General features: G+C 63.4%; 63 protein-coding genes and 1 tRNA gene (2 of these 64 cut by a window edge). 22 read left to right on the forward strand and 42 right to left on the reverse strand.

Features of this window, described 5'->3' with window-relative positions:
* From rpsK to rpsL, 35 genes are all read right to left on the reverse strand, one after another.
* Positions 1-39, reverse strand: the 5' portion of a protein-coding gene (gene rpsK, locus AXE84_RS02015; RefSeq protein ID WP_003781888.1) for a 30S ribosomal protein S11. 363 nt of this gene lie to the left of the window's left edge; the window shows 39 of its 402 coding nt (coding positions 1-39); it begins with the start codon at positions 37-39; its stop codon lies beyond the left edge, outside the window.
* Between the two features lie 61 nt (positions 40-100).
* Positions 101-475, reverse strand: a complete 375-nt coding sequence (rpsM, locus tag AXE84_RS02020; protein WP_010614542.1) for a 30S ribosomal protein S13 — start codon at positions 473-475, stop codon at positions 101-103.
* 165 nt (positions 476-640) lie between these two features.
* Complete coding sequence (gene rpmJ, locus AXE84_RS02025) at positions 641-754, reverse strand: 50S ribosomal protein L36 (protein ID WP_003781903.1); 114 nt, start codon at positions 752-754, stop codon at positions 641-643.
* 33 nt (positions 755-787) lie between these two features.
* Complete coding sequence (infA, locus tag AXE84_RS02030) at positions 788-1009, reverse strand: translation initiation factor IF-1 (RefSeq protein WP_003781847.1); 222 nt, start codon at positions 1007-1009, stop codon at positions 788-790.
* A 287-nt stretch (positions 1010-1296) separates the two neighbouring features.
* Positions 1297-2178: a type I methionyl aminopeptidase gene (gene map, locus AXE84_RS02035; RefSeq protein ID WP_081093016.1), complete on the reverse strand. Its 882-nt coding sequence runs from the start codon at positions 2176-2178 to the stop codon at positions 1297-1299.
* A 141-nt stretch (positions 2179-2319) separates the two neighbouring features.
* A complete protein-coding gene (locus AXE84_RS02040) occupies positions 2320-2907 on the reverse strand; it encodes an adenylate kinase (protein ID WP_208854567.1) in 588 nt (195 codons plus the stop codon).
* Positions 2904-4205, reverse strand: coding sequence for a preprotein translocase subunit SecY (gene secY, locus AXE84_RS02045; protein ID WP_010614538.1), 1302 nt, complete (start codon positions 4203-4205; stop codon positions 2904-2906). The genes AXE84_RS02040 and secY overlap by 4 nt, the downstream gene beginning before the upstream one ends.
* Positions 4206-4551: 346 nt before the next feature.
* On the reverse strand, positions 4552-5028 hold the full coding sequence (gene rplO / locus AXE84_RS02050; RefSeq protein WP_010614537.1) for a 50S ribosomal protein L15: 477 nt from the start codon (positions 5026-5028) through the stop codon (positions 4552-4554).
* A gap of 1 nt (position 5029) precedes the next feature.
* Positions 5030-5236 (reverse strand): 50S ribosomal protein L30, encoded by a 207-nt coding sequence (gene rpmD, locus AXE84_RS02055; protein ID WP_009396392.1) that lies wholly within the window; start codon positions 5234-5236, stop codon positions 5030-5032.
* Positions 5236-5943 (reverse strand): 30S ribosomal protein S5, encoded by a 708-nt coding sequence (gene rpsE, locus AXE84_RS02060; protein WP_003781868.1) that lies wholly within the window; start codon positions 5941-5943, stop codon positions 5236-5238. Before rpsE ends, rpmD begins: the two co-directional genes overlap by 1 nt.
* 34 nt (positions 5944-5977) lie before the next feature.
* Entirely contained in the window at positions 5978-6358 is a 381-nt protein-coding gene (gene rplR, locus AXE84_RS02065) for a 50S ribosomal protein L18 (protein WP_003789309.1), read from the reverse strand.
* 2 nt (positions 6359-6360) lie between these two features.
* The gene (rplF, locus tag AXE84_RS02070; protein ID WP_060956659.1) at positions 6361-6900 is read right to left on the reverse strand and encodes a 50S ribosomal protein L6; all 540 of its coding nucleotides are present in this window, start codon (positions 6898-6900) and stop codon (positions 6361-6363) included.
* A gap of 21 nt (positions 6901-6921) precedes the next feature.
* On the reverse strand, positions 6922-7320 hold the full coding sequence (gene rpsH / locus AXE84_RS02075; RefSeq protein ID WP_003789305.1) for a 30S ribosomal protein S8: 399 nt from the start codon (positions 7318-7320) through the stop codon (positions 6922-6924).
* Between the two features lie 58 nt (positions 7321-7378).
* Complete coding sequence (locus AXE84_RS02080; RefSeq protein ID WP_003781856.1) at positions 7379-7564, reverse strand: type Z 30S ribosomal protein S14; 186 nt, start codon at positions 7562-7564, stop codon at positions 7379-7381.
* Between the two features lies 1 nt (position 7565).
* Positions 7566-8123, reverse strand: coding sequence for a 50S ribosomal protein L5 (gene rplE / locus AXE84_RS02085; RefSeq protein ID WP_009396382.1), 558 nt, complete (start codon positions 8121-8123; stop codon positions 7566-7568).
* A 2-nt stretch (positions 8124-8125) separates the two neighbouring features.
* Positions 8126-8470, reverse strand: a complete 345-nt coding sequence (rplX, locus tag AXE84_RS02090; protein WP_003781892.1) for a 50S ribosomal protein L24 — start codon at positions 8468-8470, stop codon at positions 8126-8128.
* A gap of 2 nt (positions 8471-8472) precedes the next feature.
* Positions 8473-8841, reverse strand: coding sequence for a 50S ribosomal protein L14 (gene rplN / locus AXE84_RS02095; protein WP_003781898.1), 369 nt, complete (start codon positions 8839-8841; stop codon positions 8473-8475).
* Positions 8842-9634: 793 nt separating this feature from the next.
* Positions 9635-9928 (reverse strand): 30S ribosomal protein S17, encoded by a 294-nt coding sequence (gene rpsQ / locus AXE84_RS02100; protein ID WP_003789301.1) that lies wholly within the window; start codon positions 9926-9928, stop codon positions 9635-9637.
* Positions 9925-10170, reverse strand: a complete 246-nt coding sequence (gene rpmC, locus AXE84_RS02105; protein WP_009403578.1) for a 50S ribosomal protein L29 — start codon at positions 10168-10170, stop codon at positions 9925-9927. The genes rpsQ and rpmC overlap by 4 nt, the downstream gene beginning before the upstream one ends.
* Positions 10170-10589: a 50S ribosomal protein L16 gene (gene rplP / locus AXE84_RS02110; protein ID WP_003781881.1), complete on the reverse strand. Its 420-nt coding sequence runs from the start codon at positions 10587-10589 to the stop codon at positions 10170-10172. The genes rpmC and rplP overlap by 1 nt, the downstream gene beginning before the upstream one ends.
* A gap of 3 nt (positions 10590-10592) precedes the next feature.
* Positions 10593-11414, reverse strand: a complete 822-nt coding sequence (gene rpsC, locus AXE84_RS02115) for a 30S ribosomal protein S3 (protein WP_003789299.1) — start codon at positions 11412-11414, stop codon at positions 10593-10595.
* Positions 11414-11791 carry a 50S ribosomal protein L22 gene (gene rplV, locus AXE84_RS02120; RefSeq protein ID WP_003789298.1) on the reverse strand — a complete coding sequence of 126 codons (378 nt, stop codon included), beginning with the start codon at positions 11789-11791 and terminating at the stop codon, positions 11414-11416. Before rplV ends, rpsC begins: the two co-directional genes overlap by 1 nt.
* Before the next feature lie 31 nt (positions 11792-11822).
* A complete protein-coding gene (rpsS, locus tag AXE84_RS02125; RefSeq protein ID WP_003786073.1) occupies positions 11823-12101 on the reverse strand; it encodes a 30S ribosomal protein S19 in 279 nt (92 codons plus the stop codon).
* Between the two features lie 14 nt (positions 12102-12115).
* Positions 12116-12952: a 50S ribosomal protein L2 gene (rplB, locus tag AXE84_RS02130; RefSeq protein WP_009747234.1), complete on the reverse strand. Its 837-nt coding sequence runs from the start codon at positions 12950-12952 to the stop codon at positions 12116-12118.
* 26 nt (positions 12953-12978) lie between these two features.
* Entirely contained in the window at positions 12979-13281 is a 303-nt protein-coding gene (rplW, locus tag AXE84_RS02135; RefSeq protein WP_003786064.1) for a 50S ribosomal protein L23, read from the reverse strand.
* Positions 13278-13922 carry a 50S ribosomal protein L4 gene (rplD, locus tag AXE84_RS02140; RefSeq protein ID WP_009403568.1) on the reverse strand — a complete coding sequence of 215 codons (645 nt, stop codon included), beginning with the start codon at positions 13920-13922 and terminating at the stop codon, positions 13278-13280. Before rplD ends, rplW begins: the two co-directional genes overlap by 4 nt.
* Positions 13923-13926: 4 nt before the next feature.
* Positions 13927-14595, reverse strand: coding sequence for a 50S ribosomal protein L3 (gene rplC / locus AXE84_RS02145; RefSeq protein ID WP_010614532.1), 669 nt, complete (start codon positions 14593-14595; stop codon positions 13927-13929).
* Positions 14596-14603: 8 nt separating this feature from the next.
* Positions 14604-14912 carry a 30S ribosomal protein S10 gene (gene rpsJ, locus AXE84_RS02150; protein WP_003786051.1) on the reverse strand — a complete coding sequence of 103 codons (309 nt, stop codon included), beginning with the start codon at positions 14910-14912 and terminating at the stop codon, positions 14604-14606.
* A gap of 258 nt (positions 14913-15170) precedes the next feature.
* Positions 15171-16409, reverse strand: coding sequence for a class C sortase (locus AXE84_RS02155; RefSeq protein ID WP_060958109.1), 1239 nt, complete (start codon positions 16407-16409; stop codon positions 15171-15173).
* A 237-nt stretch (positions 16410-16646) separates the two neighbouring features.
* Positions 16647-18254: a SpaH/EbpB family LPXTG-anchored major pilin gene (locus tag AXE84_RS02160; protein ID WP_060956660.1), complete on the reverse strand. Its 1608-nt coding sequence runs from the start codon at positions 18252-18254 to the stop codon at positions 16647-16649.
* Between the two features lie 150 nt (positions 18255-18404).
* Positions 18405-21287, reverse strand: a complete 2883-nt coding sequence (locus AXE84_RS02165) for a CshA/CshB family fibrillar adhesin-related protein (protein ID WP_060956661.1) — start codon at positions 21285-21287, stop codon at positions 18405-18407.
* Positions 21288-21603: 316 nt separating this feature from the next.
* On the reverse strand, positions 21604-22794 hold the full coding sequence (gene tuf, locus AXE84_RS02170; RefSeq protein WP_003789287.1) for an elongation factor Tu: 1191 nt from the start codon (positions 22792-22794) through the stop codon (positions 21604-21606).
* Positions 22795-22994: 200 nt separating this feature from the next.
* On the reverse strand, positions 22995-25136 hold the full coding sequence (gene fusA / locus AXE84_RS02175) for an elongation factor G (protein WP_060956662.1): 2142 nt from the start codon (positions 25134-25136) through the stop codon (positions 22995-22997).
* Positions 25137-25181: 45 nt separating this feature from the next.
* Positions 25182-25652 carry a 30S ribosomal protein S7 gene (gene rpsG, locus AXE84_RS02180; RefSeq protein ID WP_003786052.1) on the reverse strand — a complete coding sequence of 157 codons (471 nt, stop codon included), beginning with the start codon at positions 25650-25652 and terminating at the stop codon, positions 25182-25184.
* The gene (rpsL, locus tag AXE84_RS02185) at positions 25652-26026 is read right to left on the reverse strand and encodes a 30S ribosomal protein S12 (RefSeq protein ID WP_003786082.1); all 375 of its coding nucleotides are present in this window, start codon (positions 26024-26026) and stop codon (positions 25652-25654) included. Before rpsL ends, rpsG begins: the two co-directional genes overlap by 1 nt.
* A 454-nt stretch (positions 26027-26480) precedes the next feature.
* Here rpsL and AXE84_RS02190 point away from each other — a divergent pair, with 454 nt between their 5' ends.
* The 18 genes from AXE84_RS02190 to AXE84_RS02250 all read left to right on the forward strand — a co-directional run bounded on the left by AXE84_RS02190 (position 26481) and on the right by AXE84_RS02250 (position 45222).
* Positions 26481-26927: a DUF192 domain-containing protein gene (locus tag AXE84_RS02190; RefSeq protein ID WP_081093017.1), complete on the forward strand. Its 447-nt coding sequence runs from the start codon at positions 26481-26483 to the stop codon at positions 26925-26927.
* Between the two features lie 10 nt (positions 26928-26937).
* Positions 26938-27747: a prepilin peptidase gene (locus AXE84_RS02195; protein WP_060956663.1), complete on the forward strand. Its 810-nt coding sequence runs from the start codon at positions 26938-26940 to the stop codon at positions 27745-27747.
* 987 nt (positions 27748-28734) lie between these two features.
* Complete coding sequence (cpaB, locus tag AXE84_RS02205) at positions 28735-29454, forward strand: Flp pilus assembly protein CpaB (RefSeq protein WP_060956665.1); 720 nt, start codon at positions 28735-28737, stop codon at positions 29452-29454.
* Positions 29454-30983 carry an AAA family ATPase gene (locus tag AXE84_RS02210; protein WP_081093018.1) on the forward strand — a complete coding sequence of 510 codons (1530 nt, stop codon included), beginning with the start codon at positions 29454-29456 and terminating at the stop codon, positions 30981-30983. The genes cpaB and AXE84_RS02210 overlap by 1 nt, the downstream gene beginning before the upstream one ends.
* Positions 30984-31394: 411 nt before the next feature.
* Positions 31395-32684 (forward strand): CpaF family protein, encoded by a 1290-nt coding sequence (locus AXE84_RS12360; protein ID WP_081093020.1) that lies wholly within the window; start codon positions 31395-31397, stop codon positions 32682-32684.
* A gap of 338 nt (positions 32685-33022) precedes the next feature.
* Entirely contained in the window at positions 33023-33622 is a 600-nt protein-coding gene (locus AXE84_RS13130; protein WP_236750204.1) for a type II secretion system F family protein, read from the forward strand.
* A 2-nt stretch (positions 33623-33624) separates the two neighbouring features.
* Entirely contained in the window at positions 33625-34524 is a 900-nt protein-coding gene (locus AXE84_RS02220) for a type II secretion system F family protein (protein WP_060956668.1), read from the forward strand.
* 3 nt (positions 34525-34527) lie between these two features.
* Complete coding sequence (locus tag AXE84_RS12365) at positions 34528-35772, forward strand: sensor histidine kinase (RefSeq protein WP_167542035.1); 1245 nt, start codon at positions 34528-34530, stop codon at positions 35770-35772.
* Positions 35769-36437, forward strand: a complete 669-nt coding sequence (locus AXE84_RS12370; RefSeq protein ID WP_081093022.1) for a response regulator transcription factor — start codon at positions 35769-35771, stop codon at positions 36435-36437. Before AXE84_RS12365 ends, AXE84_RS12370 begins: the two co-directional genes overlap by 4 nt.
* A 97-nt stretch (positions 36438-36534) precedes the next feature.
* Positions 36535-36777: a hypothetical protein gene (locus tag AXE84_RS02225; RefSeq protein ID WP_236750099.1), complete on the forward strand. Its 243-nt coding sequence runs from the start codon at positions 36535-36537 to the stop codon at positions 36775-36777.
* A gap of 111 nt (positions 36778-36888) precedes the next feature.
* Positions 36889-38610, forward strand: a complete 1722-nt coding sequence (locus AXE84_RS02230) for an OmpA family protein (protein WP_060956670.1) — start codon at positions 36889-36891, stop codon at positions 38608-38610.
* A 23-nt stretch (positions 38611-38633) separates the two neighbouring features.
* Entirely contained in the window at positions 38634-39308 is a 675-nt protein-coding gene (locus tag AXE84_RS13485) for a pilus assembly protein TadG-related protein (RefSeq protein WP_420480489.1), read from the forward strand.
* A 729-nt stretch (positions 39309-40037) separates the two neighbouring features.
* Positions 40038-41414, forward strand: a complete 1377-nt coding sequence (locus tag AXE84_RS12760) for a hypothetical protein (protein WP_150116232.1) — start codon at positions 40038-40040, stop codon at positions 41412-41414.
* A gap of 23 nt (positions 41415-41437) precedes the next feature.
* Entirely contained in the window at positions 41438-42100 is a 663-nt protein-coding gene (locus tag AXE84_RS12765; RefSeq protein WP_150116233.1) for a hypothetical protein, read from the forward strand.
* 244 nt (positions 42101-42344) lie between these two features.
* The gene (locus AXE84_RS12770; protein WP_150116234.1) at positions 42345-43418 is read left to right on the forward strand and encodes a hypothetical protein; all 1074 of its coding nucleotides are present in this window, start codon (positions 42345-42347) and stop codon (positions 43416-43418) included.
* A gap of 45 nt (positions 43419-43463) precedes the next feature.
* Positions 43464-44102 carry a hypothetical protein gene (locus tag AXE84_RS02240; protein ID WP_236750100.1) on the forward strand — a complete coding sequence of 213 codons (639 nt, stop codon included), beginning with the start codon at positions 43464-43466 and terminating at the stop codon, positions 44100-44102.
* Between the two features lie 110 nt (positions 44103-44212).
* Positions 44213-44707, forward strand: a complete 495-nt coding sequence (locus tag AXE84_RS02245) for a hypothetical protein (RefSeq protein ID WP_236750101.1) — start codon at positions 44213-44215, stop codon at positions 44705-44707.
* A 161-nt stretch (positions 44708-44868) separates the two neighbouring features.
* On the forward strand, positions 44869-45222 hold the full coding sequence (locus tag AXE84_RS02250) for a hypothetical protein (RefSeq protein ID WP_236750102.1): 354 nt from the start codon (positions 44869-44871) through the stop codon (positions 45220-45222).
* Between the two features lie 17 nt (positions 45223-45239).
* Here AXE84_RS02250 and AXE84_RS13135 read toward each other — a convergent pair whose 3' ends face one another.
* Positions 45240-45590 (reverse strand): OmpA family protein, encoded by a 351-nt coding sequence (locus AXE84_RS13135; protein WP_236750205.1) that lies wholly within the window; start codon positions 45588-45590, stop codon positions 45240-45242.
* A gap of 329 nt (positions 45591-45919) precedes the next feature.
* A complete protein-coding gene (locus AXE84_RS13140; RefSeq protein ID WP_236750103.1) occupies positions 45920-46540 on the reverse strand; it encodes a hypothetical protein in 621 nt (206 codons plus the stop codon).
* 350 nt (positions 46541-46890) lie between these two features.
* On the opposite strand from AXE84_RS13140, the gene AXE84_RS02265 reads away from it, so the two are divergent.
* From AXE84_RS02265 to AXE84_RS02275, 3 genes are all read left to right on the forward strand, one after another.
* Positions 46891-48552: an OmpA family protein gene (locus tag AXE84_RS02265; RefSeq protein WP_060956674.1), complete on the forward strand. Its 1662-nt coding sequence runs from the start codon at positions 46891-46893 to the stop codon at positions 48550-48552.
* A gap of 14 nt (positions 48553-48566) precedes the next feature.
* Positions 48567-50273: an OmpA family protein gene (locus AXE84_RS02270; protein WP_060956675.1), complete on the forward strand. Its 1707-nt coding sequence runs from the start codon at positions 48567-48569 to the stop codon at positions 50271-50273.
* Between the two features lie 194 nt (positions 50274-50467).
* A complete protein-coding gene (locus tag AXE84_RS02275) occupies positions 50468-51967 on the forward strand; it encodes an OmpA family protein (protein WP_081093175.1) in 1500 nt (499 codons plus the stop codon).
* Positions 51968-52259: 292 nt separating this feature from the next.
* On the opposite strand, the gene rplA is transcribed toward AXE84_RS02275, so the two are convergent.
* From rplA to AXE84_RS02300, 5 genes are all read right to left on the reverse strand, one after another.
* A complete protein-coding gene (rplA, locus tag AXE84_RS02280; RefSeq protein WP_009405977.1) occupies positions 52260-52949 on the reverse strand; it encodes a 50S ribosomal protein L1 in 690 nt (229 codons plus the stop codon).
* A 98-nt stretch (positions 52950-53047) separates the two neighbouring features.
* On the reverse strand, positions 53048-53479 hold the full coding sequence (rplK, locus tag AXE84_RS02285; RefSeq protein WP_003789267.1) for a 50S ribosomal protein L11: 432 nt from the start codon (positions 53477-53479) through the stop codon (positions 53048-53050).
* Positions 53480-53737: 258 nt separating this feature from the next.
* The gene (nusG, locus tag AXE84_RS02290) at positions 53738-54574 is read right to left on the reverse strand and encodes a transcription termination/antitermination protein NusG (RefSeq protein WP_060956677.1); all 837 of its coding nucleotides are present in this window, start codon (positions 54572-54574) and stop codon (positions 53738-53740) included.
* A gap of 135 nt (positions 54575-54709) precedes the next feature.
* The gene (gene secE, locus AXE84_RS02295; protein ID WP_003789264.1) at positions 54710-54946 is read right to left on the reverse strand and encodes a preprotein translocase subunit SecE; all 237 of its coding nucleotides are present in this window, start codon (positions 54944-54946) and stop codon (positions 54710-54712) included.
* 96 nt (positions 54947-55042) lie between these two features.
* A tRNA-Trp gene (locus AXE84_RS02300) sits at positions 55043-55115 on the reverse strand.
* Between the two features lie 208 nt (positions 55116-55323).
* On the opposite strand from AXE84_RS02300, the gene AXE84_RS02305 reads away from it, so the two are divergent.
* On the forward strand, positions 55324-55615 hold the beginning of the coding sequence (locus tag AXE84_RS02305) for a pyridoxal phosphate-dependent aminotransferase (protein ID WP_010614513.1). It continues 923 nt past the right edge of the window; 292 of the gene's 1215 nt are visible here — the first part of the coding sequence; the start codon lies at positions 55324-55326; the stop codon falls past the right edge of the window.

The raw sequence follows: 55615 nt of genomic DNA on the forward strand, positions 1-55615 counted from the left end.
GCGCGTCTTGCGCGCGGCGGCGCGGGTCTTGGGAGGCATTCTTCCTTCTTCGTGATGAGGTCGTCACTGCGCCCTGCGCTGGGCGGGCGCGAGCTGCTGCTTACTTGGCCTTCTTCTTACCGGCCACGGTGCGCTTGGGGCCCTTGCGGGTACGCGCGTTGGTCTTGGTGCGCTGACCGTGCACCGGCAGGTGGCGGCGGTGGCGCAGGCCCTGGTAGCAGCCGATCTCGATCTTGCGGCGGATGTCCGCCTGAACCTCGCGACGCAGGTCACCCTCAACCTGGTAGTTGCCGTCGATGTGGGTGCGGAGCTTGACCAGCTCCTCCTCGGTGAGGTCCTTGACGCGGGTGTCGGGGTTGACGCCCGTCGCCTTCAGGGTCTCGTCCGCGCGGGTGCGTCCGATCCCGAAGATGTAGGTGAGTGCGATCTCGACTCGCTTCTCGCGAGGCAGGTCGACACCGGAAATGCGTGCCACGGTGTGGTTCTCCTGTGTGCTCCCGGAGGTCGTCACCCATCTCCCCCACCTCGCCTGGTGGCCCCGGCCTCCGAGAACCGGGGGTTGCGGACCCGCGGTGCGGGTGCGCTGGGATGGGTGCTGGAAAGGGCCGTCCAGCTTACTGGGCGGCCCGGCGCCGGGGACTCAGCCCTGACGCTGCTTGTGCCGCGGGTTCTCGCAGATGACCATGACGCGGCCGTGGCGACGAATCACCTTGCAGCTGTCACAGATCTTCTTGACGCTCGGCTTGACCTTCATGATGTTCCTCCGCCGGCTCTGAGAGCCGACATGTCACTTGTACCGGTAGACGATTCGGCCGCGGGACAGGTCGTAGGGGCTCAGCTCCACGACCACCCGGTCCTCGGGGAGGATGCGGATGTAGTGCTGCCGCATCTTTCCGGAGATGTGCGCGAGCACGACGTGCCCGTTGCTCAGCTCCACCCGGAACATCGCGTTCGGAAGGGCCTCGACGACCGATCCCTCGACCTCGATGACTCCGTCCTTCTTAGCCATGTTCCTCCATCGGTGCTTTCTCGCTCGAGTTCACCCCGACGACGTCGCCGCCGGGCAGCCGCGGTCGCCGTTGCGCAGGCCCACCGCGGGCGGATCCCCGTTGCCAGGGTCGTGAATGCGGTATGAGGGCATGCGTCATCGACGGACGCGCGTCCAGCGGATAACTTTACGGCAGACGGCCCGGGCTCCACCATGCCAGATGGCGCGATCACGCGGTGTTTCCTGACACACCGCAGGCGCGTGCGTCGTCGAGGACGCACCCCCGCAGCAGTTCCCGCATCAGCGACTCAGCCCAGCGCCTTGGGCTCGATGCCGTAGGGTGCCAGGCCCTCGGCTCCGCCGTCGGGCGCGGTGAGGACCCAGACGCCCCCGGGGACGATGGCCACGGTGTGCTCCCACTGGGCGGCGTGGGAGCCGTCCCGGGTGACGACGGTCCAGCCGTCGTCGAGTTCGCGGGTGGCCGGGCTGCCGGCGGTGAGCATGGGCTCGATGGCCAGCACCATGCCGGGGCGCAGTCGGGGGCCGCGCCGTTTGACGGAGTAGTTGAGGACGTCGGGGGCCATGTGCATGCTCGTGCCGATGCCATGGCCGACGTACTCCTGGAGGATCCCCAGCTCGTGGCCCTCCCGCTCGGCCACGTCCGCAACAACGGTCTCGACGGCGTCGCCGACCACATTGAGGCACAGCTGGCGTCCGCGCCCCTCCCCCGCTGCGGCACGGGCGACGGCGGCAATGGCCTCCCACAGGGCCTGTCGGGTGGTGGTGTCCACGAGCCGGTCGGTCTCGCTCAGGTAGTTACCGCCGACGACGGTGGTGAAGGCGGCGTCGCCGTGCCACTGAGTGCCGTCCTCGTCGACGATGTAGGCGCCGCAGTCGAAGGTGACCAGGTCGCCGTCGGCCAGGACCCGCTCACCGGGGATGCCGTGGACGACCTCGTCGTTGACGGAGATGCACACGGTGGCCGGGTAGTCGTAGTAGCCCAGGAAGTTGGAGTGAGCGCCGGCGGCCTTGATGACCCCGGCTGAGACGGCGTCGAGCTCGGCGGTGGTGATGCCGGCGCGCACCGCCTCGCGCAGGGCGGCGTGGATGTCGGCGACGACGAGCCCGGCCCGGCGCATGAGGCGAACCTGCCCGGGCGTCTTGATCTGGATCTGTTCGCGTGAGAGCACGGGTGCCTCCTGGGTCGTGTGGAGCGGGCTGGGCCTGGGGCCTGGGGCGGTTCCGACTCCCCCGTCAGGGACGGGGACGGGCCGGAGCATGCGCAGGCGGGTCGTCCGCTTAAGCAGACGACCCGCCGGTGAGCGTGGGCTTCAGGAGCCGGTGATGCCGCGGGAGGCGAGGGCCTCCATGATGCGGCCGGTGACGACATCGATCTCGCCCATGCCGTCGACCTGGACGAGCAGGTCGCGCTCGGCGTAGAGATCGGCCAGCGGCGCGGTGGACTCGGCGTAGACCTCGAGGCGGCGGCGGATGACGGGCTCGGTGTCGTCGGCCCGCCCCTGCTCGCCGGCCCGCTTGAGCAGGCGGGCGACGACGGCCTCAGCGTCGGCGGTAATCTCGACGACGACGTCGAGGGCCAGGCCCGAGGCCTTCAGCATGGAGTCGAGCTCGCCGACCTGCGCGGTGGTGCGCGGGTAGCCGTCCAGGAGGAATCCGTTCTCGCAGTCGGCCTGGGCGATGCGGTCAGCGACCATGGCGTTGGTGATGGAGTCGGGGACGTACTCGCCCTTGTCCATGTAGGCCTTGGCCTGGGTGCCGAGCTCGGTGGCGCCGGCGACGTTGGCGCGGAAGATGTCTCCGGTGGAGATGGCCGGGATGCCCAGGCGCTCGGCGATCCGGGCGGCCTGGGTGCCCTTACCCGCTCCGGGGGGACCGAGAAGAACCATGCGTGCGCTCATGACAAGAACCCTTCGTAGTGACGCTGCTGCAGCTGGGAGTTGACTTCCTTGACGGTCTGGAGGCCCACACCCACCATGATGAGGATAGTGGTTCCACCGAAGGGCAGGTGCTGAGCCAGGTCCAGCCAGATGACGGCGAGCGTCGGGATGAGGGCGAGGACCACCAGGTAGATGGAGCCCGCCGTCGTGATGCGGTTGATGACGTAGGACAGGTAGCGCACGGTGGGCTCGCCGGCGCGGATGCCGGGGATGAAGCCGCCGTAGCGCTTCATGTTGTCCGCGATCTCCTCGGCGTCGAAGGTGATGGCCGTGTAGAAGAAGGCGAAGAACAGGATGAGGACGCCGTAGGCAGTCAGGTAGATCGGGCTCGTCTGCTGCAGGTTCGTCAGGATCCACTGCACCCACTTGCTCGCCTGATTGCCGAAGCCGGCGATGAGCTGGGGCATGGCCAGGATCGAGGAGGCGAAGATGACGGGGATGACGCCGGCGGTGTTGATCTTGACCGGGATGTAGGTGGTCGATCCGCCGTACTGGCGCCGCCCAATCATCCGCTTGGCGTACTGCACGGGGATGCGCCGCTGGGCCTGCTCGATGTACACGACCGCGAGGGTGGCCAGGAGGACGACGGCCACGATGATGGCGAAGTTGGCCGCCCCGTTGTTGCCTCCGGCGATGGAGAACATGTTGGAGGGGAACTGGGCCACGATGGAGGTGAAGATGAGCAGTGACATGCCGTTACCGATGCCGCGCTCGGTGATGAGCTCACCCAGCCACATGATGAGGCCGGTGCCGGCGGTCATGGTGATGATGATGAGCAGCGGAGTGACGATCGAGTCGCCGGGGACAATGTCCTGGGCGCGAGCGCATCCCTGGAAGAGCTGGCCGCTCTTGGCCGTGGCCACGATGGTGCTGGACTGGAGCAGCCCCAGGCCGATGGTGAGGTAGCGGGTGTACTCGGTGAGCTTGGCGGTGCCCGCCTGTCCCTCCTTGTGGAGCTCCTCGAATCGGGGGATGACGACCCGCAGGAGCTGGATGATGATGGAGGCCGTGATGTAGGGCATGATGCCCAGCGCGAAGACGCTCAGCTGGAGCAGCGCACCACCGGAGAAGACGTTGACCAGGCTGAGGAGGTTCTGCTCCTTGCCGGCCTCCCCGATGCAGTACTTGGCGTTGGCCAGGTTGACGCCGGGCGCCGGCAGGATCGACCCGAGCCGGAACAGGGCCATGATGCCGAGGGTGAAGAGCAGCTTCGCCCTGAGGTCTGGCGTTCTGAACGCCTGAGTGAACGCGCTGAGCACTCGATCTCCTGTGGACTCGGGGGTGGGTTCGGCCTTGCGGGCAGCAAGGCGGAGCGCAGGGGAACTGCGCCCGGCCCAGACTACCCCGCCGAGCTCGCCACCTGGGCGCTGAGACGGGCTTGCAACGTGGCTGAGGTGCGGGTTTTCTCACGTCTCGTCCCGGTACGGTAGTCCGGGGTGATCCAAGGCACCTCGCCGCCGACGCGCAAGAGCCGTCTTGCTGCGCGCCGGCCGCGCACGACGGACCCCGGCGGCCCAGGTTTCCCTGGACCGCCGGGGTCAGCGATCTGGCGATGCGTCAGAACCGCTCCGTCAGGCAGTCCCTGCCGGGCGCGGCTCGACGGCGTTAGCGCGTGGCGATGGAGCCGCCGGCAGCCTCGATCTTCTCCTTGGCGGAGCCGGACCAGGCGTCGACCGTGAGCGTCAGGGCCACGGTGACGTCGCCGCCGCCGAGGACCTTGACGAGCTGGTTCTTGCGAACCGCACCCTTGGCGACGAGGTCCTCCACGGTCACCGTGCCGCCCTCGGGGAACAGCTCGGCGATGCGGCCGACGTTCACAGGCTGGAACTCGACCCGGTTGGGGTTGCGGAAGCCGCGCAGCTTGGGAAGACGCATGTGCAGCGGCATCTGGCCACCCTCGAAACCGGGACGGACCTGGTAACGAGCCTTGGTGCCCTTGGTACCGCGACCGGCGGTCTTACCCTTGGACGCCTCACCACGACCCACACGGGTCTTGGCCTTCTTGGCGCCGGGGGCGGGACGCAGGTGGTGCAGCTTGACGACGCGCACCTTCTCCTCCTGCGTGTTCTCGGTGTCAGCCATCTCAGACCTCCTCAACGGTGACCAGGTGGTGCACCGTGGCAATCAGGCCGCGCACACTGGGGCTGTCCTCGCGCACGACGGACTGGCGGATCTTGCGCAGACCCAGGGTCTTGAGGGACTCGCGCTGGCGGTGGGTGCCCCCGATGCCAGAGCGGACCTGAGTGACCTTGAGCTGCTTGGTCATCTGCTTCGATGCGGACTCAGCCATCACGCACCCACTCCTTCAGCGGCCTTCTCGGCCTCCTGCTTCTCAGCCTGAGCGCGCTTGTCAGCCTCACCCTCGGCGCGGGCCCGCAGCATGGACTGCGGGGCGACGTCCTCCAGCGGCAGGCCACGGCGGGCCGCAACGGCCTCCGGCTGCTCGAGCTGCTTGAGGGCGTCCACCGTGGCGTGCACGATGTTGATCGCGTTGGAGGAGCCCAGCGACTTGGACAGGATGTCGTGGACACCGGCGCAGTCCAGCACGGCGCGCACCGGGCCACCGGCGATAACACCGGTACCGGGGGACGCCGGGCGCAGGAGGACGACTCCGGCGGAGTCCTCGCCCTGGACCAGGTGCGGGATGGTGCGGCGGATCATCGGGACGTGGAAGAAGTTCTTCTTCGCGATCTCGACGGCCTTGGCGATGGCGGCGGGAACTTCCTTCGCCTTGCCGTAGCCCACGCCGACGGTGCCCTCACCGTCACCGACGACCACGAGGGCCGTGAAGGTGAAGCGGCGGCCGCCCTTGACGACCTTGGACACGCGGTTGATGGTGACGACGCGCTCGATGTACTTGTCGTCGTTGCCGCGACCACGGTCGCGGCGGTCGTTGTTGCGGTCGCGGCGGCCGCGGCCCTCGCCCCGGCGCTCGTCGTTCTCGCGCTGGGCCGAGCCGTCGGACGACGCGGACCTGTCTCGCTGCGGTGCAGCCATCAGATGTTCCTCTGCTTTCTCGTCGTCTTAGTGCTCACAGCTTCAGGCCGCCCTCACGGGCGCCCTCGGCGACGGCCGCGACACGGCCGTGGTACTTGTTGCCGCCGCGGTCGAACACGACTGCCTCAATGCCCAGCGCCTTGGCACGCTCGGCGATGAGCTCGCCGACCTTGTGGGCGGCGCCCACCTTGTGGCCCTCGACGCCCTTGGCGGCCTCCTCCAGGGTGGAGGCGGCGCACAGGGTGTGGCCGATGGTGTCGTCCACGACCTGAGCCACCATGTGGCGGTTGGATCGGGTGACCACCAGGCGGGGACGCTCGGGCGTGCCGGAGATGTGCTTGCGCACGCGCTGGTGACGGATCTTGCGGGCGATGGCACGGGGGTTGCCCTTGCCCCTCTTGATCGAGTAAGCCATGGTCACTTACCAGCCTTTCCGACCTTGCGGCGCACGTTCTCGCCGGCGTAGCGCACGCCCTTGCCCTTGTAGGGCTCCGGCGGACGGATCTTGCGGATGTTCGCCGCGACCTCGCCGACCTGCTCCTTGGAGATACCGGAGACGGTGATCTTCAGGTTGCCGTCGACCGTGAAGGTGATGCCCTCGGGGGGCTCAACGGTAACGGTGTGGGAGAAGCCGAGGGAGAGCTCGATGCCCTGGCCCTTGGCGGCGACGCGGTAACCGGTGCCGACGATCTCGAGCTGCTTGGTGTAGCCCTCGGTGACGCCGATCACCATGTTGTTGATGAGGGTGCGCGACAGTCCGTGCAGCGAGCGCGAGCGGCGCTCGTCGTCGGGGCGCGTAACCAGGATGGAGCCGTCCTCCTGGCGGATGACGCTCAGGGGCTCGCTGATCGTGCGGGACAGGGTGCCCTTGGGGCCCTTGACCGTCACGTCCTGGCCGTCGATGGTGACGTCCACTCCGGCAGGGACCGGAACGGGGAGCCGTCCAATACGAGACATGGTTTTCCTCCGTTCCTTCTCTTACCAGACGTAGGCGAGGACTTCGCCGCCCACGCCACGCGACTCGGCCTGCTTGTCGGTCAGGAGGCCGGAGGAGGTGGACAGGATCGCCACTCCCAGGCCGCCGAGGACCTTGGGCAGGTTGGTGGACTTGGCGTAGACGCGCAGGCCGGGCTTGGAGATCCGGCGCAGGCCCTGGATGGCCCGCTGGCGGTTGGCTCCGTACTTGAGGCTCAGCGTGAGCGTCTTGCCGACCTCGGCGTCCGTGACCTCGTAGCCGGCGATGTAGCCCTCGGCCTTGAGCATCTCAGCGATGTTCACCTTGAGCTTGCTCGACGGCATCGACACGGTGTCGTGGTAGGCGCTGTTTGCGTTGCGCAGACGGGTCAGCATGTCTGCGATGGGGTCTGTCATTGTCATGAGTGGGCCTTAGCCCTTCCTCGTCGTGGTTTCCTCAGCGGACCTGCGACGTAAGTTCTTACCAGCTGGACTTGCTCACGCCCGGGAGCTCGCCGCGAAGGGCCATCTCACGCAGGCAGATACGGCACAGGCCGAACTTGCGGTAGACCGAGTGCGGGCGGCCGCAGCGCTGGCAGCGCGTGTAGGCACGGACACCGAACTTGGGCTTGCGGTTCGCCTTCTCAATCAGTGCGGTCTTCGCCATCTCACTTCTCCTTGAAGGGGAAGCCGAGCTGCTTGAGCAGCGAGCGGGCCTCCTCGTCGGTCTTGGCCGTGGTCACCACGGTGATGTCCATGCCGCGGACGCGGTCGATCTGGTCCTGGTCGATCTCGTGGAAGACAGCCTGCTCGGTCAGACCGAAGGTGTAGTTGCCGTTCCCGTCGAACTGCTTGGGGCTCAGACCCCGGAAGTCGCGGATACGGGGAAGGGAGATCGAGACAAGGCGGTCCAGGAACTCCCACATGCGGTCGCCGCGCAGCGTGGAGTGCGCACCGATCGGCATGCCCTCACGCAGCTTGAACTGCGCGATGGACTTGCGGGCCCGGGTGACCTGGGGCTTCTGTCCGGTGATGGCGGCGAGGTCGCGCACGGCGCCCTCGATCATCTTGGAGTCGTGGGCGGCCTCGCCCACACCCATGTTGACGACGACCTTGACGACGCGCCCGACCTCCATCACGTTGCCGTGCTGGAACTCCTTGAGCAGGGCGGGGCGCACCTCCTCGGTGTACTTCGTCTTGAGACGGGGGGTGGTCTTCTCAGCCATGGTCACAGGTCCTCCCCGCTCTTCTTGGCGTAACGCACGCGGACGGTGCGCTTGCGGCCGTCGGGACGCACGCCCTCCTCGACGCGGAAGCCCACGCGGGTGCGCTTCTTCGTCTTGGGGTCGACGAGCATGACGTTGGAGGCGTGGATGGGCGCCTCAACGGTCTCGATGCCGCCGGTGCGGGCGCCCTGCTGGGACTGCCCCACCTTGGTGTGCTTGGTCACGCGCTGGACGCCCTCGACGATGACACGGTCAGTGCCCTTGAGGACCTCCAGAACGCGGCCGGTCTTGCCCTTGTCCTTACCGGCGATGACGATGACCTGGTCGCCCTTCTTGATGCGTGCCATGTTCAGATCACCTCCGGGGCGAGCGAGACGATGCGCATGAACTTCTTCTCGCGAAGCTCACGGCCGACGGGGCCGAAGATGCGCGTACCGCGCGGCTCCCCATCGTTCTTGAGGATGACGGCGGCGTTCTCGTCGAAGCGGATGTATGAGCCGTCGGGACGACGACGCTCCTTGCGGGCACGCACGACGACGGCCTTGACGACCTCGCCCTTCTTCACGTTGCCGCCGGGAATGGCGTCCTTGACGGTGGCGACGATCGTGTCGCCGATACCCGCATAGCGCCGACCCGATCCACCGAGAACACGGATGCAAAGGATCTCCTTGGCACCGGTGTTGTCGGCGACCTTCAGTCGCGACTCCTGCTGGATCATTGAGTGTTCTCCTGTCGTCGAGCCGGTTCTCAGGAAGCTCCTGAGCCTGGCCGAACGTTCTTCTGGTCTTGCACACGTCTCCCCCGGCCACAGGCCGCACGAGGCTGACCCAGGGATAGGGGATTCCCGCGATACGCTGTCCCGACAGACACAGGCGCAGACTGCACGAGGTCTCTGCCGGACGCACCGAGGGCGCGCGCAACTCCATAAGCCTAGTCCAGCCGCCGCATCACGCGGAACCTGAGATGACCAGCCCGCCCTGTGCCTTTGCTCACCGGCTTTTCCCGGGCCTCCGACGCCGACGCTCGAAGCACCCGGTCGGCCCATCGACCCCTGGCCGACGACGTACCTGCCCGCCGAGGACTGCGTTGTCCTCCAGACGACTGAGGCGCGACCGTCGTCCTTTGGGGGAACAGGGCATCCTCGTCGCACACCGCAGTCCCCGATCCGTCTGCCTGACTGTCGGCGGTGGTCCGCAGCCGGCCCTGGCCCGGGCCTTTTCAGAACCGCCTCTACTCCACGACGGTCGGGATCTACTGGCCAAGGGTTGTGCACACTGCACGAAGGCCCCATCTACCCGCAGTACACCCCATCCTCCTCCAGTAGTGCCCAACCCTCGTGGAGTACTACGCGGTCCGGCACCGGCGCCGCACCGCAAGGCTGCTCACATCCCGTGGGGCCGCCGCCCCTGAGAACCTCGCCGTCAACAACGCCGACGCCGCAGCCTCCCGGGTGGGATGCTGCGGCGTCGGGGGCCGGCTCGACCGAGTCGAGGGCGGCGTTCAGCCGAGGATCACTTGGCGCGCTCGAGGATCTCCAGGAGGCGGAAGTGCTTGGTGGCGCTCAGCGGGCGGGTCTCCATAATGGAGACGAGATCGCCGACACCGGCCTCGTTGTTCTCGTCGTGGACCTTGACCTTCTTGGAGCGACGGAGGACCTTGCCGTACAGGGAGTGCTTGTAGCGCTCCTCGACGAGGACGACCACCGTCTTGTCCATCTTGTCGGAGACGACGTAGCCGCGACGCACCTTGCGCTGGGGGCGCTCGGTGGACTGCTCGACGTTCTCAGTGCTGGTCTGCTCGCTCACTTGGACTCCTCCGTGCTCGGGGCGGTGCGAATACCGAGCTCACGCTCGCGCACGATCGTGTAGATGCGGGCGATGTCGCGACGCACAGCCTTGAGACGTCCGTGGTCCTCGAGCTGGCCGGTCGCCGAGGCGAACCGGAGGTTGAACAGCTCGGCCTTGGCCTTGGAGAGCTCCTCGGAGAGGCGCTCGTTGTCCATGCCGTCGAGGTCGGCGGGGGTCAGGCCCTTGGAACCGATTGCCATCAGACGTCACCACCCTCACGAGTCACGAAACGGGTCTTCATCGGAAGCTTGTGCTGTGCGCGGCGCATGGCCTCGCGGGCGAGGGCCTCGTCGACACCGCCGAGCTCGAACAGGATGCGTCCGGGCTTGACGTTGGCGATCCACCACTCGGGTGCACCCTTACCGGAACCCATACGGGTCTCGGCGGGCTTCTTGGTCAGGGGGCGGTCCGGGAAGATGTTGATCCACACCTTGCCGCCACGCTTGATGTGGCGGGTCATGGCGATACGGGCCGCCTCGATCTGGCGGTTGGTGATGTAGGCGGGCTCGAGGGCCTGGATGCCGTACTCACCGAAGGCGATCTGGTTGCCGCCCTTGGAAAGGCCCGTGCGGTGCGGGCGGTGCTGCTTGCGGAACTTGGTCCGGCGGGGGATGAGCACGGCTCAGGCCTCCGTTCCCTGGTCTGCGGCAGCGGTCTCGGCGGCCGGCGTCTGCTCGGCTGCCTGCTGCTGCTCGGTGTTCTGACGCGAACCGCGCTCACCGCGGTCGCCACGACGGCCGCCGCGGCGCTCGCCCCGGCCCCGGCCACGGGAGCCGGACTCGGCCTGCTGGCGGGCGAACTCGCGCTCGGTGATGTCGCCCTTGTAGATCCACACCTTGACGCCGAGGCGGCCGAAGGTGGTCTTGGCCTCGTAGAAGCCGTAGTCGATGTTCGCGCGCAGGGTGTGCAGCGGCACGCGCCCCTCGCGGTAGAACTCGCTGCGGCTCATCTCGGCGCCGCCCAGGCGACCGGAGCACTGCACCCGGATGCCCTTGGCGCCGGCACGCATCGCGGACTGCATGCCCTTGCGCATGGCGCGACGGAAGGACACGCGGGAGGCGAGCTGCTCAGCGATGCCCTGGGCGACCAGCTGGGCGTCCAGGTCGGGGCTCTTGACCTCGAGGATGTTGAGCTGGACCTGCTTGCCGGTCAGCTTCTCGAGCTGACCGCGCAGGCGCTCGGCCTCGGCCCCACGGCGACCGATAACGATACCGGGACGGGCGGTGTGCAGGTCGACACGCACGCGGTCACGGGTGCGCTCGATGTCGACCTTGGAGATACCGGCCCGCTCCATGCCGTCCTCCATGAGGCGGCGGATCTTGACATCCTCCTCCACGAAGTCGCGGTAACGCTGACCGGGCTTAGTGGAGTCGGCGAACCAGCGCGAACGGTGGTCCGTGGTGATGCCCAGGCGGAACCCGGTCGGGTTGACCTTCTGCCCCATTACCGGGCTCCTTCCTTCGTTGCGGCGTCGGACTTGTCCCCGACGATGACGGTGATGTGGCTGGTCCGCTTGAGGATCCTGCTGGCCCGGCCCTGCGCACGGGGACGGAACCGCTTCAGGGTGGGACCCTCGTCGGCGAACGCCTCGATGATGAACAGGTCGTTCTCGTCGAAACGCTCACCGTCACGCTCAGCCTTGAACCGGGCGTTGGCGATTGCGGACTCGAGGACCTTGCGCACCGGCACCGCAGCGGCCTGCGGGGCGAATCGGAGCACGTTGACGGCCTCGACAGCGCGCTTGCCGCGGACGACGTCCACGACCCGGCGCGCCTTCATCGGCGTGCAGCGCACGTACTTGGCCTGCGCCTTGGCTTCCATGTTCTCTGCCTCTCAAACTTTCCGACGTCCGTCAGCGACGCGACTTGCGGTCGTCCTTGACGTGCCCGCGGAAGGTGCGGGTCGGAGCGAACTCACCGAGCTTGTGGCCCACCATGGACTCGGTAACGAAGACCGGCACGTGCTTACGACCGTCGTGGACGGCGAAGGTGTGCCCCAGGAAGTCCGGCGTGATGACCGAACGGCGGGACCAGGTCTTAATGACGTTCTTGGTGCCCTTCTCGTTCTGAGCGTCCACCTTCTTAAGGAGGTGGTCGTCGACGAAGGGACCCTTCTTCAGACTACGCGGCATGATTCAGGCTCCTATCAGCGCTTCTTGCCGGTCCGACGACGACGCACGATGAGGCGGTCGCTGGACTTGTTGGGACGGCGGGTGCGGCCCTCGGGCTTGCCCCACGGCGAGACGGGGTGACGACCACCGGAGGTCTTGCCCTCACCACCACCGTGCGGGTGGTCCACCGGGTTCATGACGACACCGCGGACGGTCGGGCGCACGCCCTTCCAGCGCATACGGCCGGCCTTACCCCAGTTGATGTTGGACTGCTCGGCGTTGCCGACCTCACCGATGGTGGCGCGGCAGGCGGCCTCCACGTTGCGGATCTCCCCGGAGGGCATGCGCAGCTGCGCGTACTTGCCCTCCTTGGCGACCAGCTGGACGGAGGTGCCGGCGCTGCGAGCGATCTTGGCCCCGCCACCGGGACGCAGCTCGACCGCGTGGACGACCGTACCGGTGGGGATGTGACGCAGCTGCAGGTTGTTGCCGGGCTTGATGTCGGCGCTGGGGCCGGCCTCGACGACGTCGCCCTGACGGAGCTTGTTCGGGGCGATGATGTAGCGCTTCTCGCCGTCCATGTAGTGCAGCAGGGCGATGCGCGCGGTGCGGTTGGGGTCATACTCGATGTGAGCGACCTTCGCGGGCACGCCGTCCTTGTCGTGACGACGGAAGTCGATGAGACGGTAGGCGCGCTTGTGGCCACCACCCTTGTGGCGGGTGGTGATACGGCCGGAGGAGTTGCGTCCACCGGACTTGCTCAGCGGGCGCACCAGCGACTTCTCGGGCGTGCTGCGCGTGATCTCCACGAAGTCGGCCACGGAGGAGCCGCGACGACCCGGGGTCGTGGGCTTGTACTTACGGATTCCCATATCGATCCTTTACCTTCCGTGGCGCACTAGGCCACATCACCGAAGATGTCGATGGTCCCCTCGCGCAGGGTGACGATCGCACGGCGGGTGTCCTTGGACTTGCCGATCCCGGTACGGGTGCGGTGCGTCTTGCCCTTGCGGTTGATGGTGTTCACCGAGGAGACCTTGACATCGAAGATGGCCTCGACGGCCTGCTTGATCTCGGTCTTGTTGGATCCCGGCGCCACAATGAACGTGTACTGGCCACGGTCCATGCAGGCGTAGGACTTCTCGGAGACCACCGGCGCAATGATGACGTCGCGGGGGTTCTTGGACTTCTCGAGGCTCACTTGGACTCCTCCTCACCCTTGCCCAGGAACGCGTCCAGGCCAGAGGCCGTGAAGACGACGTCGTCGGACTTCAGGACGTCGTAGGTGTTGAGCTGGTCGGCCCACAGGACGTGCGCCTCGGGGGCGTTGCGCAGGCTGAGCCTGGACAGGTCGTCCTGACGGTCCACGATCACCAGGGCCTTGCGGTCGGTGAGGTTGCGCAGCGCGACCAGGGCGTTCTTGGTGGAGGGCACCGTGGTGGTGACGAACTCGGTGATGACGTGGACGCGGCCGTTGCGGGCGCGGTCGGACAGGGCGCTGCGCAGGGCGGCGGCCTTCATCTTCTTGGGGGTCCGCTGGGTGTAGTCGCGCGGCTGCGGGCCGTGGACGGTGCCACCGCCGACGAACTGCGGGGCGCGGGTCGAGCCCTGGCGGGCGCGGCCGGTGCCCTTCTGGCGGTAGGGCTTGCGACCACCACCGCGGACGTCGCCGCGGGTCTTGGTGGCGTGGGTGCCCTGGCGGGCCGCGGCCAGCTGGCCGACGACCACCTGGTGCATGAGCGGAATGTTGAGGGGGGCGTCGAAGACCTCGGCGGGCAGCTCGACGCTGCCGGTCTTCTTGCCAGCGGAGTCGACGACGTCGACGGTGAGTGCCTCAGTCATGGTCTCAGGCTCCCTTCACGGCGGTGCGGACGACGACGACCGAGCCCTTGGGGCCGGGGATCGCGCCGTTGACGAGCAGAACGCCCTTGTCAACGTCGATGCCGCGGATCTTGAGGTTCTGGACGGTGCGGCGCGCGTGGCCCATACGACCGGCCATGCGCAGGCCCTTGAAGATGCGCCCGGGGGTGGCGCAGGCGCCGATGGAGCCGGGCTTGCGGTGGTTGCGGTGAGCACCGTGGGAGGCGCCCACACCGGCGAAGCCGTGGCGCTTCATGACACCGGCGAAACCCTTACCCTTGGAGGTTCCGGTGACGTCGACCAGCTGGCCGACCTCGAAGGTGTCAGCGGCCAGCTCCTGGCCGGGGGTGAACTCCGACGCCAGGGAGGTGCGAATCTCCGCCACGTGGCGGCGGGGCTCGACCCCGGCCTTGGCGAAGTGGCCGGCGAGCGGCTTGGTGACCTTGCGGGCGTCGATGTCGCCGAAGGCGAGCTGAACGGCCTCGTAGCCATCGGTCTCGATGGTGCGGACCTGGGTCACGACGTTGGTGTCGACCCGGACGACGGTCACGGGGCGCAGGACCCCGTTCTCGTCCCAGATCTGCGTCATGCCGAGCTTGGTGCCGAGCAGCGCCTTGGCAGGCGCGGCGGCAGCCGGCGTGTTAAGCGTTGTCATGGCAGTCCTCAGAGCTTGATCTCGATGTTGACGTCAGCGGGCAGGTCGAGACGCATGAGCGAGTCGACGGCCTTGGGCGTCGGGTCGACGATGTCGATCAGCCGCTTGTGCGTGCGCATCTCGAAGTGCTCGCGGCTGTCCTTGTACTTGTGCGGCGACCGGATCACGCAGAACACGTTCTTCTCGGTCGGCAGCGGCACCGGGCCCACGACCGTCGCGCCAGCGCGGGTCACGACATCGACGATCTTGCGCGCCGAGGAGTCAATGACCTCGTGGTCGTAGGACTTGAGCCGGATGCGGATCTTCTGTCCCGCCATGGCGCCTAACCTCTCTTGTACTTGCTTCTGGCCGGTCCACGCGCTCGGGCGTGTCGCTTCAGGACGCGCGCCACTCCCGTGATGGAAGGCGGTGAACCGGTCTGGACACACGGAAACCCGTTCAGAAGGAACGGGTCCGTCAGAATGAATCCCGGGGTGACCCCGGGGCGGCACAACCAGGGGCGTACAGGCGCACACCCTTGGCCGGCCGGATTACGGTATCAGGGCTCCCACGGGCAGCGGAACCCAGGATGGGGCCTAGAGCCTGTGAGTCCGCCCACTGGTCCCCGCGCTCGGGCGTGTCGCATCCAGTACCGGGATCTCAGCGGTGTCGATGAGCTCCTGATCATCCCAGCGGCCGGACGGCGCGGACAGCGAGGCGATCTCCTCCAGGAGCGCCAGGTTCTCCATCTCGGAGGGCTGGGGAGGTACCGGAAGGTCGGTGAACCACCGTTGGGGCTCGACACCGGCGTCGTCGTCCATCCAGATCCGCATCTGCTCCGCCCAGGTCTGTGGCTGCGGTTCCTCCTGCGCGGCCCGGGCTCTGGCCAGGGCGCGCTCCTTGGCCCTCGCCGCCGCGTAGCCCGAGCGCCACAGGTACAGCCCGACGACGATGAGTCCCGCCGCCAGGCCCACGGCCCACCAGGGGAAGTGGGGAACGTCAGGGCGCTTGCCCGCCGCCGCGAGGTCCTTGGCCGGGGTCGGGTAGATGCGCTCACCGGTCAGCAGGATGCGGTGGGTGTTGATGCCCAGGGGCGTGCAGGTCACCAGGGTGAGCAGGTCCTTGCCCTCCTCGACGCGCAGGGCCTCGGTCTCCTCGGGCTCGACGACCTTGGTACTGGTGACCCGGTAGGTGAGGACCTCTCCGAAGACCTCGACGATGAGGCTGTCACCGGTCTTGACCTTGTCCAAGTTGGTGAACATGGTGGCCTCGGCCAGACCTCGGTGCCCGGTGATGACCGAGCGGGTCCCCTCTCCCCCGACCGGCAACGAGGTGCCCTCCAGGTGCCCCAGGCCCTTGAGCAGGGTGTCGTCGGCCGTGCCGTGGTAGACGGGCAGGTCCAGGGAGATGGAGGGGATCTTGAGACGGGCCATGAGGCCCTCGTTATTGGCCTTGAGGATGTTGGCGTACTGCAAGGAGCTGTCCTTGCTGGAGCCGGCACCGGTGGGGACGTGGTTGTTGGCCTCCAGGACCGCCCCGGCCGAGAGCGCGTCGTTGTAGGCGTGCGCCTGCTCGACCTGGGTCTTGGCATCTGGACGAGCCCCATCGACCTGGGCGGAGTAGTCGGCAGTCACCTTCGACTGGTTGTACTGGGAGACCCAGGAGGCCGCCGTCGGATAGGTCAGCAGCCCCATGCCCACCACCGCCATGATGGAGGTGACCAGGGCGGAGACCGACAGGCGCCAGGCCCGGGGACGACGATGCTTCTGGAGGCTCGAGGCGCGGGTGCGCGGAGTCCGGGCGGTGCGGGGTGTGCGTGCTTTGCGAGAGATCATGGGGGCCTCGTGCGCTTCCAGGGTCGGGTGTGTCGGGGTGGGGATGGTGCGGGTTCGCACATGGCGGTGCAGGCGCCCGGCGGATCGGGGTCCGTCGAGTGCCTGCACCGGTTCCGCTCAGGCCACCACCTCACGATCGAGACGGGTTCAGAACCGGTCACGACGTGGGTGAGGTGGTGCCCTTGCGGTCGTGGCTGTCGGCCGGGGCTCACTGGTCCCGACCGACAGCCGGTGTCATCAGAGCGCGAGGTTCGCGTTCTGCTTGCGCTCGCGGTAGCGGGCCACGAGGACGGAGCCGACGGCGATCATCAGCAGGGACGCGCCGGAGGCGGTCAGGATGAGCATGCCGTTGGCACCGGTCAGGGGCAGGCCCGGAACCGACTGCTTGGTGTTCTCGATGGTGACGTTGTCCGTGGTCACCGCACCGACCTCAATCTTGACGGGGGTCACGGCGCCGTCACCGGCGGGCAGGACGTAGCCGGCCGGAGCCTTGGTCTCGACCAGGACGTAGCAGCGCGCGGTGGCATCCTTCTGGTTGTCACGGTTCGCACCGTCGATGGAGTCGGAGATGAACAGTCCCTTGACGTTGATGGCGCCCTGGGCGTCCGTGGTCAGCGTGGTCTCGCCGTTGATGGCGATGGGGTCGCCTTCCTTGTCCTTGGTGCAGGTACCGGCGTAGGCGTTCTTGGCCTTGTACAGCTGGAACTGAGCGCCCTGGAGGCCGGCTTTGTCCTGGCCCTGCTGGTGGTTGTCCACCTTCTTGATGAGCAGGTCGCCCCAGCGGGAAGTCACCTCGTTAGAGGTCGGCGGGTTCTCAGGGTTCGCCGGGGGCTCCTCGGGCGTCGGGGGCTGTTCGGCGTAGACGGTGTCGCTGATCACCTGAGCCCGGTTCGTGATGGCGCCGTTGCGGGCCTCGGTCACCTTGCCCTGGAAGACGGCGGACACCTTCTTGCCGGGGGCGGCCTTGATCTTCTTCAGACCCTCGGCGGTGAAGGTGACGGTGACGGTCTGCCCCTTGGTGTCCACCTTGTAGTCGGTGGGATCCAGGGTCGTGCCCTCGAGGGAGACCTCAGTGGCGGTCACCGCCGTGAGGCGGTCGTCCAGGGTGTCCCTGAGCTGGAAGTACTTGTAGAAGGACTTGGCGTCGAGAGTCGGCGCCGTCGAGCTCACCGGGAACTTGATGAGGGAGCCGACACCGTAGCCGTTGAGCTTCTGCTCCTGGATGCTCTTCTCAACGCTGATGGCCTCGTTCTTGGGGTAGACGTGGACATCGTAGATCCACTGGCCGTCGGCGCCCGCAGCGGTGTTCGGGTGAGGAACCGTCACCACGAAGGGCTTGGCCTTCTGGACGATGTTGCCGGGGGTCGTGGTCTCGCACACGAGGTAGGCCTGAACCGGCATCTCCGTGATCGTGGCGAGTCCCTCGTCGTTGGTGGCCGGGGAGACCTTGGGGGTGCCGAACTTGTGCGCTCCCAGCGTGGGGGCGGCGGGGTTGGTGCAGGCGCTGTCCGGCACGCCGGCCTTGGACAGGTCACTGATCGTGTCCCACCCGGCGGGGTCCTTCAGGTTGATGTCGGTGATCGGGTAGGCGGTGAAGACGACGCCCTGGACGGGAGTCCCCTTGCTGTCCGCGTTCTGCGGGGTACCGGTGGGGTTACCGATGTCCTTGCCACCACCGTTGAGGTGCTTGTGGATGGCGAGGGAGCCCGTCGCATCCGTCTTGATGTTGCCGTAGTTAGGCGTTTCCGTGGCCACGGCCGAAGGGGCCAGGCCGAGGAAGGCCAGGGTGAGGACACCGGCTGCGGCAGCAGCCCGACGCCCCAGCGTGCTGGCGTTGTGCTTCATGGGTTGGGATTTCCTTTCACTGTGCGCCGCGGGGAGATGCGAACGCGTGGTATGGAGATGGATAGGGAGTCTTTCTCCGGTGGACGGCTCCGTCTTGTCCGACGGCGTCACCGGCGCCTCCGACCTTTCATGCGTGGGTCGGTGGGCGGATCAGTCGAGGTTGCAGTGACGGCGCCTCCTGAGGAGTCCGGTGGAGATCGCCAGAGCGGAGACGACCGCTCCTGCGATCAGGAAGATGTGCGCACCGCGCCCGCCTGTCAGGGGCAAGCGGGGGGTGGCCGCCTTCTCGTTGGTGAAGGCCTTCGAGAAGGAGTACTGGAGGGCGTTGGGCTTGATGGCGAAGCTGCGGCTCGTCGTGTCAAGCCGGTATCCCGCGGGAGCCCGCTTCTCCACCAGGGAGTAGGAGCGCGTGTCCCAGGGCAGGCCGGTCACGGTGAAGGAACCGGCCGCGGGGTCCGTATCGGCGTAGGGGCCGCCCGGGCACCGTCCCCTGCCACCGGCGATGACGCAGTCGGTGACGGTGGTCCTGGCCGGGACTCCGGGGCCGCTGAGCGTCCACTCCGAGCCGCCCAGGGCATGTCCGCTCGTGTCCTGCTTCTTCCAGGACACGGCTCCGGTCAGACGCTGGTTGGTCACGGCTCCCCTGGTGACACCGGTGGTGTCCTTGAGCCCAGCCTTGAGGTTGGCGCCGGAGACGTCGTTGAAGGCCAAGGTCTTGTCCAGGCGCTGGTATCCACTGGGGGCGGTTCTCTCGGTGACGGAGTAGCTCCCCCACGCCAGTCCACTGACCTCGAAGACACCCGGAGCCGGGTTGGTGTCCCGGTAGGCGCCGCCGCGGCAGCCCGCCGCCTGGCAGTCCTCGACGACGGTGCCGGCGGGGACGCCGGGACCGGTCAGGGTCCAGCTGGTACCGCCCAGGGGTGTCTGACCGTCCTGGTCGACCTTGGTCCAGGACAGCGCTCCGGGCTTGGTCGTGTTGGTGACCCAGCAGGTGAGGCGATCGGTGCCCCGCACCTGGATGTTGGATCCTGTCAGGCTCGAGCTGCTCCAGCTGCCGCGCGTCCCGGGGGTCTGGGCGCACTGCCATGCGCTCGCCTCGTAGCCCGGTGCCTGGGGGTTCGTGGAGGACTCGCTGAGCACGTACTGTCCTGGACGCACCGCCTTGATCCCGGTGTCAACGTTGCCGGTCACCTGCTGGGACGCCGCCCCACCGTTGCCCTGCTGGGCCTTGAGGGTCCACTGGTCGGCCCCGAGGGCCCTGACCTGCCCGGTGTAAGGGGCCTGGACGTTCTTCACGAGCCGGATCGTGGGGACGCGCACCGCGATCCGGTAGTCCTCCACCTCGCCGCCCATCGTGCTGCCGGTGGGCTTGAGGTTCACTCCTGCCTCAGCTGTCCTCACCCGTAGGTAGGTGTGGGGCTGGGATCCGGCCTCTCCATCGATGCTGCGCACGACGTCCTCGGGGACGGTCCAACGCAGTGTGGCATTGCCCCAGCCGTCACAGGTGGTCTGACCGCTCTTCTCGGTGGCGTCAAAGACGCCGTTGTGGTTCCAGTCGATCCAACCGGCCACCGCTCCCCGGCCGCCGCAGCGGACGTTGGTGGTGTACTGCTGTCCCGGGGCGGTCTCAATGCCTGAGGCGGGGATGGAGACACCGTCCTCGTCGTTGCCGTACCAGCCGTCGTTGTCGTCGCCGTCGGCCCCGTCGCTGAAGCGCTGCTGGGACTCGGCGTCAGTACCCGAGCCCAGGTAGGGCCCGGTGGGCTGCATGCGGGTGGTGTTGATGAGGCGGCCACCGAACAGGTCATAGCCGTTGCGGTTCGTGACCTCACCACCGTCCCACCTGGGCTGCAGGAGGGCGGAGGCGCTGCCGTAGGAGACCGGCGCGTCACCGAAGTCGGTGACCAGGACCAGCCCGAGGGCGACAGCGGAGTAGCCCGATCCCTGCATGGTGATGGTGGCGCTGGTGGCCCCTTCCATGAACATGGAGACCGCGGGACCACCGATGCCGTTGGGCTTGGAGTAACCTCCGCCGTTCTGGTAGACGCACTCCTGTGCCGTATTGTCCAGCCTCAGGGTGTGGTTCCCGTTGGAGAAGGACGCGCGGGTCGTGACCGGCCGCCCGGTACGTCCTCTGGTGTCCGTGCAGTTACTGGAGCGCCCACCGTCCAGGAGGCGCCAGGTGACTCGCTGGTTGCTGGGGACCTCGGCCTGGATCCACTCGCCGTCGAAGGGCTCATTGGTGCTGCCGGGGTTGGAGGCCTCCGCGTCGGCGAAGACCAGGCCGTTGAGGGCCACCGGTGTGGAGCTGCCGTCGGGGGCCTGGACAGCTGCCGAGCAGGAGACGTCAAAGCTGATGCGTGAGTATCCGCCGGTGGGCGTGCGGTTGGCCCGGCGGTCGTTCTTGTCCCTGCCGTCCCAGGTCTTGTCCCCGTTGTAGGCGTAGCCGTTGGCCAGTCCGATGACCATCCGGTTGTGGTTGGTGTAGTTGTCCGGGTACTTCAGGCCGTTGTGCCACTCCGAGCTGCCATCGCTCCAGCCCCCGGCGCCACCGGTGTTGTAGAGGTTGTCGAGGATGTCACCGGCCCAGGTGCCCGGAATAGTGGCGACCAGCGGGCCGCGGGAAAGATCGTCGGGGAAGCCCTTCTGGTGACCAAGGTGCTTGAGATTGGACAGATTGCAGGTGGTGACCAGGTATCCGGCCTCTCCCAGGTCGCGGTAGTTGGTGAAGGTCCTGCGCTGCCCGTAGTCGAGCACGGGGACATTCGGCTTGGTCTGGCCGGCGAAGTTCTGGTCGTAGTCCGCCCACTGGAGCCACTGGATGGTGTCCCGGTACCAGCTGGTGCCGCCCTGAGCGAAGACCGCCGGAAGCGCGTCGGCGGGGAGCCCGCTCGGGGCCGCCCCGGCAGAAGGCTGCTCAGTGCCCACGAGCGCCGCAGCGACGCAGGCGAGTGCCGCAGCGCCGGCGACGAGCCTACGCAGGCGAGGTTTGATGGCACGACGAGACAGCAAAGGGAACACACTCCAATTCATGAGGAACCAACAGCGCTGGGACCGCCCTCTCTTAGGCGTCGACTCCATGCCCTTGGCAACAGGGATTAACTTAGTTGACGTATCCGGGCAATACAGGATCGGTGATGGATCTGAAATCGTCCGTTATAGCATTGCGACACCATTCATTACATCGGAATCACGAAGACGCGGAAATCGTGTCATTCATATTTCTATTCATGCTGACGGTCGGCTGTGCCCTTTTCCGTCATGGGACACGAAAAAGACCTCCCCGGTCAGAGCAGATGCTCTGACCGGGGAGGTCTGGTGCTACGCGGAGGCGCGGAGCGTCAGTGGGTCACTTGATGACCTTGGTGACGCGGCCGGAGCCGACGGTGCGGCCACCCTCACGGATGGCGAAGCCGAGGCCCTCCTCCATGGCGATGGGCTGGATGAGCTGGACGGTCATCTCCGTGGTGTCGCCGGGCATGACCATCTCGGTGCCCTCGGGGAGGGTGATGACACCGGTGACGTCCGTGGTACGGAAGTAGAACTGCGGACGGTAGTTCGAGTAGAAGGGGTTGTGGCGGCCGCCCTCGTCCTTGGTGAGGATGTAGACGTGGCCCTCGAACTCGGTGTGCGGGGTGATGGAGCCGGGCTTGCAGACGACCTGACCGCGCTCGACGTCCTCGCGACGGGTGCCGCGCAGGAGCAGACCGCAGTTCTCGCCGGCCCAGGCCTCGTCCATCTGCTTGTGGAACATCTCGATACCGGTGACCGTGGTCTTCTGGGCCTCGCGGATACCGAGAATCTCGACCTCAGAGTTGATCGGGAGCTTGCCGCGCTCCACACGACCGGTGACGACGGTGCCGCGACCGGTGATGGTGAAGACGTCCTCGATGGGCATGAGGAAGGGCTTGTCCATGTCACGCTCGGGGGTGGGGATGAAGTCATCCACCGCGTCCATGAGCTCCTTGATCTTGCCGGCCCACTCGGCGTCGCCCTCGAGGGCCTTGAGAGCGGAGACGCGGATGACGGGAGCCTCGTCGCCGTCGTAGTCCTGGGAGGACAGCAGCTCACGGACCTCCATCTCAACCAGGTCGAGGAGCTCCTCGTCGTCCACCATGTCGGACTTGTTGAGGGCCACGAGGAGGGCGGGGACGCCCACCTGACGGGCGAGCAGGACGTGCTCACGGGTCTGGGCCATCGGGCCGTCGGTGGCGGCGACCACGAGGATCGCGCCATCCATCTGGGCGGCACCGGTAATCATGTTCTTGATGTAGTCGGCGTGCCCGGGGGCGTCGACGTGCGCGTAGTGGCGCTTGTCGGTCTCGTACTCGACGTGCGCGATGTTGATGGTGATACCGCGCTGACGCTCCTCGGGAGCCTTGTCGATCTCGTCGAAGGGGGTGAAGGGGTTCAGCTCGGGGTACTCGTCGTGCAGAACCTTGGAGATCGCAGCGGTCAGCGTCGTCTTACCGTGGTCGACGTGACCGATCGTTCCGATGTTGACGTGCGGCTTGGTCCGCTCGAACTTGGCCTTGGCCACTGGTGTCCTCCTGGGACTCGGGTAGTTCTCTTCGTCGGGATTCGACTAGCACACATGCTAGCCGCCCGGGCGTCGAGAGTCTCTACTGGTGGATGTTGGAAATCTTACTGAACTGGGTCCCGGTCGGCACCCGAGGGGCGCCGTCGGGCCGGGGTCCGCCGCGGTTGCGTGCAGCCGGTGCGGACCCCGGAGGCAGGGCGTCAGGCGCCCTTGACCTTGGCGATGATCTCGTCGGCGACGTTCTTGGGAACCTCGGCGTACGAGTCGAAGGTCATGGAGTACACGGCACGTCCCTGCGTCTTGGAGCGCAGGTCACCGACGTAGCCGAACATCTCCGACAGGGGCACGTTGGCGCGGATGACCTTGACGCCGACGGCGTCCTCCATCGAGGCGATCATGCCGCGACGGGAGTTGAGGTCACCGATGACGTCGCCCATGTACTCCTCGGGAGTACGGACCTCGACGGCCATGACGGGCTCGAGGAGGACCGGCGAGGCCTTCTTGGCACCCTCCTTGAACGCCATGGAACCGGCGATCTTGAAGGCCATCTCGGAGGAGTCGACCTCGTGGTAGGCGCCATCGATGAGGGTGGCCTTGATGTCCACCATCGGGTAGCCGGCCAGGACACCGGTGAGCATGGCGTCCTGGACCCCGGCGTCCACGCTGGGGATGTACTCGCGGGGCACGCGGCCACCGGTGACGGCGTTGGCGAACTCGTAGTGCGCCTTCTCGCCGTCGGCGGTCTCGGCGGCCTCGTCGGCCACGAGGGGCTCGAAGCTCATCTGCACCTTGGCGAACTGGCCGGAGCCACCCGTCTGCTTCTTGTGGGTGTACTCGACCTTGTCCACCTTCTTGCGGATGGTCTCGCGGTAGGCGACCTGCGGAGCACCCACGTTGGCCTCGACCTTGAACTCGCGGCGCATACGGTCCACGAACACGTCCAGGTGGAGCTCGCCCATACCGCCGATGACGGTCTGGCCGGTCTCCTCGTCGAGGGAGACGGTGAAGGTGGGGTCCTCCTCGGAGAGCTTCTGGATAGCCACACCCAGCTTCTCCTGGTCGCCCTTGGTCTTGGGCTCGATGGCCACGTGGATGACCGGGTCCGGGAAGGTCATGGACTCCAGGACGATCGGGGAGCCCTGGGCGCACAGGGTGTCACCGGTGGTGACGTCCTTGAGGCCGATGAAGGCGTAGATGTGGCCGGCGTGGGCCTCCTCCACCGGGTTCTCCTTGTTGGAGTGCATCTGGAAGAGCTTGCCGATGCGCTCCTTCTTGCCCTTGGTGGCGTTGAGGACCATCTCGCCCTGGGAGACCTTGCCGGAGTAGACGCGCACGTAGACGAGCTTGCCGTAGAAGGGGTGGGTGGCCACCTTGAAGGCCAGGGCGGAGAAGGGAGCCTTCTCGTCGGCCGGACGGGTGAGCACCTCCTCCTCGTTACCGACGGCGTGGCCCTCGACGTCGGGGACGTCAAGCGGGGAGGGCAGGTAGTCCAGGACGGCGTCGAGCACGGGCTGGATGCCCTTGTTCTTGAAGGCGGACCCGGCCAGGACCGGGAAGGCCTCACCGGCCACGGTGAGCTTGCGGATGCCGGACTTGAGCTCGGCGATGCTGAGCTCCTCGCCCTCGAGGTACTTCTCCATGAGGGCGTCGTCGGCCTCGGCGACCGTCTCGACCAGCTGGGCGCGCAGCTCCTCGGCCTTGGCGACCAGCTCGGAGGGGATCTCCTCGTACTCGACGACGGAGCCGCGGGTCTCCTTGCCGTCGGCGTCCTTCTCGGGGAAGCGGATGGCCCGCATCTCCAGGACGTCGACGAGGCCGGAGAAGTCGTTCTCGGCGCCGATCGGGAAGTTGAGGACGATCGGGGTGGCGTGGAGGCGGTCCCGGATGGTCTGGACGGAGAAGTCGAAGTCCGCACCCAGCTTGTCCATCTTGTTGATGTAGCAGATTCGCGGGACGTTGTACTTGTCCGCCTGGCGCCACACCGTCTCCGACTGCGGCTCCACACCCTCCTTGCCGTCGAAGACCGCCACAGCGCCGTCGAGCACGCGCAGGGAGCGCTCGACCTCGACCGTGAAGTCCACGTGTCCGGGGGTGTCGATGATGTTGATCTGGTTGTTCTTCCAGAAGCAGGTGGTGGCCGCGGAGGTAATGGTGATACCGCGCTCCTGCTCCTGCTCCATCCAGTCCATCGTCGAGGCGCCATCGTGCGTCTCGCCGATCTTGTAGTTGATGCCCGTGTAGAACAGGATGCGCTCTGTCACGGTGGTCTTACCGGCATCGATGTGGGCCATGATGCCGATGTTGCGGACCTTGGTGAGGTCTGTCAGCACGTCAAGTGCCACTGGTGGTGTCCTTCGTTCGTGTGGGGTACGGAGCTGATTCCGGCACTACCAGCGGTAGTGGGCGAAGGCCTTGTTGGACTCGGCCATGCGGTGCATGTCCTCACGGCGCTTGACCGCGGCGCCCAGGCCGTTGGAGGCGTCGAGAATCTCGTTCATGAGACGCTCGGTCATGGTGTTCTCGCGGCGCTGGCGGGAGAAGTCCACGAGCCAGCGCAGCGCCAGGGTGGTGGCGCGGCCGGGGCGGACCTCGACGGGCACCTGGTAGGTGGCGCCACCGACGCGACGGGAGCGGACCTCCAGGGCGGGGCGGATGTTGTCCAGAGCGCGCTTGAGGACCGAGACCGGGTCCTGGTCCGTCTTGGAGCGCACGCCCTCCAGGGCGCCGTAGACGATCCGCTCGGCGGTGGACTTCTTGCCGTCCAGCAGGACGCGGTTGACGAGCTGGGTGACGACCGGCGAGCCGTAGACGGGGTCGACGACGAGCGGACGCTTGGGTGCGGGACCCTTACGAGGCATTACTTCTTCTCCTTCTTGGCGCCGTACTTGGAACGTGCCTGCTGGCGGCCCTTGACACCCTGGGTGTCGAGGGCGCCGCGCACGATGTGGTAGCGGACACCGGGAAGGTCCTTCACACGACCACCGCGCACGAGCACGATGGAGTGCTCCTGGAGGTTGTGGCCCTCACCGGGGATGTAGGCCGTGACCTCGATACCGGTGGACAGGCGCACACGGGCGACCTTACGAAGGGCGGAGTTCGGCTTCTTAGGGGTCGTGGTGTACACGCGGGTGCACACGCCACGGCGCTGCGGACTGGCCTTGAGCGCCGGCGTCTTGGACGCGGAGCGCTTCGTCGAGCGGCCCTTGCGGACCAGCTGCTGAATGGTAGGCACTACTGATTCTCCATGGGGACGTGAGTCTGTATCTGGCTGCTGCCTGCGTGCCGGGCCGCTCCCCCATTGGTGGCTCGACGGCGCACGTCACCGCGGAGAGGGCCGGCCCGCCGGGGTCGGGGCGAGCCCGATGACGACGTCCGGAGCCCCGCAGTCAGGGGCCCGTCGGTTCCCGCCGCGGCAGACCCGCGTCACGATGTCGCACTTGAGCCGAGCAGGCCTGAGGCCTGGACGAAGCCGACGTCGCTGGGAACGGAATGGAGATGCGGTGACCCGTCTGCGGGCACCGTCGGCCAGGCTACCCGTTCGCCGCGTGAAGGCGCCAGGGCGGAGGGCGAGGTGAGGGCGTGGTGCTGGACACGCCATACTCGAACAGCGCCACCGGCCGCACCCCGCAACGACGGGGCGAACGCCCCTGACATTACTCAGGCTGCTCCCCCTACCATCGCTGGGTATGAGTACGACGACTCCCACCTGGTCCACCGATCCGGTAGACACGCTTCCCCGCCTCACCGTGGACGGGCAGGATACCGGGCTGGCGCTGTGGACCGCACACACCCGGCGCGAGCGCAATATCGGCCTGCTGGGTACCGACTCCATCGACGGGGCTCTGTGGATCACTCGTTGCAACTGGGTGCACTGCTTCCGCATGCGCCACACGATCGACGTCATCTACGTGGGGCGCCGTGGGAGGGTCATCGCGGTGACGACGATGCCGCCGAACCGGATGGGCATGCCGCGACTGTTCGCACGGGCCGTCGTCGAGATGCGACAGGGAGACGCTTCTCGCCTGGGAATCCGTAGCGGGAGCATTCTGGCGCCATCCCCTGCCGAGCCACACCCACGAGCCGCCCCCGATTCAGCGGAAGCCCAGAACACCATGCTCGGCTCGACTCACTGAAAGGCCCCTCATGTCTCCCCAACCTTGGGTGCTCGGCGCCGTGGCGCTCGGCTCCGTTGCGCTCATCGCCGGCCCGGTCTCCGCGTGGACAAGGCGCTACGTGCGAGAACCCTTCAAAGACGAGGGCGAGTCTAACGCAGGCGCGCGCTCCGAGACGGCCACCTCAGAAAACGCTGCGGATGGCACCACAGCCCGTGCAGGGGGCACCACCGAGCCACTCTCAGAAGCCTCAGGACCTCCCGCCTCGCTTGAGTATCCGACGCTCAAGCATCCCGGCCTCCTGGGCACGGCACCACAAGGACTACTGGCCCTGACTCTGTGCTTCCTGTGCCTCTGGTGGGGCAGTCGGATAGGCACCACCGCCGCGACTCTCACTGCCATCCCCGTGTACGCGCTGCTCGGATGCGCCGGAAGTGTCGATGCCGTGGCGCGCCTACTCCCCAACCGCCTCCTAGGGGCGACGACGGCCTGGCTGACTTCATGCGGCATCGTTGCGGTCATCTTGGATCCCAGCAGGGCACATTCGGCACTCACTGCCGTGCTGTGCGCACTTTCAGCCGGCGGAATCAGCCTGCTGCTAGCGCTCTTTCGTAGCGGCCTGGGACTGGGAGACGTCAAACTGACCGCAGTGATCGGTCTCTGGCTGGGATGGTTCGACCCCTGGATGCTCGTCTTCGGACTGTGCATCGGAGTCTTCCTCGGCGGGATCGCCGCACTGTTCCTGCTCATCACCCGTAGGGCTTCACGCAAGGACCCCATGGCCTACGGCCCATACCTCATCGCAGGAGCCCTGCTCACCTGGCCGCTGGCGATCGTTTGACATGACGACGACCGTCACACCCTATGGGGAGAAGTACACAAACATTCCCGAGGAGCGTCGTGATAACGTCATAGACCGTTACAACTTCGTGATCCGCCAACACGACCGCGACTGTTGTGCAGATCACTTTCACACCATCGCCCACCAGCCCCAACCCCCCTTGGCCTCGCGCTCGACGCACCGCCAAGACATGTAAGGCCGTCTCATGCTCGTGCTCACCGGTTCCCAGTCTCAGACGAACGCGACCAAGGACTGGGATCTGGGCGATGTGGCGTCCATACTCGAGCAGTCTCACCAGGCACCCACGTTGCTGCTGTGCCGAACTGGATCAGACGAGCACGCTGCCCGAACCATTCAGGGAGTCTTCAAACGCAGGGACCTTGGTGTCCTGGCCTTGGACGAACCTGAGACTCGTTTCCGCGCCTTGGCCTACTGTCTCACCCAGCTTCACCCGCGGGCTTATGGTCAGGCCCCAATGGTTGTCGAGGCGCTGCAGCCTACACTACGAACGACAGTTGCCCTCACCTCTGTCACTAAGCTGACCAACCCCTCACCCACGATCGGCCAGCATCTGCAGTCAATGATGCCCGGCTCTCGCTTTGCCCTCACCTTGGGGCAAGGCCAAAGCCGCGTCACCAAGGTGAAAGCTGTCACCTGGGACCGGCCCCCACAGGGGACACTGGCGATCTGGGCCGCCGATGACAAGCAGAACCGGGTCACAGGAAGTTTACCTTCTCTGGGCATTCACCGTGAACCCTTACTTTCCGTATCCCACACCTGGCCGGCTAAGTGTTGGGCCGAGATGACGGCGCTCATTGCCGATCCCGGACCGCTCGTGTCACAGACACTTGCTCAGCTATCTCAGACGTTCTGCACATATTGCGGACACATGAGTTTACCTCAGGGGTGTCTGCTGTGCGGTACGTGGCCCAACATGTCAGCTTCGACGCTCCACACGTCAACCTCTCACCTCTACAAGGAGTCCCGATGAATCCACGTCAACGACGAGGCGTCCTCCTCATTCTCGTCACGATCCTCGGTGCAGTGGTGACCTTCGTGGCTGTCTTCAGTTACGTTCAGTCGGTCTCATCCCAGGTGGGCCCCATGACAACTGTTCTCAAGCTGTCGCAGCAGGTGACTGAGCTCAAGGAAATCAAAGCGGAGGACGTGGTCTCCGAGCAGGTTCCCAAGCGCTGGGTTCCCGACGATGCAGTGCACGACATCAAGGACGTCCAGGGAAAGGTCACGGCGGCCACATACAGCAAAGGCGCAGTGCTGCAGTCCAGCATGCTTCAAGACCCTCCACAGTTAACAGAGGGATATCGTGAGATATCCATCATGATCGATGCAGAGACAGGCGTTGCCGGCAAGGTAACTCCAGGATCGCGTGTCGACATCGTCGCCACCTTGGAGGATCCGAACTCTAAAGCCCAAAAGGCTGAGATCATTATTGAGAATGCCCTCATCACTGAAGTCGGCGTTGTGACGAAGGTACAAGAAAAGGACAGCGACGGTAATTTCTCAGAAGAAAAAGACAGCCTTCCCGTGACCTTCTCGCTGACGCCTGAGCAATCACTCAAGCTTGCCTACGCCGAGAGCTACTCAACAAAGGTCCGTCTCCTATTGCGCCGCGACGGAGACCAGGGAAGTGCCAAGACCCAAGAATACTCCGCCAACAACGGAACTCCTGCTCAAGGAGCAAGCTGATGCTGTATCTAGTGACGAACCACGAAGAGACGCGTCAGCAGGTACTGGCGGCCATTGCGGAAGCAGAAGGGATCGGCGAAGTCCGCACGGTGGCCTCGCCCGAGAAGCTGAGAGAATACATAGATCCCGACGTCACATCATGCGTCTTGGTCGACGAGGCATTGGCGCCGCACGCGGCTATGCCCACCGTTCAAGAGTTTTCCCGTGCCTACCCACTCATCCCGGTCGTCCTGTTGAGCCGGACTCACACGTCCGAGAGTGTTGTCGCAGCAATGGACTCCGGCGCAAGGACCGTCCTGGCTCTTCCGTTGTCACTCGAGGAGATAACAAACCGTCTTCTTCCTGTTCTGGCATGGTCACGTGCAGTTCGGAGCGAAGCGTCAAGCAGAGAAGAGCTCACCACACGTCGCCAGGGCACGATTACCGCCATCGTGGGCGCCAAGGGAGGTGTGGGAACATCAACGATGGCACTCATGGCTGCAGCGCAACTCGCTCAGGGAACTCGCACCTGCTTGGTGGATCTCGATGTCCGTAGCGGCGATCTCGCTGCAATGACAGGTATCTCGGTGCGTCGATCCATCGCCGATCTGGCCGACATAGCAGCCGAGGCCAGTACACGAGAAATTGCCGAAGTCATGTATCCGCTCCCCGGTGGCATCTCCCTTCTCCCCGCCCCAGAACAGGGTGAAACAGGCGAGGCCCTTACTGAGTCCGCCACACGCCAGATTCTTGCCATGCTGCGCTACCAGTTCGACCATGTGATTCTGGACTGCGGTTGCCGGCTCGACGACGTTCTGGCCATGGGCCTTGACTCTGCCGACCAAGTGCTCATCGTGGCAACGCCCGACGCACCGGCTCTGCGCTCCGTACGTCGCCTGACTGACGCTCTCGATCGGCTCGACATATCACTTGGGCGCTCTTTCGGGCTGGTGGTCAATATGACCACACGGCGACGCGAGATCCAGCCCACCACAGCTGCGAAAATGACCGGAATAGCGTTGGCCACCAGCGTTCCCGACCTCACAGCACACATCGAGATGGCAGTGAACTCGAACACTCTACTGACCTCGAAAGTCCCCTCGATGGCTAAAGCTGCCCGCTCTCTGTCCGACAGCATCTCAAGATACACTGCAGCGTCTCCGGATGCCGCTGTCCATCAAACGACCAGTCCGACCAAGTCGACACGACGACGCTGGCTTCGTCGCACAGAGCGAGGGCAAATCACCGTAGAGTTCCCCATTGTGTTCGCTCTGGCAACAGCCGCAATCTTGATGTGCGTCCAGGCGCTCAGCATCGGGGTGACATACATGTATGCCACAAACGCAGCCAACGAAGCGGCACGTGCTTACGGGACTGGTAAGACTCCAACCCAAGTACAACAGGTCGTCGCACAAAAGCTACCTGACACGTACGTTCAAGGATTGAAGATCACCCGTTCTGGCTCCAACAACGTAACCGTTACTCTTCCCATCCCGTCGGTCATTGACATCACCACTTCCGCCGACGCCGGAATCGTTTGGGAGAAATAATGCGTTCAGCAATCATAAGCAACAACGGTCTTGATATCGCGTCGTGCGGTAGAAAGCTGTCACGCCGACTACGTCGTGACGAACAGGGGATCCTTGATATAGAACTTGTGGCGTTCATTCCAATCCTTGTGCTAGTCACGATATTTCTTGTACAAGGGTTCTTCGCAGTATCCACCGTAACGTCGGTGAGTGCAGCCGCCCGAGATGGCGCTCGTGCAGCGATGCTAGGCCGTTCCCCCGAACAGGCGGCACGTGATGCACTTCCTAAATGGGTGCAGTTGGAGTCCGTGTCGGACACATGCAAAGACAAGCACTGCGTCAAAGTAACCGCCCGCGTACCTATCGGTATTCCATCGTTCACGAGCAAGAATGTCACAGTGACAAGAACAGCAGACTTCCCCAAGGGCTGACATGGCACTCCGAGATCGTATTTCCGTCCCGATTTCTAAATCAACTCGATCCTCCAAAGACAAGGAGGACCTCGTCACGCTCTACAAAGCTCGCCTTCTTGACGAAATCAATTTGGAGGAGGTTGCCGAGCTTGAGCTGGCTCAGCAACGTGCACGCCTAGAAAGAGTGCTTTCAAGGCTGCTCTCGCTTGAAGGCCCCGTCATGACGCCTCGCGAGCGCGCTTGGCTCATCAAAAGAGTCATCGATGACGCCGTTGGCTTAGGAGTGCTCGAACCCCTGATCGCAGATGAAACGGTCACTGAAATCATGGTCAACGGAGTCGACGATGTGTTCATTGAACGTTCCGGCCGAATCGAACGGGTACCAACAAAGTTCACGTCGGAAGCCGAGATATACCGGCTTATTGACCGCATCGTCTCATCGGTGAATCGCCGCGTCGACGAATCAAGTCCTATGGTGGACGCCCGTCTGGCAGGAGGCGAGCGTGTTAACGTCATTATCCCTCCATTGGCTCTCGACGGACCCAGCATCACCATTCGTCGATTTCCTCAACCGTTCCAACTCTCTGACCTCGTCAACCGCAACAGCATTCCTTCAGAAGCTGCCGAATTTCTTGAGGCACTGGTTGCCGCACGTTTCAGCATTCTAGTCTCCGGAGGAACTGGCACAGGAAAAACAACCTTCCTCAACGCCCTTTCCGGCGTGATTTCAGACCATGAACGTATCATCACAATCGAAGATGCCGCGGAGCTCTCGTTGCAACAGCCTCACGTCGTGCGTCTTGAAGCAAGACCGCCCAATATTGAGGGCAAGGGGCAGGTAACTATCCGTGACTTGGTGAAAAATTCACTGCGCATGCGCCCCGATAGAATCATTGTTGGTGAAGTTCGTGGGGGCGAGGCGCTGGACATGCTGCAGGCCATGAATACCGGCCATGAAGGCTCACTTACAACAGTCCACGCCAATTCGCCGATCGACGCCTTAAGCCGGCTTGAAACACTAGCCACGATGTCTGACGTGACACTTCCAGTGGATACCATCAGGGATCAAATCAACGGAGCTATTGACATCATAGTACAACTTGAAAGAGATTCTCAAGGCATGCGTCGCGTCAATACGATCGAAACGGTGGTTTCAGAACATCGTGAACACTATTCAACAACTGTTCTTTTACGCCACGTCAAGAACGACGGAGAACTGGGGGACCATTTCGAGTTCCGCGGACTGCCCGACAACGTAAAACAACGTCTTCAAAGAAGCGGCATCCGTGTCGAAACTTCTGCGAGTTGAGCGAGGGTCTTACAATGATCGATACGCCATTGATTTTCGTTTGCACGTTAGTCACTTTGATGACTGGCTGTTTTGCGGTCATCACTTTAAGCAGCAATACCTCGCGGACCAGCGTGATTGAATATGGTCTAGGTGCGACATCCAACAGCAAACGACAGCCACTGAGAGAGTTGGCATTCAAGTACAACAATCTGTTCTTCAACCTACCATTACGTAGACGCCTGTCTCGGGCTGGACTACGATGGAGTGCACTATCGACTGAGCTAGTTCTTGGAAGTACGATGTTGCTCGTATACCTGGCATGCCGCCAGTTTATTGGGAATATTGCCGGCATGATTATGGCGCTTTCTACTCCGTTATTTTTCTTTCGTTGGCTTCAACGAAAGATACTACAACGTACCGAGCGGTTCGTAGACCAACTTCCCGAGGTGTCTAGAACTCTCTCTAACGGGACGTCCGCAGGCTTGTCAATAGAGAGGGCGCTTGCACTTGCTTCGCAAGAATCGTCGGATCCAGCTCGAACCGAGCTCCAGCAGGTGGTCGCTCAACTATCCTTGGGGCGATCGTTGGAGTACGCCATGAACAGCATGTCTGATCGAATGCCGTCCCGTGAGCTCAACATACTCGTGCGCACCATTGTCATCCAGTCTCGGTCGGGTGGTGCTCTTGTCTCAGCGCTACAGGACATAGCGAGAGCCTTAGAGGATCGAAAGCAACTCCGTCGAGAAGTGCGTACCGCGATATTGAGTGCCTCCGTGAGCGGATACATCGTTCCTTTCATCGGGATAGCGGCTGTTCTACTGATCAATGCAATGAAGCCTGGGGTTCTTGACGAGATGGCAAGGACAACTTTGGGACAGATTATCCTGCTGTCCTCACTGTTGTGTATTTTCTCGGGAATCATCCTGATGCGTATATTCTCGCGAGTTGAGGTGTGACAATGCTGCCAGTCATCATTGCTTCTTTGTCCTCTTTTTTGGTTCTCATGTCTGCGTACGGCGTTCGCATCATTCGGAGAGAAGGCGCCGAAAAGTATGTTGAGGTCACTGCCGGAAGCGACGTCGACTCGCCTGAAGAAAGACGTCGTCCATTTTATGCTATCATCGACGGCCTTGGATTACGCGCGCAAAGAACCCTTCGAAGGGTATACGGCGAGAAGCGTCTAGACGCGCTGGGCAAGCGAATCAGGCGTGCAGGTAATCCCGAGAACCTTACTTTGGATCAGTATATTCAAAGAGAATCGGGTTTCATAGTCCTGTCCGCAATCATACTGGTTCTATTTACGGCAGTGGGGAACATTTACTTAGGAGTCGCGTTCGGACTGCTTTTTTCTACCTGGATGCAGATCTGGCTATTCTACGAACTGCGGCGCAGGCGAAGTAGGATAGATCGAGACCTACCAGACTTTCTGGACGTTCTGACCGTCACAGTTCGCTCCGGAACACCATTCCGAAACGCGCTCGAGCGAGTGTGTGGGCACTACGCTAGTCCTCTTTCCGATGAAATGATGACTACACTTCGTGAAATACGAATGGGAGTGCCCTTCAGGACGGCATTCCTCAATGTCAAGGACCGATGCGACTCTGACAACTTCGATTCGTTCGTGGTGGCGCTCCTGCAGTCCGAAGAACTCGGCACTCCTATTGCAGATGCACTCCAATCCATAGTAAAAGAGATCAGAAGCGAGCGTGCAGAACAAGTCCGTCAAGCCGCCGCGAAGACATCACCGAAGGTCGCTTTCATTGCAACAGTCACAATGATGCCTGGCACTATGATTCTCATGATGGGAGGAATGTATTACGCGTATGGAGATGTGTTTAGCAAGATTTTTAAAGGGTAGATGATGTCAGAGGTGACTTCAGGCGTGTTCAAACAGTCCCATTCTCAGTTGATTCTAAATCGTTCGCTCTCGGGGGCGGTCGGTATGGTCTGTGATGTTCGGCTTGGAATACTACTTGCCTGTGAAATCGCATTGTTGACCGCCGAAGCAAATTTCTTTGACATTCTACAGATTCTATTGACGATGGCGATGAGCTGGCTGCCATTGCATCTGTTTTCGAAGTTCCCACAAGCGCTAGTGAATGGATTTTATTTCCCTCTTTCGGATCTCGCGATTAGTGTGATCTTGATATTCTCTCTGCGCGAGAACTACTACGGAATTCAGCATCTTCTATTCGCTTACATTCTGACTTCTGCGCTTTTAGAGGGACTTCTAGTTAACTTATCATATAAAGTTATCTGGTCTAGCGCCGTCATTGTTGCCTTGGCCTTATCGCGCTCTCAGTCACAGACATTGGCGACATCACTTACTGTGTTTGTGGTGCTTTCCTTGGGCGTGGTTTTCGCGATAGTTTTGGGTGATCGTTTACGTAGCCAGTTTGAAGACATTGATAGACTTACTGAAGAAACTATGAGTATTCGAGCAGAAGAACGGGCTCTTGCAGAACGCCTAGTCATTGCAAGAGACTTACATGATTCTCTTGCGAAGAGTGTTCATGGTATTCGTATGTTGGCAGAGACACTGACCGCCGACCTCGAGGAGACTCAGCACCAAGACTCCACTCTAAGTCGCACTCTCTTTGAGTCAGCAGATGAAGCTAGCAGGGAGGCGCGTCTTATTCTAGACGGATTGCGCGTCACCGACCATGGGCAAAGTAGCCTATTGGATTGGCTCATCGATCAAGTATATCGTTGGGGTGCTCGCACGGGAGTCGAGGTTGTCTGTTCTCAAACCAGAGGCAGTTCCGATCACCAGCCATTTTCTTCTGAGGTTGTATGGCACATCCAACGTATTCTTGGCGAAATACTGACCAACATTGAGAAGCATGCTCACGCAACTACCGTTTTCGTCGATCTTAGCGTCGACTCGACGTCATTGACACTAGAAATTCGCGACAACGGCATTGGTTTGTCTTCAGGCTGCGTTCACACTCCCGCTGAGGGTCACTACGGAATTGAAGGGATGTTCGAGCGCGCTCACATCCTCAATGCGACACTGACGATAGATGGCCACTCTGCCGCTGGCGGCGTGCATACCGTCCTGACGGTGCCTCTCGATTCACTGGATTCCGTTGAAGGAGCAGCATGAAGGTTCTGGTTGTTGATGATAATCCTATTGTGCGTGCAGGTCTTTCGGCGGTATTGGGACGAATGGCAGATGTCAGCGAGATTTTTGAGGCAGAAGACGCCTTCACCGCACTTGAAATGGCTGCGCTTCATTCTCCGGAGGTCATCCTGCTTGACGTCCTTATGCCGCCAGGACGTTCTGGCATCGATATTCTTCCGGAGCTTCCGCAATCTTCCTCAGTCATTATGCTGACATCTACTCAAGATTCGTCAACGATTCGTCTTGCCTTGGAGAGAGGAGCAAGGGGGTACTTAGTTCACGGTCAACTCGGTACTAACGAGATCTCTGGGGCTATTGAGACCTGTCGAAATGGTGGGTTAGTTCTGGGGCAGGAAGCTGCCGATGTATTCTTTTGCGACCCACAGAATGAAGAATACAATCCGCTGCTATCAGAACTTTCAGACCGAGAGGCTGAAATTTTGTCATTGGCTGCGCAGGGTTTAACGAATCAGGAGATCGCCTCTCGACTATTTCTTTCGGAACGAACGGTAAAAAACTACATCAATGCTACGTACCCCAAGATCGGGGTTCATGACAGGTCTGAGGCGGTCGCCGCCTGGCACAGGGCGGCAACAGGGCGCCGGCAGGGGCGATCGCCCCAAGACAGGGCTGACCAACACCCGTAGTGTTTTCTTTTGACAGGGCATTCGCAGACCGCATCGCATCCTGATGCAGCGTTTCGGGTGCCGCTCAACTCATCACAAAACAGAGAGGTACATCAACATGAACAACAACGCCCTGCTCCGACTCCAGGTCCGCATTCAGACTGCTTGGACGAGGTTGCGTGACAGCGAGCGCGGCCAGGCCGTCGTCGAGTACGTCGGCGTAGCCTTCGTCGTAGTCGCCATTATCGGTATGATTCTCTACGTCATCAGCGGTGACTCCGGAGAGAACATCGGGAGGTCCCTCGCCGGTAAGATCACCAACGCGATCAACAAAGTCGAGTTCGGAAGGGACGGTAAGTGACTCTGAGCTTATGAACAGCTCATCACTCCGCAAGTCGCCTAGGTGCCTTCTGGATGACATTCCGTCGCACCTAGGCGCACTTGTCTGGTTGTTTTGAAAGGACCTATGCCGATGCGTCGTCGTGTGTTTCTGTCCGGATTGTTCCTGACTGGTGTGGGGTTGCCGGTGCTGGCCGGCTGCAAGCTTCCCTGGCAGTCGAAGGGTCAGGCCGGCTCCACCTCAGCGTCCGCGTCGGCAGACAAGTCGTCAGGGACGGCCGTGCCTGCGGCGTCGGGTGCACCTCAGGGCTGGCAGGAGCTCGACGCCCACGTCATGGGTCACCACCTGGGGATCCAGGTCTCACCGCTGGTGCGCCGCGACGAGAAGACCACCGTGCTGGCCCTGAAGCTGACGCGAGCCAAGGACGACCCCGCAGTCAAGGACATCGCAGATTCCACAAGCGACAGCAGCAGCAACACCTTGGAGGCATCCCGGCCTTTGTCACGCCCCGGACGCCTGAGGACATCCGACTGGGGCGCCAACGGGGTGCGTCTGCTGGACCTGCCCACCAACCGGGCGTGGCTAGCCACCGCCAGCATCGAGAACAAGGCCAAAGACAACTACAACAAGCTATCGCTCAAGCCGGGTGAGTCCACCAGCTGCTTCGTGCTCTTCGGGCCGGTGGACGCCAAGGAGGTCACCGTCTTCGTCCCCCAAGCAGGATTCGTCACCGTCAACGTCCTCGACAGCAGCGCCGCAGCAGCCTCCGGCATCGACTTCAAGGCCATCGACAAGGCCTTCGACAGCGTCGCCAACCCCAACTACGAGGCCGAGCCCGACCAGGCGCTGGCCGCCCCGGTGCCCATTGAGCGCTACACCAAGGCCCTGGACGACTCCACCAGCACCCACACCGGAAGCAAGGACATCACCGTCACCCTCGCATCAGACGTCACCTTCGCCTCCGACTCCGCCGAACTCACCTCGGCCACCGACGCCCAACTCCAGACCGTCGCCGGCCAGCTGGCCCAGTACCCCGACGGCGGGACGCTGACGATCGTGGGGCACACCGACGACGTCCAGGACGACGCCTACAACCAGACCCTGTCCGAGAAACGAGCCAACGCCGTCAAGACCAGGCTCGAACAGCTCACCAGCCTGGACAAGTGGCAGACATCCGTCTCGGGCAAGGGCGAGTCCGAGCCCAAGGTCAACGACACCAGCGACGAGGCCCGCGCCGTCAACCGGCGCGTCGAGATCACCCTGACCCCCACCGGCGGCACCACCCCAAAGAACACCACCACCCCCACCAACGGCAGCAGCGCGACCCCTAACCCCACCAGCAGCAAGCTGCCCGACCCCAAGGGACCAGTCGCCAAGGGCGCAGACGGCGTCACCGTCAAGCATGACAACGGCGCCCAGCTCACCATCACCGTCGACCACCTCACCCGCGCCAACGGATACCTCCTCGGACAGCTCCACACCACCATCAACGCGAAGACAGACTCCGCCCCCAGCGGCCTCGAGCGCTGGCTCGGCGACAAAGAGGTTCTCTTCTCAAACTCCCGCAGCGAGGACGGCAGCAGCGAGCCCACCGAGCGCGCCGCCGACGGGTTGACCCTCCTGGCCGGAGGCGAACGCATCTACCCCGCCGACTACCTCGACGCCGGCTTCAAGACCCACGTCCCCCTCACCGAGCTCCAGCTCACTCCCCATATCAAGGCCGGCACCACCACCGTCTGCGTCGTCTGGCCCGACCCCGGCGGCGACACCATCACCCTCGACCACGCAGCACCCACCAAACACATCACCGACCTCGCCTTCCGCCTCACCGACATCCCCATCAAAAATACCTGAAAGGAACCACCGTGATGCGACGCATGACTCTATGCGACACAATCGCATTTCTCAGACGAGCGCTGGCATCACAGCGTGGAAGCATTCTTCCGTATCTTAGCGTTGCCGTCGGCATTGTCGCCCTGATCGCGTTAACCCTGATGACAGGTTTAGGTGATGTCATTCTGCATCGTCGCGACGCGAGCAACGCTGCGGACGCTGCAGCTTTGGCGGCAGCAGAAGCATGGGGGAATTCGATTGAATCGACATATGGAAACGCTGCGAAGTCTCGCAATGAGCACGACTTCTGGGGAAGCGTCGGGAAAGGGCTCGGTTCATTTGCTGGTCCGACGACCAAGCGGGCCGCCGAGCACTATGCGAAGCTTAATGGTGCCACAGTGACATCCTATTCGGTGAACGAAACCCGAGGTACTGTGACAGTTTCAGTCCGTACGGATTCTGCGATCGCCTACACCGACGAAAGAATGACTGCAACGTCAACTGCTCAAGTTGTCTTCGATAGAGGCGCATGCCTCACGGGAGGGAAGGTGGGGGTCGAAATGAACGGGAAGTGCATGACACAACCCGCCTCACACCAATCTACTCCACGTAAGTCCCCTTCTCCTTCGGCGACCCCTCAGGCGACTCCAACCGCAACACCGTTCAAGCCGCCCACAGAAATGCGTGGATCCGCAAGGATATCAGCCCGACTGGTTTAGCATTGAGGACATGTGGCTCTAATGAACACACAAGCAAACACTAGTCCGCACCAATTGGGCTGATATAGTTCGCAGACTCTAGGCTCCGAACTCATCCTGTTGACTGACACTACTGCTTAGGCTAGCAAATTCGCATAGGAGAAGATCGTGACGGAAAGTAAAATGAACTACGAAGCAAGTATCACACATTTCTGGTCACTCAAAGCGCTGATTGTTTCGTTCCTACTTCAGCTTCTGTCGCGCTTTGTTTTGATCCTCATCGTTGTGATCACTCCCCCACTTGCAACCGCCGCACTAAACACTGCTGATTCCATATTCAGTCTCGCGACGTGCTTAAATGCGGTTACGGTTTTCATTGTCGCGTCGGTCGTTTCGTGGCTATTCAGGTTTAAGCTCCCCACCATTAAGCAACAGATCGTTCACGCAGTGATTCCAACGGTGATAGTCGGACTACTGTCTACCGGAGTGTACCTCTCTTGGCAGGCCGCCGTAATCATATCCTGTCGTCTACTCCTTTGGGTGATCACGTCGATCGCCGGAAGCTCCTTAATTGCCGCAAGAATTGAACACCAACAGACTGACTATTAAGAACTCAGTAGCAACTCTGTTCACAGCTAGTTTATCGTCGCAGATTGGATAAGTGTTTTGAAAGCGATAAATCAACCAAGGTCTCATCAGGAACGAGGATCCGCTATAGTTAGCTATGCTGGCATCCTATGGATAATCGTCATGATTATTCTGTGCATTCTGCTCGTAGTGGGATACTCGGGAAAATCATTTGGGGGTACATTAGTTTGCAAAATCGCCTCTGCAATTTCTCAGATTGGTGGAGGTCATCCCACATCCTGTGCAAGCTCTTCTGCATCTTCCTCAGCAAAGAACCCACAAGAACCTACCAAAGCATGTACCAACAAGGAAGTGTCACATAAAGTCGGAGGCAATATTGGTGTGCTTTTGATGACATTTGAAGGAGATGGATCTATTGTCGTAGAGGAAATGTCAGATGGAACTTATCGGGTAACTGATAAAAGTTCGGCGGCTATTAAAGTAGGACCAAATGCTGCAGGAGGATTAGATGTTAGTGTGAACGGAAAAAAGTATGGCTCCTATGGTGAGATGGGGACTGGCAGAGGCGTAACCACCGGACAGGGAGCAACTTACGTAGTTAACTCAGAGAAAGAGAAGAATGATCTTGTCGCTCATCTAACCAGAGAAAAAGTTGTGGATGCCGCAGGAGCGGGGGTCGATGCGGCAGGCAACCACGGGGGAAAGGGCATAGGCAGTGTTGGCAGTTGGATTTTCAATGGTGTCGCAGATACGGTAGAGGAGAAAGTTTTCAACTACACTGCCCCTGAGCCTACCGAATATTATTACACACTAGGCAGAGTAGACTACGCAGGTGCTAGTGCAACCAATAGGAATCCTTTAAATCCCCTTCCCATAGAAATCAACCCGGTCGCCCCTTGGAAAGGGGACAATAATGCTGCGGTTAGCTTAACGAGACTCGCAGGACTCCGCATTAACACAAAGGATCATACAGAAACTGTGTACTATGATACACAGGCAGCTTTGGGACTCGAGTCGAACATCGACACAACCAACCACGGCGGAAAGGGTGCGGGTCACAACAACTCCACAGTTGCAGCAACGTACGACTCTGAGACTGGCGAGTTGATTAGTCTCGAAACTACCACCGACGTCGGTGCTGAGACAAGCACTACAGGCCGAGCTCAGGAGCTCTTCGGAGACCACGACACCAATTTGGATACGCGATTTACTGCCTCAGTGGACATGACTGACCCGTCATCTAGGAAACAGGCGCAATTATTGATGACCACTCTAGGTTTGCCCACCAACAAGTTCGATGGGGTTAAACCGCCTATTGGCGACCCAGGCTTAGCCTCTTACAACTTTTATAAACAGGCCCGAGATCATGGTGTATACACTCGACAGACAATGAATAAGGATAGTTCTGAAACTGGCTTTAGGGCCGCTTTCGAAGTAGGCGGCGGAGCCTCTTACACTCAGGATAGAACTAAGTTCTCAGACGGTCAGTGGTATGATTCAAGTTCAGGCGAATGGCGCACATGGGAGGGTTGTGAATAGTGCTCATCTACAGGAGGCATGCCATGATTATTGTCGGAGCTAGCGCACTAGCTTCGTCCATATCGGCTTGCATGCGATCCGATTCTCAAGGTAGCGGCAATCCGCGCTCGTTGGCAACTGTTGCTCCGAGTCGTCGCCCTGTCACGAGTATTTCAGCAGAGCCGGAGTACGACAGTCGGCATGTTGCTCCGGTTACCCCAAAAGGAGAAGAGAAGGAAGTTGAGGGCGCAAAACTTATCCTGCCTATAGGATATAAAGAGACGCGAAGTACAACAAGCACCGGCCTCCCTTGCACCATCATTGAGATGCCGAACGCCGACAAGGGATATCCTCGCCTGAACCTTATGAAAGTGGATTCGTTTGGAAGGACACTGCTAGAGGAGTCACAGTCTCAGGAGGCCTTGTTATCAGCTGACGGGACTAATTCCTATGTCGCTCGATCGAGGGAGGCGTGGCCAGGAACTGACGACGCATATATGATCACGTGGCACATGTCAATTAAGGTGAGCGACTCTGAGACTCAGGAACTGGATGCGCTTGGTTTGTGGTTGGGAATTTCTCCAGGCTATGGTGCAGAAGATCGTTCGGATCACGGCTGGGTACTGTATGCGACTGCTCCATCTGGTCAACTCAACGAAAATAGCGACGTCTGGAAATCAGCTTTCTCGATCGTGCTACCTTCATAGATATTTAGCGAAATCAGACTGATCGATCCCCAAGGTCGTCTTGCTCCGTGAGATAGCCTTGTCTCAGTTGCTGGATCTCGAACCACTTGAGTCGCCCGGTTGCCTGTTCCCTGGAGTTCTCCTATGAGTTTGACTGTTTCGATGGTGATGACGTGCGGATAGCCGTAGAGTCTCATACAGATGGAGGTCTCGTCTCCCGACGGCGCGCCTCTGCACCTGTCGCCTCGTCGAAAGGACGCACTCCGTGCGCCGCCCTTCCCCTGTGGCCCAACCAGTATGGGCAGTCACGCTCGCACTGCTTCTCAGCGCTTCGATCAACACTGCACAGTCGGCTGAAGCAGCTCCGGGCTCTGGTACTGACCGAAGTGTTAGCACCACTGCATCGCTGGCCAGAGGATATGAGGCAGAACACTCCAAGACCAACCAGTTCACCACACAAGTGACTGATGCCCGTGCTCGGAGAGCAGCACCCCAGTGTTCCAACCAGCGCTCCTGCACCTCAGCGTCAGCTCAGACGACGACCAAGCAGGCAGAGAACGTCGGAGCCGGACGGGTCAAGCATGCGCACCCCTCCGCAGCGCCTCAGCCCGATTCCACGGTTGAGTCATCAGCCGCTCGGCTGTCTGTCGGCGAGATGTCTTCAGGAGGCACCGCCAAAACAGCAACGCCCCAGTCGTCGATCACGTATCCGATTCTCACCATCAACGGCAATGTCACCTACAAGCGCACCACGACTGCCGAACCCAACGGCACCGGTGCGGTCAGCCACACGCTCTCCTACAAGGCCGACGTCCCGGTCCCGGAACACAGCCAAGAGCCTGACTCTGCGTGGAACACCTTCGGCATCACCTCTCCCCCAGCAGGTCAGCGCATTTGTTTAGGCAGTGTCACCCTGTCCTATGACACCGGAGGAGACCTCGATAAGGTGACATTCACCCACGTCACCGAGGGCTCTGCCGATGGCAGCGTCTCGGGAGTTGCAGCGGGTACGACGGTCACCACGGTGGTCACCACGACGCTTGACGTCTCGGCACTCAAGAGCTCTGATCGCGATCTGGCCAATGACTACGCCAGAACCGCTCTGCTTTCGTCGGGCACCGTCAATGTCCCCACTGCATCTTTGTTTGTGGGTGAGCCATCGGGTTCCTCCACCGACGGCACATTCGCTGCCGTCGTTGCCTCTAAGGCAAGCACCACGCAGCTCGTTGTCAACGGCACGGCGATCACCGATAATGGCGGGTTCGACGCACTCTCCGGTTCCTGGAGCACTGACACGCTCACGAAGGACCGGGCGCAGCTGGCAAACCAGACCCACTAGTCGATTCCGTGTGAAGATGCCCGACGATAACGCAAGGACAGTGGCATGAAGACTCCTGTAACGGCCACAGCGGCTGTGACGGCCGCGATGGCCGCACTCGCTCTGAGTGCCTGCGGCCAGAGTGAAGCCTCCGACTCCAGCACCGCATCGGCCGCAGCATCCGTATCCCAAGCGCCGGCGTCGAAAGGCTCCGTTGCTGCGTCGTCGGACGGCATGATGGCTCTTCTCCCAATGGGAAGCCTCATCATCCAGGTACCTGCGGATGCCGTCACCGGGACCACAACAACCTACGACGACGGCATGCAGCAGACCTACTACGACAGTCGAGGAAGCGTTCCCCTCACTGTCGCCGTCGAGCGCTATGCTGCCGGCACCAAGCCCGCTGCCAGCATGCTGGCCGCGGAGCAGCAGGCGCTGGCCGCCCAGTCCATCCAGCCCAAGGTCACCCCCGTCGAGGTCCCCGGCGGAAGCAGCGGGAACCGCTTGGATTGGCAGGTCAAGGCGATCCCGCCATGGCTGCAGGACCGTAAGACCGACGAGGTTCCCATCACCTGCGCGGGAATCATCGTTGACGGGCCAGGTGGTGACAGCTACGGAGTTTATGTCTTCGCGGATCCCAAGATTCCAGAAAGTCAAAACCGCATGTCGTCCGTTCTCGCTTCTGTGGCGGTGAACGCCTCATGAAACGCCGTCTCCTCATGGCAGCAGGCGGTATCGCCTCACTGAGCGCTGTTGCCTCATGCAGCGACTCACCAGAAAAGCCGCCTGTGTCGGGAATGACCTCGGTTGCGGACGTGAAGCAACCTCAAGCCCCGTCCAAGGGGCCCCAGAACGCTCCCAAGGAGTGGACCACCATCAACTTCTCCGGCATCTCTCTCAGCCTGCCCATCTCCCTCAAGGGTCCCACTCGGCGCAGTGGATGGTCCCCATACGCCGTCTCCTACGACAAGCAGACCAACGACACCAGCTTCGAGCACCGGCTCCTGCTCTCCGGTATCGACGCGAGCACCACAGCTGACGGCATCAGGCAAACCACCAATCTCATGAGCTCCTATCTCTTTGAGAACTACTCGGAGATCGGCCGGGTCTCTTGGGCGGCAGACGGGGACAAACCAGCCACCGAGAGAGTCGCCTTCTACTGGGGCCCTGCAACATCCTGGCTGGGGTGGACCTGGCTGCTCGCCTCAGACGTCGGAACTGGCGTCGTCACTTTTCTGAGCACCTCTCTGGATGACGGCCTTCGCAACGGCATCGAGAACTCTCTGACCCTGACGAGGCAGCAACAATGACCATCCAACGACGACGCGCCCTCCTAGCATTCTCAACGGCCGGAGCCGCGACGCTTCTGAGCAGCTGTTCCTCAGCACAGCATCCGGGCCCAGAAGGTGACTGGGATCGCCTTGAAGAGGGCGATCTGCTTCTCGCGGTGCCCAAGAACTGGGACCGATCAGTGGCACAGTCCAGCATCTGGGGCACCAAGTGGACCGACCCGTCCGACAAGTCGGCCGTCCTCATGACAGCCCAGTCCGTCAAAGCGAAGGACGGCTACGACGCCCTCGACCTGGCCATGAATGCCGCCCGGGCCGTCACTCGCGGGTACCAGCCCATTGGCTCCCGGACCGCAGTCACCAACGGATCCATCATCCTGGCGCAGCAGCAGTACCAGACCACCTGGCCCTACCAAAAGAAGGGCTCCCTCTGGGCCATCAGCCGGGATTCCACGATCTACCTCGTGGACTTCTCCGGAGAGAAGATCACCAGTGATCAGATCTCGACTGTGGGCCAGTGGATCGAGCTGCGCTGAGGCGGGCCCCCCTCCACCTACCCCCAGCGCACATCGACGTGGCGGTTGGCGGCTTTGCCGGCCTCATTGACACTGCCGTCCGCGTTGGTCTCGGAGGCCACAGGCTCACTCTCCCCCTTGCCAGAGGACTGGACATTCAGGGAGGGAACCTTAGAGGTCAGGTAGTCGGCGACGGCCTTGGCCCGCTGCTCGGAGAGCGTCTGGTTGTGAGCGTCGTCGGCGACGGAGTCCGTGTGCCCCACCACGGTGACTGTGGCGGGCGGCTTACCGTTCCAGCGCTTGACGATCTCGTCGAGCACCTGTTTGGCGCGATCGGTCAGGGCCGAGGAGTCGACGTCGAAGGTGACGTCTCCGGACAATGAGGCCACCGTGGTCTGACCATCCGAGGAATAGGTGACCGCGCTGTCCGAGCTGCCCGAACGCGACACCGGGACCACACGTCGATCCAGAGGCTGAACCCGCCGGGAGTCGCCCGGACCGGTGCTTTCAGGCGGCACAATGGTCGGCACTGGATCCGGCGTAGCGTTCTTCACCGGAGCCGCCGCTGGGCGGCCAGCATGGGGATCAGCCGGCAACGCGACAGCCCCCGCCACGGTCGGCCAGGCCAAAGCGCTCACACCGGTAATCGCAGCGATGAGCCTCGCGCGATGTCGTAGCCCCGCACCCATCGCCCATGATGCAAAGAAAGTTCGCCGCTTCATCGTGACACCTCCACGTTGCTGAAGGTTCCACCATTAGGAATGGTGACACTGACGGTCTTCGTGTCCGCAGGAACGCCGGTGAAAGTCGCCTGGAATGCGATTGTCTGTCCAGGCTGGACGAATTCGTAGAGGTCACTGGAGCACAGGCAGCCGCCTTGGGAGTCGTAGGAGACTCGATAGATGTTCGAGGAGGACGGCTCAATGAGCGTGAGCCCATCGACGTTGTTCTTACTTCCTCCCGGTGTCGCCTTTCCGCTGGGCTGCGGAATCGAGTCGTCCCCATCCGAGAAGTAATCGGTGATGTACATATCATCGCTCTTGTCATTATTCGTCACGGAGAACATGACGGTGACCGTCGTCCCCGTGGCGGAGACGGAGTTCAGGGAGACGGTTGCAGGCTTGCTGTCAATGCTGCTGGTGTGCGACTCAATGGCCACGTCATGGCTGCCATTGCTGCCACCTCCAGGCTGCGCCGACTTCGGCGCTGATGCCGAGGTCGAGGTCGAGGACGACGCTCCCTTCTCACCCGAGGAGCCTCCCGGCAGTTGGCAGGACGCCAGGGTTGCCGCCATGCCAATGGCGCTTATGGCGGCCAGGATTCGCTTCGAAGCAGTCATCATGATGGAACCTCCATTGCTCTCGGTCAGGCCACATCGACCTGAGGAATACCGAGACTCTATGCAGCACTCATCATTCGAGAAACGGGGAGAGTCCCACGGGGAAAAACTGTGCGGTACCCATGATGCCCACGGGCAGTCCAGGGTACCCGGGTACTCCCCGTGCAGCGACGGGGAGTACCCGGGGAGTGATGGGGAGTACCCGGGGAGTCCCGCTTGCTAGGAAGATTACGTTACGATTACGCTCTGTCTTTGAGAAATTCCGGTGGACCCATGAAGGAGTTGTTGTGTCATTAGTATTCTCCCGTTCACTTGGAGTCTCTGCTCGGGGGACGTCTCGTCGGTCTTTCGTGGCTCTCTCGGCCCTGACGGGGCTGGCGTTGCCGGTGCTGGCGGGCTGTGACCTGCCGGGAGTCTCCAAGGGCAAGGGAGGCTCGACATCATCATCGGGCGCCACCGCCGGGGGATCCGCCTCGCCCGGCGGGTCAGCCACGGCCTCGGCCAGCGCTCCGGCTAAGGCTGGTAGCACCGAGTGGCAGAAGCTCGACGGTCACGTCATGGGCCACAAGGTGAGCGTGGAGGTCTCCCCCGTCGTCCGCCAGGACGACAAGACCTCGTACATCGCCGTGAAGCTCACCCGCGCGTCCGACGACGCCTCCATCGACACGATCAACACCAGCCCCTACAGCGACGACAACAAGCTGAACATCTCCAACTACCTAGGTGTGCCGTCAATCTACCGTCCTGGTACCGGAGTCTCCCTGGTCAAGCTGCTCGACACCGCCTCGGGGCGCGTGTGGAGCGCCATCGACGGCAGCGGCCTGTTCCTCGAGCTCGCCCCTGGAGAGGACATGACCTCCTACCTGTCCTTCGGCAAGGTCGACACCGACACCGTTACCGTCATGGTCCCCATGGCCGGCTTCACCACCGTCTCCGTTCTGGACGCCGGCGACGCTAAGAAAGCCAAGATCGACCTGTCTATCGCCCAGGCCGCGCTCAAGCAGTCCTCTCACGACGTCCCCGAGCTCGCCGCCCCCGTCGCCATCGAGCGTTACACCCGGGCCCTGGACGACTCCACCAGCACCCACGCCGGTGGCAAGGACATCACCGTCACCCTCGCATCAGATGTCACCTTCGCCTCCGACTCCGCCGACCTGGCCTCAGGAGCCGAGGCCCAGCTCAACACCGTCGCCTCCCAGCTCAAACAGCATCCCGACGGCGGGACGCTGACCATCGTCGGGCACACCGACGACGTCCAGGACGACGCCTACAACCAGACCCTGTCCGAGAAACGAGCCAACGCCGTCAAGACCCGCCTCGAACAGCTCACCAGCCTGGACAAGTGGCAGACATCCGTGTCCGGCAAGGGCGAGTCCGAGCCAAAGATCAAGGACACCAGCGACGAGGCCCGCGCCGCCAACCGACGCGTCGAGATCACCCTGACCCCCACCGGCGGCACCACCACCAAGAACACCCCCACCCCTAACAGCAGCGGTGGCAAGCTGCCCGACCCCCAGGGCTCCGTCGCCAAGGGCCCTGAAGGTGTCACCCTCACCGCCACGGGCGGCTCCAACACCAGTGGGGAGGTCACCATCACCCTGGACCACGTCACCCGCTCCGGAAGCTTCCTTCTGGGCACCGTCACCTGCACCGTCAAGGACGGCTCCAACGACGTACCACTGCACCCTCTGCTCGAGGATCCCGAGACCCCCTTGAGCAACCAGCGCTCCGAATCTGGCGCCCTGTCAACCCTCCTCGCCAGCGACGGCCTGACCCTCCTCAGCAACGGCGAGCGCATCTTCCCCGCCGACTACCTCGACGCCGACGTCGACCACCACCTGCCCCTGACCGAGCTACGCCTCTTGGACCACCTCAAGGCCGGCACCACCACCGTCTGCGTTGTCTGGCCCGACCCCGGCGGCGACACCATCACCCTTGACCATGCCAAAGGCAAGTACTCCATCCCAGGCAACTCCTACCGCCTCACTGATATCCCCGTCAAGAACAGCTGAAAGGACCCAGCCTGATGCGACGTCGTGTGTTTCTGTCCGGTGCGATCCTGACCGGTGTGGGCTTACCGCTGCTGGCCGGGTGCAGGTTGCCTTGGCAGTCGGGGCGTCAGGCCGGCTCCACCTCAGCCTCAGCCTCGGCGGGCAAGGCGTCAGGGACAGCCGTGCCTGCCGCGTCGAGTGCGCCGCAGGGCTGGCAGGAGCTCGACGCTCACGTCATGGGTCACCACCTGGGGTTTCAGGTCTCACCGCTGGTGCGCCGCGACGAGAAGACCACCGTGCTGGCCCTGAAGCTGACGCGGGCCAAGGACGACGCCTCAGTCAAAGACGTCGTTGTGGACTCCCTTGATAAAGACAGCAATGTCTTCAATGCGGCCTACTCTTTGGCACGCCCCGGCAGCAACCCGGCTTTTGAGCCGGCTGCGGGTGGGGTGCGTCTGCTGGACCTGGCCGCCAACCGGGTGTGGTTGGCCACCACCGGTGTGGAGAACAAGGTCAAAGGCAACAACAACAAGCTGTCGCTCAAGCCGGGTGAGTCCACCAGCTGCTTCGTGCTCTTCGGTCCGGTGGACGCCAAGCAGGTCACCGTCTTCGTCCCCCAAGCAGGATTCGTCACCGTCAACGTCCTCGACAGCAGCGCCGCAGCAGCTTCCGGCATCGACTTCAAAGCCATCGACAAGGCCTTCGACAGCGCCACCATGCCCCATACTCGGGACAAGGCCGACCCCAAACAGGTGCTGGAGGCCCCGGTGCCCATTGAGCGCTACACCAAGGCCCTGGACGACTCCACCAGCACCCACACCGGAAGCAAGGACATCACCGTCACCCTCGCATCAGATGTCACCTTCGCCTCGGACTCCGCCGAACTCACCTCCGCCGCTGACGCCCAGCTCAAGACCGTTGCCGGCCAGCTCGGTCAGTATCCCGACGGTGGGACACTCACCATCGTGGGGCACACCGACGACGTCCAGGACGACGCCTACAACCAGACCCTGTCCGAGAAACGAGCCAACGCCGTCAAAACCCGCCTCGAACAGCTCACGAGCCTGGACAAGTGGCAAACCAGTGTCTCCGGCAAGGGCGAGTCCGAACCCCGCATCAACGACACGACCGACGAGGCCCGCGCCGCCAACCGACGCGTCGAGATCACCCTGACCCCCACCGGCGGCACCACCCCCAAGAACACCACCCCCGCCCCCAGCAGTGGTGGTGGCAAGCTGCCCGACCCGAAGGGACCGGTCGCCAAGGGCCCTGAAGGCGTCACCGTCAAGCATGACAGTGGCGACGGCCAGCTCACCGTCACCGTCGACCACGTCACCCGCCAAGGTGGCTACCTCCTCGGACAGCTCCACACCACCATCAGCGCAAAGACGGACTCCGCCCCAGGTCTCTACAACTTCCTCGAGGACGATGAGTCCCCCCTCACCAGCTCTCGAGGCGAGACCGCCGGCAACGACGCTATCCGGACCGCCTCCAACGGGTTGACCCTCCTGGCCGGAGGCGAGCGCATCTACCCCGCCGACTACCTCGACGCAGAGTTCAAGGCCCACGTCCCCCTCACCGAGCTCGGAATCGGCCCCTACATCAAGACCGGCACCACCACCGTCTGCGTCATCTGGCCCGACCCCGGCGGCGACACCGTCACCCTCGACCACGCAGCATCCAGGAAAGACGCCGTCGACTTCGCCTACCGCCTCACTGACATCCCCGTCAAGAACAGCTGAAAGGACCCAGCCTGATGCGTCGTCGCGTGTTTCTGTCCGGTGCGATCCTGACCGGTGTGGGCTTACCGCTGCTGGCCGGCTGCAAGCTTCCCTGGCAGTCGAAACGTCAGGCCAGCTCGACCTCGGCCTCGGCGGGCGGGACAGCGGGGGCGCCTGCGGCGCCGCAGGGCTGGCAGCAACTCGACGCCCACGTTATGGGTCATCACCTGGGGTTTCAGGTCTCGCCGCTGGTGCGCCGCGATGCGAAGACCACCGTGCTGGCCCTGAAGCTGACTCGTGCCAAGGACGACCCCGCAGTCAAGGACATCGCTGAGTCCTCCACTGACGGGGACAGCAATGTCTTTGAAGGGTCCCGGCCTTTGTCTCGCCTCGGCGGCTACAAGGCCTTTGAGCCGGCTGCGGGTGGGGTGCGTCTGCTGGATCTGTCCACTAACAGGGTGTGGGTAGCCACCACCGGTGTGGAGAACAAGGTCAAAGGCAACAACAACAAGCTGGCACTTAAGCCGGGTGCGTCCACCAGCTGCTTCGTGCTCTTCGGGGCGGTGGATGCCAAGGAGGTCACCGTCTTCGTCCCCCAAGCAGGATTCGTCACCGTCGACGTCCTCGACAGCGGTGCCGCAGCTGCCTCCGGCATCGACTTCAAGGCCATGGACAAGGCCTTCGACAGCGTCGCCACCATCGGCTATTCCCGGGACGACTCCAAGCCCGACCAGGCACTGGCCGCCCCGGTAGCCATTGAGCGCTACACCAAGGCCCTGGACGACTCCGCCAGCACCCACACCGGCAGCAAGGACATCACCGTCACCCTCGCCAGCGACGTCACCTTCGCCTCAGACTCAGCCGACCTGGCCTCAGGTGCCGAGGCCCAGCTCAACACCGTCGCCGGCCAGCTGGCCCAGTACCCCGACGGCGGGACGCTCACGATTGTGGGGCACACCGACGACGTCCAGGACGACGCCTACAACCAGACCCTGTCCGAGAAACGAGCCAACGCTGTCAAGACCAGACTCGAACAGCTCACCAAGCTCGACAAGTGGCAGACATCCGTGTCCGGCAAGGGCGAGTCCGAGCCCAAGGTCAACGACACCAGCGACGAGGCCCGTGCCGTCAACCGACGCGTCGAGATCACCCTGACCCCCACCGGCGGCACCACCACCAAGAACACCACCCCCGCCCCCAACAGCGGCAAGCTGCCCGAGACCAAGGGACCGGTCGCCAAGGGCTCAGACGGCGTCACCGTCAAAAGTGACAGTGGCGCCCAGCTCACCATCACCATCGACCACGTCACCCGCCAAGGCGGATACCTCCTCGGCCAGCTCCACACCACCCTCAGCAGCAAGAACAGCACCAACCCCACTTTCTACGCCTGGTTTGATGACAAAGAAACCTTCTTCACCAACTCCCGGGGCGAGGACGGCAGCGAGGAAGCCACAACATACGCCGCCGACGGGTTGACCCTCCTGGCCGGAGGCGAGCGCATCTACCCCGCCGACTACCGCGACGCCGGCTTGGAGACCCACGTCCCCCTCAGCGAGCTCGAGCTCACTCCCCCTATCAAGGCCGGCACCACCACCGTCTGCGTCGTCTGGCCCGACCCCGGCGGCGACACCGTCACCCTCGACCACCTCCCCGCCCCGCATCTCGGCTCCAGCTACGCCTACCGCCTCACCGACATCCCCGTCAAGAACAGCTGAGGCCCATCCGGGCCTCCTTCACGGCGGAGAGGTCGTCCCCATCCTTGCGAGAGGGAGAGGCAAGGACGGGGACGACCGGCTTTTCCACTCCCCTCCCCCATTCGGTGCGCCACCGACGCCTTCACCGTAGTCAGCGCGGCACCCCGCGGACCATGGGCAGATGCCCCCGTGGAGGGCTCGTGCAGTCCCCAGGCAGGCCCCGGGGACGGTACGACCCAACGCACAGGCAAAGAACGGCGTCGGCCGCCTCCCGCATGAGGAGGCGGCCGACGCCGTCGCGAAGAAAGCGGCCTCAGGCCTTGGTGACATCCATCGGGATGCCGGGGCCCATGGTGGTGGTCATGGTGGCCTTGAGGATGTAGCGGCCCTTCGAGGTCGAAGGCTTGAGGCGCAGGACCTCCTCCAGGGCGGCCTGGAAGTTCTCCGTCAGCTGCTCCTCGGTGAAGGATGCCTTGCCGATGATGAAGTGGAGGTTGGAGGCGCGGTCCACGCGGAACTCGATACGGCCGCCCTTGATGTCGGAGACGGCCTTGGCCACGTCCATCGTCACGGTGCCGGTGCGGGGGTTGGGCATGAGGCCACGGGGACCCAGGACGCGGCCCAGGCGGCCGACCTTGCCCATGAGGTCCGGGGTGGCCACGGCGGCGTCGAAGTCCGTGTAGCCCTTGGCGACCTTCTCGATGAGCTCGTCGCCACCGACCTCGTCCGCGCCGGCGGCGAGGGCCTGCTCGGCGCGCTCACCCTGGGCGAAGACGACGACGCGGGCGGTCTTACCGGTACCGTGCGGCAGGGACACGGTGCCGCGGACCATCTGGTCCGCCTTGCGGGGGTCGACCCCCAGGCGGAAGACGACGTCCACGGTGGCGTCGAACTTGGTGATCGAGGTGGACTTGGCCAGGTGAACGGCCTCGGCCGGGGTGTAGAGGACTCCGGACTGGATCTTCTCTGCCGCGGCGCGGTAGGCCTTGGAGCGCTTGGTCATCTGCTTCTCCTTGCAGTCGTGGTGTTCGGGCCGCGCGAGGCCCTTCCACGGTTTTCTATGGGGGTTGAGTTGAGAGAGCCGGCGGGCCGGCGAGTGCCTCAGGCCTCGACGGTGATGCCCATGGAGCGGGCGGTGCCGGCGATGATCTTGGCGGCGGCCTCGATGTCGTTGGCGTTGAGGTCGGGCATCTTGGACTCGGCGATCTCACGCACCTGAGCCTGGGTCAGGGAGGCCACCTTCACGGTGTGGGGGGTGGCGGAACCCTTGGGGACGCCCGCGGCCTTCTTGATGAGCTCGGCGGCCGGCGGGGTCTTGGTGATGAAGGTGAAGGAGCGGTCCTCGTAGACGGTGATCTCCACGGGGATGACGTTGCCGCGCTGCGACTCGGTCGCCGCGTTGTACGCCTTGCAGAACTCCATGATGTTGACGCCGTGGGCACCCAGGGCGGGGCCGATCGGCGGAGCGGGGTTGGCCTGGCCGGCCTGGATCTGGAGCTTGATCAGCCCGGCGACCTTCTTCTTGGGGGCCATAGGAATGGGTCCTTCTTACTTGTCCGGATGTGCTGCACGCCTGCCGTGCAGCCGTGGGTGCATGCGCACACACAAGCGCTCATCGTAGCCCTCTGCCGGGCCGAGCAGGGCGCCCGGTGCGCGGTATCACAGGAGATCTGCCTGTGATTCACGGCTCCCGTGCCGTGGCCGCTGGGCGACCCAGGCGGTTGTGGCCCGACGACGCTGTTTCGCGTCGTCGGGCCACAACGGCTGACGGGGCCTGACCTCAGGCCCGCCTCAGATCTTGGCGACCTGGGTGAAGGAGAGCTCGGCCGGGGTGTCGCGGCCGAACAGGGAGATGAGCACCTGGAGCTTCTGGGTCTCGGGGTGAATCTCGGCGATCGTCGCCGGCAGGGACTCGAAGGGGCCGTCGGTGACGATGACGGACTCGCCGACCTCGAAGGCGACCTCGAAGACCTGTCCACCGGTGGCGATCTGGGTGCCGGAGCCGGACTCGGGGGCCGTGGCCTCCGCGGCGGCGGCCTCCTTGGCGGCGAGCTCCTCGGGCGTGGGGCCGAGCTGGGCGACGGCCTCCTCGAAGGTCAGCGGCACCGGGTTGTAGCGGTCACCCACGAAGCCGGTGACGGCCGGGGTGTCCTTGATGGTGCGCCACACCTTGTCCGAGGTCTCCGGGTCATCCAGGTCCATGCGCACGAACACGTAGCCGGGGATGCGCACCCGGGAGACTTCCTTCTTCTTGTTGCCGTTCTTGATCTCGATGACCGTCTCCATGGGGACGGTGGCGTCGAAGATGTAGTCCTCGACCTCGAAGTTCTCGGCGCGGGCCATGATGTCGGCGGCCACGCGGCGCTCGTAGCCGGAGTAGGTGTGCAGCACATACCACTGCCCCGGCAGGGCCGACATCTGGCGGCGGAACTCCGCCAGCGGGTCGACGACGGGCGCCTCCTCGGCCGGCGCGGCAGGCTCGGCGGCGGCGTTGGCCTGCGCCTGGGCCACCTCGTCGGTCGCATCGGCCTGGGCGGCCTCGACCGGCTCGACGGCGTCGTCGGTCGCGAGCGAGGTCAGGGCCTCGACGTCGTCGGGGTTGGTCTGCGAGGAGACATCCTCAGACATGGTGTACCTGCTTTCCAGTGGCGTGAGACGAGCGGATGCGACGGGCCGCGCGAGCAGCAGCGGCGTCGGGAGTAGACGTGGTCAGGGGCGCAACCGCGCATCCCCAATGAGGGTACGGCCGCAGAAGCCGAGAGGTCAGGCGAAGAGCCACATGACGGCCCGGTTGAAGGCGAAGTCCAGTACCCCGGTGAAGGCCATGATGGCGATGATGAAGACGACCACTACCGTGAAGTAGGTCCACAGCTCGTTCATGGTGGGCCAGACGACTTTGCGCAGCTCGTCAATGACCTGGCGGATGAACAGGGCGATGCGCCCGAAGAAGCCGCGCTTGGTGGCCGACTTGCCTGTCGCAGCGCGTGCGCTCTCGCTCATGAATCTGGGTCCTCAGGGTCGACGGTCAGGTCAGTTCCCGCACAGCGGGGAGAAGACGAAACCGACGGGATCTCCCGACAGATCCGCCGTTCTCAGCAGGGCAGGCGGGACTCGAACCCACAACCGCCGGTTTTGGAGACCGGTGCGCTACCAATTGCGCCACTGCCCTTCAGCGGTGCTCTAGTCTGCCACACGAGGAAGCCTTTGCGGTAACCGCAGGCCGTGGGGTGCGCCACGCCGGGGCCGGCCGGGGTGCAGCACCATGTCACGCCCCCGGAGGGACCCTGGAGGTGTCCCGGAGGCTCCCCGGCGTCGTCGCTGGCGGATCCGACGTGTTTCAGACGCACGGATGTCGCTGGTCGTGGGACCATGGTCGGGTGACACCTGCACCCACGCACCGCGTTTCCGCCCGACTGTCCGCCATCGCCCCCTCCGCCACCCTGGCCGTCGACGCCAAGGCCAAGGCCCTCAAGGCCGCCGGCCGCCCCGTCATCGGCTTCGGCGCCGGAGAGCCCGACTTCCCCACCCCCGACTACATCGTTGAAGCCGCCGTCGCCGCCGCGAAGGACCCGGCCAACCACAAGTACTCCCCCGCCAAGGGCCTGCCGGTCCTGCGCGAGGCCATCGCCGCCAAGACGCTGCGCGACTCCGGCTACGAGGTCTCCCCCG

This window comes from Actinomyces oris, from assembly GCF_001553935.1.
GTDB classification, from domain to species: Bacteria; Actinomycetota; Actinomycetes; order Actinomycetales; family Actinomycetaceae; genus Actinomyces; species Actinomyces oris_A.

What these genes read in the sequence shown, in the direction of transcription:
- rpmJ (WP_003781903.1), bottom strand. Translation starts at nt 754, where the DNA reads ATGAAGGTCAAGCCGAGCGTCAAGAAGATCTGTGACAGCTGCAAGGTG.
- infA (WP_003781847.1), bottom strand. Translation starts at nt 1,009, where the DNA reads ATGGCTAAGAAGGACGGAGTCATCGAGGTCGAGGGATCGGTCGTCGAG.
- AXE84_RS02040 (WP_208854567.1), bottom strand. Translation starts at nt 2,907, where the DNA reads ATGAGCGCACGCATGGTTCTTCTCGGTCCCCCCGGAGCGGGTAAGGGC.
- rplO (WP_010614537.1), bottom strand. Translation starts at nt 5,028, where the DNA reads ATGGCTGACACCGAGAACACGCAGGAGGAGAAGGTGCGCGTCGTCAAG.
- rpmD (WP_009396392.1), bottom strand. Translation starts at nt 5,236, where the DNA reads ATGGCTGAGTCCGCATCGAAGCAGATGACCAAGCAGCTCAAGGTCACT.
- rpsE (WP_003781868.1), bottom strand. Translation starts at nt 5,943, where the DNA reads ATGGCTGCACCGCAGCGAGACAGGTCCGCGTCGTCCGACGGCTCGGCC.
- rplR (WP_003789309.1), bottom strand. Translation starts at nt 6,358, where the DNA reads ATGGCTTACTCGATCAAGAGGGGCAAGGGCAACCCCCGTGCCATCGCC.
- rplF (WP_060956659.1), bottom strand. Translation starts at nt 6,900, where the DNA reads ATGTCTCGTATTGGACGGCTCCCCGTTCCGGTCCCTGCCGGAGTGGAC.
- rpsH (WP_003789305.1), bottom strand. Translation starts at nt 7,320, where the DNA reads ATGACAATGACAGACCCCATCGCAGACATGCTGACCCGTCTGCGCAAC.
- AXE84_RS02080 (WP_003781856.1), bottom strand. Translation starts at nt 7,564, where the DNA reads ATGGCGAAGACCGCACTGATTGAGAAGGCGAACCGCAAGCCCAAGTTC.
- rplE (WP_009396382.1), bottom strand. Translation starts at nt 8,123, where the DNA reads ATGGCTGAGAAGACCACCCCCCGTCTCAAGACGAAGTACACCGAGGAG.
- rplX (WP_003781892.1), bottom strand. Translation starts at nt 8,470, where the DNA reads ATGGCACGCATCAAGAAGGGCGACCAGGTCATCGTCATCGCCGGTAAG.
- rplN (WP_003781898.1), bottom strand. Translation starts at nt 8,841, where the DNA reads ATGATCCAGCAGGAGTCGCGACTGAAGGTCGCCGACAACACCGGTGCC.
- rpmC (WP_009403578.1), bottom strand. Translation starts at nt 10,170, where the DNA reads ATGGCAATCGGTTCCAAGGGCCTGACCCCCGCCGACCTCGACGGCATG.
- rpsC (WP_003789299.1), bottom strand. Translation starts at nt 11,414, where the DNA reads ATGGGGCAGAAGGTCAACCCGACCGGGTTCCGCCTGGGCATCACCACG.
- rplV (WP_003789298.1), bottom strand. Translation starts at nt 11,791, where the DNA reads ATGGAAGCCAAGGCGCAGGCCAAGTACGTGCGCTGCACGCCGATGAAG.
- rpsS (WP_003786073.1), bottom strand. Translation starts at nt 12,101, where the DNA reads ATGCCGCGTAGTCTGAAGAAGGGTCCCTTCGTCGACGACCACCTCCTT.
- rplB (WP_009747234.1), bottom strand. Translation starts at nt 12,952, where the DNA reads ATGGGAATCCGTAAGTACAAGCCCACGACCCCGGGTCGTCGCGGCTCC.
- rplD (WP_009403568.1), bottom strand. Translation starts at nt 13,922, where the DNA reads ATGACTGAGGCACTCACCGTCGACGTCGTCGACTCCGCTGGCAAGAAG.
- rplC (WP_010614532.1), bottom strand. Translation starts at nt 14,595, where the DNA reads ATGACAACGCTTAACACGCCGGCTGCCGCCGCGCCTGCCAAGGCGCTG.
- rpsJ (WP_003786051.1), bottom strand. Translation starts at nt 14,912, where the DNA reads ATGGCGGGACAGAAGATCCGCATCCGGCTCAAGTCCTACGACCACGAG.
- AXE84_RS02155 (WP_060958109.1), bottom strand. Translation starts at nt 16,409, where the DNA reads ATGATCTCTCGCAAAGCACGCACACCCCGCACCGCCCGGACTCCGCGC.
- AXE84_RS02160 (WP_060956660.1), bottom strand. Translation starts at nt 18,254, where the DNA reads ATGAAGCACAACGCCAGCACGCTGGGGCGTCGGGCTGCTGCCGCAGCC.
- AXE84_RS02165 (WP_060956661.1), bottom strand. Translation starts at nt 21,287, where the DNA reads ATGAATTGGAGTGTGTTCCCTTTGCTGTCTCGTCGTGCCATCAAACCT.
- rpsG (WP_003786052.1), bottom strand. Translation starts at nt 25,652, where the DNA reads ATGCCTCGTAAGGGTCCCGCACCCAAGCGTCCGCTCGTCGTCGACCCC.
- AXE84_RS02190 (WP_081093017.1), top strand. Translation starts at nt 26,481, where the DNA reads ATGAGTACGACGACTCCCACCTGGTCCACCGATCCGGTAGACACGCTT.
- AXE84_RS02195 (WP_060956663.1), top strand. Translation starts at nt 26,938, where the DNA reads ATGTCTCCCCAACCTTGGGTGCTCGGCGCCGTGGCGCTCGGCTCCGTT.
- cpaB (WP_060956665.1), top strand. Translation starts at nt 28,735, where the DNA reads ATGAATCCACGTCAACGACGAGGCGTCCTCCTCATTCTCGTCACGATC.
- AXE84_RS02210 (WP_081093018.1), top strand. Translation starts at nt 29,454, where the DNA reads ATGCTGTATCTAGTGACGAACCACGAAGAGACGCGTCAGCAGGTACTG.
- AXE84_RS12360 (WP_081093020.1), top strand. Translation starts at nt 31,395, where the DNA reads ATGGCACTCCGAGATCGTATTTCCGTCCCGATTTCTAAATCAACTCGA.
- AXE84_RS13130 (WP_236750204.1), top strand. Translation starts at nt 33,023, where the DNA reads ATGGCGCTTTCTACTCCGTTATTTTTCTTTCGTTGGCTTCAACGAAAG.
- AXE84_RS02220 (WP_060956668.1), top strand. Translation starts at nt 33,625, where the DNA reads ATGCTGCCAGTCATCATTGCTTCTTTGTCCTCTTTTTTGGTTCTCATG.
- AXE84_RS12365 (WP_167542035.1), top strand. Translation starts at nt 34,528, where the DNA reads ATGTCAGAGGTGACTTCAGGCGTGTTCAAACAGTCCCATTCTCAGTTG.
- AXE84_RS12370 (WP_081093022.1), top strand. Translation starts at nt 35,769, where the DNA reads ATGAAGGTTCTGGTTGTTGATGATAATCCTATTGTGCGTGCAGGTCTT.
- AXE84_RS02225 (WP_236750099.1), top strand. Translation starts at nt 36,535, where the DNA reads ATGAACAACAACGCCCTGCTCCGACTCCAGGTCCGCATTCAGACTGCT.
- AXE84_RS02230 (WP_060956670.1), top strand. Translation starts at nt 36,889, where the DNA reads ATGCGTCGTCGTGTGTTTCTGTCCGGATTGTTCCTGACTGGTGTGGGG.
- AXE84_RS13485 (WP_420480489.1), top strand. Translation starts at nt 38,634, where the DNA reads ATGACTCTATGCGACACAATCGCATTTCTCAGACGAGCGCTGGCATCA.
- AXE84_RS12760 (WP_150116232.1), top strand. Translation starts at nt 40,038, where the DNA reads ATGATTATTCTGTGCATTCTGCTCGTAGTGGGATACTCGGGAAAATCA.
- AXE84_RS12765 (WP_150116233.1), top strand. Translation starts at nt 41,438, where the DNA reads ATGATTATTGTCGGAGCTAGCGCACTAGCTTCGTCCATATCGGCTTGC.
- AXE84_RS02240 (WP_236750100.1), top strand. Translation starts at nt 43,464, where the DNA reads ATGAAGACTCCTGTAACGGCCACAGCGGCTGTGACGGCCGCGATGGCC.
- AXE84_RS13140 (WP_236750103.1), bottom strand. Translation starts at nt 46,540, where the DNA reads ATGACTGCTTCGAAGCGAATCCTGGCCGCCATAAGCGCCATTGGCATG.
- AXE84_RS02270 (WP_060956675.1), top strand. Translation starts at nt 48,567, where the DNA reads ATGCGACGTCGTGTGTTTCTGTCCGGTGCGATCCTGACCGGTGTGGGC.
- AXE84_RS02275 (WP_081093175.1), top strand. Translation starts at nt 50,468, where the DNA reads ATGGGTCATCACCTGGGGTTTCAGGTCTCGCCGCTGGTGCGCCGCGAT.
- rplA (WP_009405977.1), bottom strand. Translation starts at nt 52,949, where the DNA reads ATGACCAAGCGCTCCAAGGCCTACCGCGCCGCGGCAGAGAAGATCCAG.
- rplK (WP_003789267.1), bottom strand. Translation starts at nt 53,479, where the DNA reads ATGGCCCCCAAGAAGAAGGTCGCCGGGCTGATCAAGCTCCAGATCCAG.
- nusG (WP_060956677.1), bottom strand. Translation starts at nt 54,574, where the DNA reads ATGTCTGAGGATGTCTCCTCGCAGACCAACCCCGACGACGTCGAGGCC.
- secE (WP_003789264.1), bottom strand. Translation starts at nt 54,946, where the DNA reads ATGAGCGAGAGCGCACGCGCTGCGACAGGCAAGTCGGCCACCAAGCGC.